This window comes from Bradyrhizobium liaoningense, assembly GCF_018130785.1.
Classification (GTDB): Bacteria; Pseudomonadota; Alphaproteobacteria; order Rhizobiales; family Xanthobacteraceae; genus Bradyrhizobium; species Bradyrhizobium liaoningense_A.
Genome location: NZ_JAFCJT010000001.1, coordinates 114,348 through 171,288 on the forward strand (window position 1 = coordinate 114,348; position 56,941 = coordinate 171,288).

The 56,941-nt window shown below is 64.6% G+C and carries 53 protein-coding genes and 1 tRNA gene (2 of these 54 only partly in view); 14 read left to right on the forward strand and 40 right to left on the reverse strand.

Annotation, left to right across the window (positions count from 1 at the left end; all coding sequences use genetic code 11):
• Together JQ627_RS00500 and JQ627_RS00505 are read left to right on the forward strand one after the other, a co-directional pair.
• Positions 1-449: the final stretch of an efflux RND transporter permease subunit gene (locus JQ627_RS00500; RefSeq protein ID WP_212482217.1), read on the forward strand. It extends 2,698 nt beyond the left edge of the window; only the last 449 of its 3,147 coding nucleotides appear in the window; its start codon lies off the left edge, out of view; its stop codon occupies positions 447-449.
• A 64-nt stretch (positions 450-513) separates the two neighbouring features.
• Positions 514-1,080, forward strand: coding sequence for an invasion associated locus B family protein (locus JQ627_RS00505; protein ID WP_212482218.1), 567 nt, complete (start codon positions 514-516; stop codon positions 1,078-1,080).
• Positions 1,081-1,219: 139 nt separating this feature from the next.
• Here the strand turns inward: JQ627_RS00505 and JQ627_RS00510 are convergent, their stop codons facing one another.
• The gene (locus JQ627_RS00510) at positions 1,220-3,508 is read right to left on the reverse strand and encodes an arylsulfatase (protein ID WP_212482219.1); all 2,289 of its coding nucleotides are present in this window, start codon (positions 3,506-3,508) and stop codon (positions 1,220-1,222) included.
• A gap of 107 nt (positions 3,509-3,615) precedes the next feature.
• Here JQ627_RS00510 and JQ627_RS00515 point away from each other — a divergent pair, with 107 nt between their 5' ends.
• Entirely contained in the window at positions 3,616-4,290 is a 675-nt protein-coding gene (locus JQ627_RS00515) for a TetR/AcrR family transcriptional regulator (RefSeq protein WP_212482220.1), read from the forward strand.
• Here JQ627_RS00515 and JQ627_RS00520 read toward each other — a convergent pair.
• From JQ627_RS00520 to JQ627_RS00545, 6 genes are all read right to left on the reverse strand, one after another.
• Positions 4,272-4,991, reverse strand: coding sequence for an ABC transporter ATP-binding protein (locus tag JQ627_RS00520; protein WP_212482221.1), 720 nt, complete (start codon positions 4,989-4,991; stop codon positions 4,272-4,274). The genes JQ627_RS00515 and JQ627_RS00520 overlap by 19 nt on opposite strands.
• Entirely contained in the window at positions 4,988-5,755 is a 768-nt protein-coding gene (locus tag JQ627_RS00525) for an ABC transporter ATP-binding protein (protein ID WP_212482222.1), read from the reverse strand. Before JQ627_RS00525 ends, JQ627_RS00520 begins: the two co-directional genes overlap by 4 nt.
• On the reverse strand, positions 5,745-6,776 hold the full coding sequence (locus JQ627_RS00530; RefSeq protein WP_249142809.1) for a branched-chain amino acid ABC transporter permease: 1,032 nt from the start codon (positions 6,774-6,776) through the stop codon (positions 5,745-5,747). Before JQ627_RS00530 ends, JQ627_RS00525 begins: the two co-directional genes overlap by 11 nt.
• Positions 6,776-7,639: a branched-chain amino acid ABC transporter permease gene (locus tag JQ627_RS00535; RefSeq protein WP_212482223.1), complete on the reverse strand. Its 864-nt coding sequence runs from the start codon at positions 7,637-7,639 to the stop codon at positions 6,776-6,778. Before JQ627_RS00535 ends, JQ627_RS00530 begins: the two co-directional genes overlap by 1 nt.
• Before the next feature lie 67 nt (positions 7,640-7,706).
• Entirely contained in the window at positions 7,707-8,960 is a 1,254-nt protein-coding gene (locus JQ627_RS00540) for an ABC transporter substrate-binding protein (protein ID WP_212482224.1), read from the reverse strand.
• A 364-nt stretch (positions 8,961-9,324) separates the two neighbouring features.
• Positions 9,325-9,687 carry a DUF1428 domain-containing protein gene (locus JQ627_RS00545; RefSeq protein WP_212482225.1) on the reverse strand — a complete coding sequence of 121 codons (363 nt, stop codon included), beginning with the start codon at positions 9,685-9,687 and terminating at the stop codon, positions 9,325-9,327.
• 206 nt (positions 9,688-9,893) lie between these two features.
• Here JQ627_RS00545 and JQ627_RS00550 point away from each other — a divergent pair, with 206 nt between their 5' ends.
• A complete protein-coding gene (locus JQ627_RS00550) occupies positions 9,894-11,717 on the forward strand; it encodes a caspase family protein (protein WP_212482226.1) in 1,824 nt (607 codons plus the stop codon).
• Positions 11,718-11,883: 166 nt separating this feature from the next.
• On the opposite strand, the gene JQ627_RS00555 is transcribed toward JQ627_RS00550, so the two are convergent.
• The 9 genes from JQ627_RS00555 to JQ627_RS00595 form a co-directional block, all read right to left on the reverse strand.
• A tRNA-Gln gene (locus JQ627_RS00555) sits at positions 11,884-11,957 on the reverse strand.
• Between the two features lie 254 nt (positions 11,958-12,211).
• Positions 12,212-12,532, reverse strand: a complete 321-nt coding sequence (locus JQ627_RS00560; RefSeq protein WP_212482227.1) for a hypothetical protein — start codon at positions 12,530-12,532, stop codon at positions 12,212-12,214.
• A 151-nt stretch (positions 12,533-12,683) separates the two neighbouring features.
• The gene (locus tag JQ627_RS00565; RefSeq protein WP_212482228.1) at positions 12,684-12,896 is read right to left on the reverse strand and encodes a hypothetical protein; all 213 of its coding nucleotides are present in this window, start codon (positions 12,894-12,896) and stop codon (positions 12,684-12,686) included.
• A gap of 65 nt (positions 12,897-12,961) precedes the next feature.
• Positions 12,962-13,933 carry a tripartite tricarboxylate transporter substrate binding protein gene (locus JQ627_RS00570; protein WP_212482229.1) on the reverse strand — a complete coding sequence of 324 codons (972 nt, stop codon included), beginning with the start codon at positions 13,931-13,933 and terminating at the stop codon, positions 12,962-12,964.
• Between the two features lie 61 nt (positions 13,934-13,994).
• Positions 13,995-15,125, reverse strand: a complete 1,131-nt coding sequence (locus JQ627_RS00575) for an iron-containing alcohol dehydrogenase (RefSeq protein ID WP_212483122.1) — start codon at positions 15,123-15,125, stop codon at positions 13,995-13,997.
• Between the two features lie 14 nt (positions 15,126-15,139).
• On the reverse strand, positions 15,140-16,177 hold the full coding sequence (pdxA, locus tag JQ627_RS00580) for a 4-hydroxythreonine-4-phosphate dehydrogenase PdxA (protein WP_212482230.1): 1,038 nt from the start codon (positions 16,175-16,177) through the stop codon (positions 15,140-15,142).
• Positions 16,174-17,280 carry a four-carbon acid sugar kinase family protein gene (locus JQ627_RS00585; protein WP_212483123.1) on the reverse strand — a complete coding sequence of 369 codons (1,107 nt, stop codon included), beginning with the start codon at positions 17,278-17,280 and terminating at the stop codon, positions 16,174-16,176. Before JQ627_RS00585 ends, pdxA begins: the two co-directional genes overlap by 4 nt.
• Before the next feature lie 2 nt (positions 17,281-17,282).
• Positions 17,283-18,722, reverse strand: coding sequence for an FAD-binding oxidoreductase (locus tag JQ627_RS00590; protein ID WP_212482231.1), 1,440 nt, complete (start codon positions 18,720-18,722; stop codon positions 17,283-17,285).
• 27 nt (positions 18,723-18,749) lie between these two features.
• Complete coding sequence (locus JQ627_RS00595) at positions 18,750-19,670, reverse strand: dihydrodipicolinate synthase family protein (protein ID WP_212482232.1); 921 nt, start codon at positions 19,668-19,670, stop codon at positions 18,750-18,752.
• Positions 19,671-19,793: 123 nt separating this feature from the next.
• Here JQ627_RS00595 and JQ627_RS00600 point away from each other — a divergent pair, with 123 nt between their 5' ends.
• Positions 19,794-20,615: an IclR family transcriptional regulator gene (locus JQ627_RS00600; protein ID WP_212482233.1), complete on the forward strand. Its 822-nt coding sequence runs from the start codon at positions 19,794-19,796 to the stop codon at positions 20,613-20,615.
• Positions 20,616-20,630: 15 nt separating this feature from the next.
• On the opposite strand, the gene rnz is transcribed toward JQ627_RS00600, so the two are convergent.
• The 5 genes from rnz to JQ627_RS00625 form a co-directional block, all read right to left on the reverse strand.
• Positions 20,631-21,533, reverse strand: coding sequence for a ribonuclease Z (rnz, locus tag JQ627_RS00605; protein WP_212482234.1), 903 nt, complete (start codon positions 21,531-21,533; stop codon positions 20,631-20,633).
• Between the two features lie 34 nt (positions 21,534-21,567).
• Entirely contained in the window at positions 21,568-22,551 is a 984-nt protein-coding gene (locus tag JQ627_RS00610) for an antibiotic biosynthesis monooxygenase (protein ID WP_212482235.1), read from the reverse strand.
• A 14-nt stretch (positions 22,552-22,565) separates the two neighbouring features.
• Positions 22,566-23,963, reverse strand: coding sequence for a guanine deaminase (gene guaD / locus JQ627_RS00615; RefSeq protein WP_212482236.1), 1,398 nt, complete (start codon positions 23,961-23,963; stop codon positions 22,566-22,568).
• Positions 23,964-23,978: 15 nt separating this feature from the next.
• Positions 23,979-25,196, reverse strand: coding sequence for a multidrug effflux MFS transporter (locus JQ627_RS00620; RefSeq protein WP_212482237.1), 1,218 nt, complete (start codon positions 25,194-25,196; stop codon positions 23,979-23,981).
• A gap of 398 nt (positions 25,197-25,594) precedes the next feature.
• A complete protein-coding gene (locus tag JQ627_RS00625; RefSeq protein WP_212482238.1) occupies positions 25,595-26,368 on the reverse strand; it encodes an alpha/beta fold hydrolase in 774 nt (257 codons plus the stop codon).
• Between the two features lie 154 nt (positions 26,369-26,522).
• Here JQ627_RS00625 and JQ627_RS00630 point away from each other — a divergent pair, with 154 nt between their 5' ends.
• The 4 genes from JQ627_RS00630 (at position 26,523) to JQ627_RS00645 (ending at position 31,956) form a co-directional block, all read left to right on the forward strand.
• On the forward strand, positions 26,523-27,176 hold the full coding sequence (locus tag JQ627_RS00630; RefSeq protein WP_212482239.1) for a GntR family transcriptional regulator: 654 nt from the start codon (positions 26,523-26,525) through the stop codon (positions 27,174-27,176).
• The gene (locus JQ627_RS00635; protein WP_212482240.1) at positions 27,173-28,702 is read left to right on the forward strand and encodes an aldehyde dehydrogenase; all 1,530 of its coding nucleotides are present in this window, start codon (positions 27,173-27,175) and stop codon (positions 28,700-28,702) included. Before JQ627_RS00630 ends, JQ627_RS00635 begins: the two co-directional genes overlap by 4 nt.
• 75 nt (positions 28,703-28,777) lie before the next feature.
• Entirely contained in the window at positions 28,778-30,145 is a 1,368-nt protein-coding gene (locus tag JQ627_RS00640; RefSeq protein ID WP_212482241.1) for an MFS transporter, read from the forward strand.
• A 326-nt stretch (positions 30,146-30,471) separates the two neighbouring features.
• Positions 30,472-31,956: an amidase gene (locus JQ627_RS00645; RefSeq protein WP_212482242.1), complete on the forward strand. Its 1,485-nt coding sequence runs from the start codon at positions 30,472-30,474 to the stop codon at positions 31,954-31,956.
• Between the two features lie 30 nt (positions 31,957-31,986).
• Here JQ627_RS00645 and JQ627_RS00650 read toward each other — a convergent pair whose 3' ends face one another.
• Positions 31,987-32,592: a TetR/AcrR family transcriptional regulator gene (locus JQ627_RS00650; protein WP_212482243.1), complete on the reverse strand. Its 606-nt coding sequence runs from the start codon at positions 32,590-32,592 to the stop codon at positions 31,987-31,989.
• Positions 32,593-32,792: 200 nt separating this feature from the next.
• Here JQ627_RS00650 and JQ627_RS00655 point away from each other — a divergent pair, with 200 nt between their 5' ends.
• Both JQ627_RS00655 and JQ627_RS00660 read left to right on the forward strand, forming a co-directional pair.
• Entirely contained in the window at positions 32,793-34,037 is a 1,245-nt protein-coding gene (locus JQ627_RS00655; protein ID WP_212482244.1) for an efflux RND transporter periplasmic adaptor subunit, read from the forward strand.
• Between the two features lie 134 nt (positions 34,038-34,171).
• Positions 34,172-37,363 (forward strand): efflux RND transporter permease subunit, encoded by a 3,192-nt coding sequence (locus JQ627_RS00660; RefSeq protein ID WP_212482245.1) that lies wholly within the window; start codon positions 34,172-34,174, stop codon positions 37,361-37,363.
• Here JQ627_RS00660 and JQ627_RS00665 read toward each other — a convergent pair.
• From JQ627_RS00665 to JQ627_RS00735, 15 genes are all read right to left on the reverse strand, one after another.
• Positions 37,360-38,088: a sulfite exporter TauE/SafE family protein gene (locus tag JQ627_RS00665; protein ID WP_212482246.1), complete on the reverse strand. Its 729-nt coding sequence runs from the start codon at positions 38,086-38,088 to the stop codon at positions 37,360-37,362. The genes JQ627_RS00660 and JQ627_RS00665 overlap by 4 nt on opposite strands.
• Before the next feature lie 191 nt (positions 38,089-38,279).
• Positions 38,280-38,537, reverse strand: coding sequence for a hypothetical protein (locus tag JQ627_RS00670; RefSeq protein ID WP_212482247.1), 258 nt, complete (start codon positions 38,535-38,537; stop codon positions 38,280-38,282).
• Positions 38,538-38,767: 230 nt separating this feature from the next.
• The gene (locus tag JQ627_RS00675) at positions 38,768-39,886 is read right to left on the reverse strand and encodes a helix-turn-helix transcriptional regulator (RefSeq protein WP_212482248.1); all 1,119 of its coding nucleotides are present in this window, start codon (positions 39,884-39,886) and stop codon (positions 38,768-38,770) included.
• Positions 39,887-39,994: 108 nt separating this feature from the next.
• Positions 39,995-41,107: a helix-turn-helix transcriptional regulator gene (locus JQ627_RS00680; protein WP_212482249.1), complete on the reverse strand. Its 1,113-nt coding sequence runs from the start codon at positions 41,105-41,107 to the stop codon at positions 39,995-39,997.
• A gap of 145 nt (positions 41,108-41,252) precedes the next feature.
• Positions 41,253-41,486, reverse strand: a complete 234-nt coding sequence (locus JQ627_RS00685) for a hypothetical protein (protein WP_212483179.1) — start codon at positions 41,484-41,486, stop codon at positions 41,253-41,255.
• Positions 41,455-41,703, reverse strand: a complete 249-nt coding sequence (locus tag JQ627_RS00690) for a DUF6894 family protein (protein ID WP_212482250.1) — start codon at positions 41,701-41,703, stop codon at positions 41,455-41,457. Before JQ627_RS00690 ends, JQ627_RS00685 begins: the two co-directional genes overlap by 32 nt.
• A 189-nt stretch (positions 41,704-41,892) precedes the next feature.
• Positions 41,893-42,867, reverse strand: coding sequence for an AraC family transcriptional regulator (locus JQ627_RS00695; protein ID WP_212482251.1), 975 nt, complete (start codon positions 42,865-42,867; stop codon positions 41,893-41,895).
• A gap of 234 nt (positions 42,868-43,101) precedes the next feature.
• Positions 43,102-44,259 (reverse strand): LuxR C-terminal-related transcriptional regulator, encoded by a 1,158-nt coding sequence (locus tag JQ627_RS00700; RefSeq protein ID WP_212482252.1) that lies wholly within the window; start codon positions 44,257-44,259, stop codon positions 43,102-43,104.
• A 305-nt stretch (positions 44,260-44,564) separates the two neighbouring features.
• The gene (locus JQ627_RS00705; RefSeq protein ID WP_212482253.1) at positions 44,565-45,077 is read right to left on the reverse strand and encodes a hypothetical protein; all 513 of its coding nucleotides are present in this window, start codon (positions 45,075-45,077) and stop codon (positions 44,565-44,567) included.
• Between the two features lie 98 nt (positions 45,078-45,175).
• Positions 45,176-45,622 (reverse strand): MaoC family dehydratase, encoded by a 447-nt coding sequence (locus tag JQ627_RS00710; RefSeq protein WP_014496047.1) that lies wholly within the window; start codon positions 45,620-45,622, stop codon positions 45,176-45,178.
• 389 nt (positions 45,623-46,011) lie between these two features.
• Entirely contained in the window at positions 46,012-46,434 is a 423-nt protein-coding gene (locus JQ627_RS00715) for a hypothetical protein (protein WP_212482254.1), read from the reverse strand.
• Between the two features lie 12 nt (positions 46,435-46,446).
• The gene (locus tag JQ627_RS00720) at positions 46,447-46,668 is read right to left on the reverse strand and encodes a hypothetical protein (RefSeq protein ID WP_063684528.1); all 222 of its coding nucleotides are present in this window, start codon (positions 46,666-46,668) and stop codon (positions 46,447-46,449) included.
• A 105-nt stretch (positions 46,669-46,773) separates the two neighbouring features.
• Positions 46,774-47,607 carry a lytic transglycosylase domain-containing protein gene (locus tag JQ627_RS00725; RefSeq protein WP_212482255.1) on the reverse strand — a complete coding sequence of 278 codons (834 nt, stop codon included), beginning with the start codon at positions 47,605-47,607 and terminating at the stop codon, positions 46,774-46,776.
• A gap of 119 nt (positions 47,608-47,726) precedes the next feature.
• On the reverse strand, positions 47,727-48,533 hold the full coding sequence (locus JQ627_RS00730; protein ID WP_212483124.1) for a shikimate dehydrogenase: 807 nt from the start codon (positions 48,531-48,533) through the stop codon (positions 47,727-47,729).
• A gap of 5 nt (positions 48,534-48,538) precedes the next feature.
• Positions 48,539-50,371 carry an NAD(P)/FAD-dependent oxidoreductase gene (locus tag JQ627_RS00735; RefSeq protein ID WP_212482256.1) on the reverse strand — a complete coding sequence of 611 codons (1,833 nt, stop codon included), beginning with the start codon at positions 50,369-50,371 and terminating at the stop codon, positions 48,539-48,541.
• 173 nt (positions 50,372-50,544) lie between these two features.
• Between JQ627_RS00735 and JQ627_RS00740 the strand changes: the two genes are divergently transcribed.
• The 3 genes from JQ627_RS00740 to JQ627_RS00750 all read left to right on the forward strand — a co-directional run bounded on the left by JQ627_RS00740 (position 50,545) and on the right by JQ627_RS00750 (position 54,638).
• Positions 50,545-52,170, forward strand: a complete 1,626-nt coding sequence (locus tag JQ627_RS00740) for a long-chain fatty acid--CoA ligase (RefSeq protein ID WP_212482257.1) — start codon at positions 50,545-50,547, stop codon at positions 52,168-52,170.
• A 108-nt stretch (positions 52,171-52,278) separates the two neighbouring features.
• Positions 52,279-53,397, forward strand: a complete 1,119-nt coding sequence (locus tag JQ627_RS00745) for a glycoside hydrolase family 172 protein (RefSeq protein ID WP_212482258.1) — start codon at positions 52,279-52,281, stop codon at positions 53,395-53,397.
• A 29-nt stretch (positions 53,398-53,426) separates the two neighbouring features.
• The gene (locus JQ627_RS00750; RefSeq protein WP_212482259.1) at positions 53,427-54,638 is read left to right on the forward strand and encodes an acyl-CoA dehydrogenase family protein; all 1,212 of its coding nucleotides are present in this window, start codon (positions 53,427-53,429) and stop codon (positions 54,636-54,638) included.
• A 659-nt stretch (positions 54,639-55,297) separates the two neighbouring features.
• Here the strand turns inward: JQ627_RS00750 and JQ627_RS00755 are convergent.
• The 3 genes in view from JQ627_RS00755 to JQ627_RS00765 are tightly spaced (each overlapping or abutting the next) and all read right to left on the reverse strand, a layout consistent with a single transcriptional unit that may run on beyond the window.
• Positions 55,298-56,164: an HlyD family secretion protein gene (locus JQ627_RS00755; protein ID WP_212482260.1), complete on the reverse strand. Its 867-nt coding sequence runs from the start codon at positions 56,162-56,164 to the stop codon at positions 55,298-55,300.
• Entirely contained in the window at positions 56,161-56,367 is a 207-nt protein-coding gene (locus tag JQ627_RS00760; protein WP_014496057.1) for a DUF1656 domain-containing protein, read from the reverse strand. Before JQ627_RS00760 ends, JQ627_RS00755 begins: the two co-directional genes overlap by 4 nt.
• Positions 56,364-56,941, reverse strand: partial view of an FUSC family protein gene (locus tag JQ627_RS00765; RefSeq protein WP_212482261.1) — the 3' portion only. 1,474 nt of this gene lie beyond the right edge of the window; 578 of the gene's 2,052 nt are visible here — the last part of the coding sequence; its start codon lies off the right edge, out of view — the gene reads right to left on this strand; the stop codon is at positions 56,364-56,366. Before JQ627_RS00765 ends, JQ627_RS00760 begins: the two co-directional genes overlap by 4 nt.

Consider the following 56,941-nt stretch of genomic DNA (forward strand, 5'->3'; position numbering starts at 1 on the left):
TCCTGATCCTGATGGCGGCCGGCTTCGACTTCAGCCTCATTGCATTGATCGGAATCATCCTCCTGATCGGCATCGTGAAGAAGAACGGCATCATGATGGTCGACTTCGCCATCGCTGCCGAGCGCGACGAGCACAAGACGCCGGAGGAATCGATCCGTCAGGCCGCGCTGTTGCGCTTCCGGCCGATCATGATGACGACGATGGCCGCCCTGCTCGGCGGCGTGCCGCTGATGCTCGGCCACGGCACCGGCGCCGAGATCCGCCAGCCGCTCGGCTACGCCATGGTCGGCGGCCTGATCGTCAGCCAGGCGCTGACGCTGTTCACCACCCCCGTGGTCTATCTCTATCTCGACGAGCTCAACAACTGGTTCTCGGGCTGGGGCCGTTCGGGTGACGGCGAAGGTCACGAGGCGCCCGAGCACCGCACCGTCAAGCAGGCCGCCGAGTAAGCTTGCGCCGCGGCTCCCGCGACGCTACAGCGAGGCCCTCGGTTCACGCCAACGCGGTTTCGCCATGTCCATGCAATCCAGACTTGTCGCCCTCGCCGCCGCTCTCCTGTTGTCGACAGGCGGTGTGTATGCCCAGCAGAGCGCCAAGAAGAACTCCGCTGCCCCGGCCGCACAACCTGCGCCTGCCCCGACGCAGCCACAGGCTGACGGTGCTCCGGCGCAACAGGCGGGCTGGGTCGTGCGCTGCACCAGCGTCAGTCGCGACGCGCCGCTCGAATGCGCGATGGAGCAGAACGCGGTGCTGACCAAGACCGGCCAGACCATCGTGCTGATCAACATCCGTATCGCGCCCGAGACCCGCACGCCGGTGGCGCTGCTGCAATTGCCGCTCGGTCTCAACCTTCCCATCGGCGCGAAGCTCCAGGTCGACGAGGGCAAGACGGTCGATCTCCAGATCCAGACCTGCGAGAACCGCGGCTGTTACGCCTCAACGCCGATCGCGGCGGACCTGCTGGGCGCCTTGAGGTCCGGCAAGCAGTTGAAGGTCTCCTTCCAGAACATGGCCAAGGAGACGATCGCGATCCCGATGCCGCTGGGCGATTTCGCGGCGGCCTACGACAAGATCAAGTAGGGGCACACTGTCATCGCCCGCCTGTGCGCAATTGCGCACCGGGGCGGGCGATCCAGTATTCCAGGGACGGCGGTGATTGAACCGAGAGGCCGCGGCGTACTGGATGCCCCGCCTTCGCGGGGCATGACACCGGTTTCCCCTATTGCCGCGCCATCTGCGCGTTGCCGACGGCATCGCCGTCGAGCCTCTGGTCGTTGTGCATGGTGACGGTGACGCGCAACAGTTTCCCCTCGAATTCGAACGGCGCCTCGTAATGCGACACGGGGCTGCCGCGGTCGCGGCCAATGTCGAGGCCGGACCACGAGATCAGCGTGTGGAAGCCGAGCTGGGTCTGGAGCGCCCCCGCCGGCTCGCCGTCGATCAGCAGCGTGTATTCGGTGACACCGGTGCGCGAGCCTTTTGCGGGCGGCTCCTTGCGTACAAGACGTTCGACGTGAACGCCGAGCCGCCGCGCGCCTGACGGCACCTTGCGGTCCGAGCGCACAATCTGGTGGCTGCCGCCGATGTTGAGGTCGTGTACAAGTTGGCCGTCCCTGACGTAGAGGCTGTAGCCCGACGTCGCATCGCCATGCGAGATCAGGACGCCATTTGCACCCGCCTCGTCGATCTCGACATGCGCCTCGATCGTGTAGCTGCGGCTGCGCACATCCGGCGCGACGTCGGTCGGCACGTGGCCCATGCCGGCGTGAAAGACGAAATGGTGACGCGCACCGTGGAAGCGCGCGGCGTTCTCCGCAAAGCGCGGCCCGAAGCGATCGTCGAGCGGCAATACCTTGTGCTTCTCGGCCTCTTCCCACCATGTCGCGATCATCCGGCCGAGCCGCTCCGGCTCCTTTGCGGCGAGATCGTCGGTCTCCGAGAAATCCTCGTCGAGATGAAACAGCTCCCATTTGTCGTTCTCGAAGGGAGTGCCCGAGGGATGGAAGGCGACCGCCTTCCATCCGCCCTGCCAGAGGCCGCGATGGCCGAACATCTCGAAATATTGCGGCGAGCTCTTCGAGGGTGCAGAGGCATCAATGATCGAGCGCGCAAAACTCTCGCCCTCCAGCGGCATCTGCGGGCAACCAGCGATGTTATCCGGCGCCTTTATGCCGATCAGTTCGAGCAGCGTCGGCGTGAGGTCGCAGGCATGCACGAACTGATGCCGCAGCTCGCCCTTGGCCGCGATCCGCTTCGGCCAGTTGATGACGAAGGGATCGCGGATGCCGCCGCCATGGGTGTTCTGCTTGTAGCGCCGCAGCGGCGTGTTCGACGCCATCGCCCAGCCGTGCGGGAAATTGCTGTGCGTATCCGGCCCGCCGATATCGTCGATACGGCTGAGCTTCTCGGCGATCGGCTCCAGCCTGAAGTTGAACGGCCCCATCGCGTTGACGAAGCCGAGCGGCCCGCCCTCCTGGCTCGCGCCGTTGTCGGACATCACGATGATCATGGTGTTGTCGCGAATGCCGGCCGTTTCCAGGAACGAGACAAGCCGTGCAAGATGCCGATCGGAATGATCGAGCATGCCGGCGAAGGCTGCCTGCAGGCGGGTGAAGACGCGGCGCTCGTCGGCCGAATGCTCCTCCCAGGCTTTTACGCCATCGTTACGCGCCGGCATCCGCGTTCCCTCAGGCAACAGCCCCATCGCCTTCTGGCGTGCCAGGCGCCGTTCGCGCTCGACGTCCCAGCCGTGCGCGAATTCGGCGTCGTAGCTCCTGATGATGTCGGCCGGGGCCTGATGCGGCGCATGGCAGGCGCCAAGCGCGACCCAGGTGAGCCAGGGGACGTCAGGACGGTCGGCGACATGGTCGCCGATGAAGCGGATCGACTGGTCGATCAGGTCCTCGGTCAAATGATAGCCGCTCGCGTACGTGCCCGGTGGATCGATATGCGCGTTGTCGGAGACGAGCTCCGGCGCGTACTGGTCAGTCTCGGCGTCGAGGAATCCGTAGAAGCGATCGAAGCCACGGCCGAGCGGCCAGCCGTCGAATGGGCCGGTGGCACCGCTCTCGGTCAGCGGCGTGACGTGCCATTTGCCGACCATGTAGTTGCGATAGCCATGTACGCGCAGCATCTCGGCCAGCGTTCCCGCCTCACGTGCGATCTTGCCGCGGTAGCCGGGATAACCGGAATCGAAATTGGCAAGGCACCCGACGCCGACCGAATGATGGTTGCGCCCGGTCAGCAGCGCGGCGCGCGTGGTCGAGCACATCGCCGTGGTGTGAAATCCTGAGTAGCGCAGCCCTTCCGCGGCGAGCCGGTCGATGGTCGGCGTCTTGATTGCCGAGCCATAGCAGCCGAAATCGGAGAAGCCGACGTCGTCGAACAGCACGACCAGGATGTTCGGCGCCCCCTCGGGCGGCCTTGGCGCATCCGGCCACCAGGGTTTTGACTCCGCGACCGTCTTGCCGATGGTGCCGCGGAACGGCGTGCCGTTGCCTGCGCTCATCTGCTTCTCCCTGTTTGCTGCGCGAACTGCACGGTTGACCCGCGACCTATCCACGCTTAAACTATAATCAGAATTATGATTTTTATTTTGGACGGATGCAAGCACGGATGCGGCCATCACCCCGAGAGCCCGAACCGCGCGATTTCGACCTGCCCGGCGTCACCCCGTCGCGGCAGAAGCGCAGCCGGGAGACGACGCTGGCCCTGCTCCGCGCCGGCGCCGACATGCTGCGCAGCCGCAGCCTTGCCGAGCTCTCGATCGAGGCGCTCTGCACCGAGGTCGGCGCCACCGTCGGCGCCTTCTACAGCCGCTTCGAGAGCAAGGAGGCCTATTTCAACGCGTTGATGGCGCTGGCCGCGCGCGACGGCGAGCAACGGCTCGCCGACATGAGGCGACCGTCGCCGGATACGGACCTCGACAAGCTCTGCCATATCATCGTCAGCGGCATCATCGTCTGGATGCGTAACCACGAGGGCGTGCTGCGCGCCGCGCTTCAGCACGACGACACGCGCCCGGACAAATGGACGCCGTTCAAGGCCCTCGCGAAGGCAACGACTGAACGCGCGACCCCTCTCCTGCTCCCGGCCATGGGCAAGGGGCGCAAGGCCGCCAAGACCCGCACCATCGCCTTCGGCTTCCAGGTCGTGCTGGGCACGCTGGTGAACGCGATCCTCAACGATCCCGGGCCGCTGTCGCTTTCGTCGAAAGAGATGGAGACGCGACTGGCCGGCTGCCTGTTGCTGCTGCTTCAGGCAGACATCAATCAGTCGACCCCGAGATAGGCCTTCTGCACCTGCGGATCCTGCGCGAGCGCCGCGGCCGTGCCGGATAGTACGCTCTTGCCCACCTGGAGCACCGTGGCGAAGTCGGAGACCTCCAGCGCCAGCTCGATCGACTGCTCGGCGAGCAGGATGGTCAGACCCTCGCGATGCAGGCGCCCGAAGGTCTCGTACATGGATTCGACCACCGCCGGCGCGAGGCCGAGCGACGGTTCGTCCAGCATCAACAGCTTCGGATCGCTCATCAACGCGCGGCCGACCGCGAGCATCTGCCGCTCGCCGCCGGACATGGTGCCGGCGCGCTGGTTGCGGCGTTCCTTCAGGCGCGGAAAGATCTCGTAGACACGCTCAAGCAAATTGGCCTGGCGCGACTTGTCGTGCAGCGGCGTCGCGCCGAGTACCAAGTTGTTCTCGACACTCTGCTGCACGAACAGACGCCAGCCCTCCGGCGACAGCGCCAGCCCCTTGCGCACGATCGCAAAGGCCCTCTCGCCCGCGATGTCCTCGCCGCGAAAGCTGATCGATCCGGAATGCACGGGGATGAGACCCGCGATTGCGTTCAGCGTCGTGGTCTTGCCGCCGCCATTGGAGCCCAGCAGGGCGACAACGCTTCCTTCCGGCACCTCCAGCGAGACATCGGAGACGCCGATGAGGTCGCCGTAGCGCACCTCCAAGTGCTCGATCCTGAGCAATGGCCCGCTCATAGGTCCGGTCCGCCCATCAGCTCGACCGGCGTGTGGCCCGCGGCCGCCTTGGCGGCGCGGGTGCCGAGATAGGCGGCGATCACGGCCGGATTGGAGGTGACCTCGCGGGGTGACCCTCGGGCGATCTCCTTGCCCTGGTGAAACACCATCACGCGGCTCGCCAGTGACATGATCACTTCCATGATGTGCTCGACGATGACGAGCGTGATGCCCGAACGGTGGATGTCGCGCACGAGGTCGATGGCGAGCTTCACCTCATGCGCGTTGAGGCCGGCCATGGCCTCGTCGAGCAACAGCACCTTCGGTTCGGTCGCCAGTGCGCGGGCGATCTCCAGCCGCTTGCGGCCGGGCGTACCGAGCGAGCGCGCCGGCGCATCCGCCAGCCGGCTCATGCCGACACGCTCCAGCACCGCGCGCGCCTTGGTCTCGGCCTCCTTGCGATGCGAGGTACGCAGGAAGGCGCCGATCATGACGTTCTCGAGCACCGTCATGCCTTCAAAGGTCTGCGGCACCTGGAAGGTGCGGGCAAGCCCGAGCCCGGCGCGCTGCTCCGGCGTGAAGTCGGTGATGTCACTCCCCTCGAACAGCACACGGCCCGAGGTGGTCTTGAGGTCGCCAGTGAGGCAGTTGAAGAAGGTGGATTTGCCGGCGCCGTTCGGCCCGATCAGGCCGAGGATATCGCCTTGCTCCAGCGTGACGGAGGCATCGTCCACCGCCTTGAAGCTGCCGAACGCCTTTGTGATCCCGCGTGCTTCAAGGAGCATGGCCGGCTCCCGTATCAGTCTTGGACGTATCAGTCTTGGACGTATCAGTCTTGGACGTATCAGTCTTGGACGTGTCAATCTTGGACTTGCTGCGCCCCGTGAACAGGCTGAGCAGGCCGCCCGGCTGGAAACGCGCGATCAGTACGATGATCGCGCCGTAGACCACGAAGGTGAGCCCGGCGCCCTTGCCGCCCAGCCAGCTGTTGGAGATCTCCTCCAGCGGCACGAGGATCGCTGCGCCGACCAGCGGACCGAACAAAAGCCCTGCCCCGCCCAGTGCCGCCATGATCAGGATTTTCACCGAGATCAGGATGCCGAGCCCGGACTCGGGATCGACGAAGCCGAACATCATCGCGTAGAGCGCGCCGGCAACGCTCGTCAGCGCCGCGCTCAGCATGTAGGCATAGAGCTTCGTGCGGCTCGCCGGCGCGCCGAGCGAGCGCGCGGCCCGTTCGGAATCCTTGATCGCGCGCAGGTAAAATCCCATCCGGCTGTTGGCCATCCACCAGGTGATCAGGAGCGTGATCACGAGGACGACGAGAAAGAGATAGTAATACGGCAGCGACGACAGGAACGAGAGATCGAAGATGTTTCGCGGCACAGTCGGGCCGGAGAGACCGACGGCAGCGCCAAGCCATTCGGTATTGGTCACGATCAGCCGTACCGTCTCAGCCACCGCGATCGTTGCCATGCTGAAATAATGGCCGGACAAGCGCAGCGTCGGCACACCGATGATCGCAGCGAGTCCCACCGCCAGCACGATGCCGCCGGGGATTCCGAGCAGCGGCGACAGGCCGAATTTTGCGTAGGAGCCCATCGCGGCATAGGCGCCGCAGCCGAAGAACACGACATGGCCGACGGAGACCTGGCCCGCATAGCCGCCGACGATGTTCCAGGCCGACGCGGCGATGGCATAGAGCAGCACCAGCGCGCCAAGGCGCTGCTGAAACGGCGAGGACAGCAGCAACGGATAGGCAATCGCCACCGCTGCGACGACCAAGAGCCAGATCAGACGGCGCATCACATCTTCCCCATCAGGCCCTGCGGCCGGAACCAGAGGAAGAACAGGAACAGCACGTAGACGACGATGTCCTTGTAGACCGCACCAATGAGATAGCCGGACAGAGATTCGATGACGCCGATCAACAAGCCCGCGACGAGCGCGCCGGGCACGCTGCCGAAGCCGCCGAGGGACACCGTGACGAAGGCGACGATGCCGAGCGTCTCGCCGACCGTCGGTACGATGTAGAAGAAGTTCGCGATCAGTGCGCCGGCAAGACCGGTGGCGCCGGCCGCGATGGCCCAGGCGATCGCCTGCATGGTATCGGGCCTGATGCCCATGAGCTGAGCCGCGGTCTGATCCTCCGCCACTGCCAGCATTTTAGAGCCGAGCGAGGTGCGCGTCAGGAGCAGATGCAGGCCGAACGTCACCAGCAGCGCGACGACGCCGGCCAGCAGCCGCGAAGCTTCGATGCGGAGGCCCGCAAACGCATAGGTGCCGCCGACGATGTTCGGCGGCATCGACAGGAAGTTGGCGCCGAACCACCAGAACACGGAATAGCGCAGCAGCAGCGCGAGCCCGAAGGTGCCGAGGATCTGGGCCAGCATCGGCCCCTTCATGATGTCGCGGATCAGGGCGAAATAGACCACGACGCCGACGGTCGCGAGCACCAGTGTCGCGAGCGGCGCACCTAGGATCGGCCCCCCCCCCATCAGGGTGTAGACGACATAGGCGACGTACATGCCGAGCATGACGAAGTCGCCATGCGCGAAATTGACGATGTTCATCATGCCCCACACCAGCGTGAGGCCTGAGGAAAACAGGGCGTAGACGGCGCCAAGCAGAAGCCCGCCGACAATCACCTGCACGAGTACGAAGGACATGAGCTGCGTTGCTCTGATCAAACCGTTTTGGGAATGGCGGGGCGCGCGGCCCCGCCCTCAGGCAATCTCACCAGCCCTTGTAGGGCAGCACCGGCGCCTTCTCGGCATTGGCTTTCGGCCACACCGAGACATAGTTCTCGCCATCCTGAAGCTGGATGATGGCACCGGACGCGAGGACATTCTGGCCCTTGTCGTCGAACTTCACGCCCTTGTACCCGATCATGAGCTGCTCGGGCTTCAGGTCCGTCGCCTTCAGCGCGGCCTGGATCTTTGCCGGGTCGGTCGAGCCGGCGCGGTCGATGGCCTCGGCCAGCACGAAGAAACCCTGCATCTGCCGGGCGACCGTGTCGTCCATCTCCTCGCCGCTCTTCTTCTTGTACATGTCGGCGATGATGGCGGACGCCGAGCCCGGCGGTCCCACGACCCAGGACGAGCGGTTGAAGACGCCTTGCGAGATCTTGCCGACCGCCTTGGTGAAGGACGGATCGGAGTAGCCGGCATCGTCGGCCAGCAGCACGGCCGGCTTGTAGTCGAGCGACTGCATGGTCTTGGCGAACAGGATCGCATCCGACGTGTAGCTGATCATGATGACGACGTCGGGCTTCTTGTCCTTGAGCTGGAGCACCTGGCCCTGCAAGTCGGTCGCATTGACGGGATAGGCGACGTCGAGCGCGATCGGCCGGCCCTTCTCCTTGAATGCGCCGGCGATCGTGTTGGCGACCGATGTGCCGTATTCGGTGTTGTCATGGACCACCGCGACGCTGTCGGTCTTGGCACCCTGCGCCTTGATGTCGGCGAGGAAGTCGACATAGATTTTGGCGAAATCGGTCGCGATCGGCGTGGTGCGGAAGAACCATTTGAAGCCGCGCTCGGTGAGATTGGCGGCGACCGATTCGGAGTTCAGGAAGGGAACGCCGTATTTCTCGGCGATCGCGCTCGAGGTCAGCGTGACGCCGGACTGGTAGGAGCCGAACACGGCGGCCACCTTCTCTTCCGTGATCAGGCGCAGCGCCTGGTTCTGGCCCGTCGCCGGGTTGCCCTGGTTGTCGGCGAACACAGCCTCGATCTTGGCGCCGCCGAGGCCGGCGAGGCCGGCGTTCTTCGCCAGCGGCAGATTGCCAAGCTCCGGATGGGCGTTGTTGATGATGTCCATGGCGACTTCGAGCGCCGCCTTGGCGTGCGCACCGATCGAGGCGGTGCCTCCGGACATCGGCATGATGACGCCGATCTTGACGACCTTGTCCTGGGCCTGAGCGCCGGGGCCGAGCGCAAGGGACATAGCGGCTGCGCAAAACAGCCTGGTGACGTGTTTGAAATTCATCAAATCAGACCTCCCAAAGGGTTTCCCCGCCAAGGTTTTTTGAAAGCCTTGGGCTAAGCGCCCGCTTCCGTTTGTTTATGCCTGGCGGATCTAGGATGGCATGCCAGCCGGATACCGGCAAGGTGAAACGGACTTGCGCAATGTTGCATGGGAGGCGGCGACCGCGCCGGTGGGGCGGCGTTCAATCTGGCGCCGCCCGGCGCGAAAGCGACAACCGGAACGGCGGACGTCCCCGCGATCCGCAGGGTGGGTTAGCACCGCGACAGCGCGAAGCGCGGTCCGTTGGGGTAACCCACCATAGTTTGTTTCCGCGAACGTGGAAGCGGTGGGTTACGCCGTCGCCAACCCACCCTGCGAGACGCCGTCAGCCGACGACGTCGCTTGCCCGCAGCAGCGTCGTGAAGCCGCCATAGATCATGCGCTTGCCGTCGAAGGGCATGTCGGCGCCCTTGAACCGCTCATCGGCCATCACCTTCTTGTTGACAGCGTCGCGGGTCTCCCGGTCACGGTAGACGATCCAGGAGAACACCACGATCTCGTCCTCCTTCGCGATCACCGCGCGCGGAAACGAAGTCAACTCGCCATAGGGCACGTCGTCGCCGATGCACTCGACGTAATCGAGCGCGCCGTGCTCCATCCACACCGCGCAGGCCGTTCGCGCCAGCGCCTTGTAGGCCTCGATCTTGTCCTTCGGCACGGCCAGCACGAAACCATCGACATAGGGCATCACGGATCTCCTTGGGTTGCCTGTCCCAAGGACGGAGCGGCACACGGCGATCCGACGCGTCATGGCACTTGCAAGGTGAGGCAAACTGTCGCGAGGATTTCGTGCGCTGCTTCACATTTGAAGCTCGCGGCGCTGTGACATCATCCTCGACGTTTGCGCTCGCATATCGGCTATTTCAGATTGCATTTGAGCAGAAGGCAGCTGTCATGAGCACCCGCCTGTCATTGCTTTGCGTCCACGGCGTCGGTCACGCGGAGATCGACGCCGAGTTTCGAAAGTCATGGTCCGAGGCCATCATACGCGCAGTTCAGTCCGTCGATCAGAGCCTCAACCCGGCCATCGACTTCCTCTCGTATGACGACCTGTTCGACAAGAGCCCGCCCAACCTCGTCACTTATGGCATCGCGCTGGCGAAACTGCTGGCGAGTGCGACCGTCCATGGAATCGGCGACCTGCTCGCAGGCACACGCGGCCTCGATGATGTACCAACCCTGATCAGATGGACCGCGGGCATGGTCGCCCAGTGGTCGGTGGATGAGCAGCTGCAGGCCGCGCTGCGCAGCGCAGTGCTCGACAAGCTGAAGAGCGGCAACTACGACGTTGTCCTGGCTCACAGCCTCGGCTCGCTGATCTGCTACGACACGTTCGTGCGCAACCCTGCTGCGATCAAGGGCAAAGTCTTCGTCACGTTCGGCTCGCAGATCGGCAATCCCGCGGTGCGCGACGTCTTCGCAGGCCGTATTCAGGCCCTTCCCTGCCGAAAATGGTACCATCTGTTCAACCGGGAAGATCGCGTTCTCACCTATCCGCTCGAGATCGCCGCAGACAATTTCCAGCAGGTGCTGACACCGTTCGATGTCCCCAACGATCTCCTGAATCACAACGCGACCTGGTACCTGTCGCGCCCCGAGACCGTCGCCGCCGTCTGGCACGACGTCGTCCCGGTGCCAGCGTCACGCTCCATCGTCAGCGCCGCGCGGGAGATCGCCCGCATTGACACCCGGCCGACCCGCCGCGCCCTGCTGATCGGCATCAACGACTATCCCAAACCCGCGGACAGGCTCGAAGGATGCGTCAACGACGTATTCCTCATGAGCTCAGTGCTACAGGAAAGCGGCTTCAGGCCGGACGAAATACGCGTCGTCCTCAATGAGCGGGCGACAGCGCAGGGCATCATGGAAAGGCTTCACTGGCTGCTCGAGGGCGTACGCGACGGCGACGAGCGCATGCTGTTCTACTCGGGCCATGGCGCCCAGATTCCCAGGTACAGTCCGAGCGGCGCTCCGGATAGCGTCGACGAGTGCCTGGTCCCCTATGATTTCGACTGGACGCCCGAGCACGCGATTCTCGACCGCCAGTTCTGCCAGCTCTACTCGCAGCTTCCATACGACTGCTATTTCGTCGCCATGCTCGACTGCTGCCATTCCGGCGGCATGACACGTGACGGCGGTCCGCGCATCCGCGGCCTGACGCCGCCCGACGATATCCGCCACCGGGCGCTGCGTTGGGAGGCAAGCGAAGGCATGTGGGTGCCGCGTGAGTTCCCTCCCCTCAACGAGAGCCTGAGCAAGAGCAAGAACGGCGCCGACTATCTCGGCGACAACGGCGCCACGGAGCGGCTCGGGCGCAGCATGGCGCTCCGCACCCAGCCCGACAAGGAATACAACAAGACGCGGGCCGAGCTCGGGCATCACGGACCTTATCTGCCGATTCTCCTCGAGGCCTGCCAGGAGCAGGAGCTATCCTATGAATATCGTGACGGCGTCACGTCGTATGGCGCCTACACGTTCTGCATGGCGAAGGTGCTGCGCGAACAACGAGACCGCGGCGCCAATCCGTCGTTCCAGGAGCTGAGCGAACTCGTCACGGCCAAACTCCGTCGCCTCAAATACAACCAGACGCCCAATCTCGTCGGCGCCAAGAAGCGCGTCAGTGCGAAAATTCCATGGGGCGCGACGGATGCAGGACGCGGCCCGCGACGGGCACCGAAAAAGCGCACCGCCAAGACCGGCCGGAAGAGGCGCCGCTAATCATTTCGCCTTGCATCGCCGGGCGGGCGCATCCCGGGCACGATGAGCCCTGCCAACACGCGCCGGGGCCGTACCGACGAAAGGCACGGACTGCCGATGGCACGTCAGGCGCGCGCCGCGGGGCCTAAGTCAGGACAAGTTACGATCTCGGTGAATCGCCTGGAACTGGCTGGGGAACCTGGATTCGAACCAAGACAAACAGAGTCAGAGTCTGTTGTGCTACCGTTACACCATTCCCCAACGGAATAGCCGAACAAATTCAATAGCTTACTGATTTGCTCGACTGCGGCCGGAAGCGCGTTTGGCGCAAATCACGGCTCAGGCGTGGCAGGGTTCTACCTGCTCGGCCTTGGGCTGGCAAGCGCTGCGGTGCACGGGCCTGTGAACCGGTGGCGGGACTGCGCCGGTGACCAAGGCCCGCCGGCGCCGCCTGATCCAATTCGCTGATGCCTGCGGCCGAAAATCCCCCGTCTGCTGCTTCATCAGCGCCTCAGCTAGTTCGAGCCGCAGACGCGGACCACGATCTCAGCCTTGCCGTCGGCGATCATCACCTGGCCGTATTCATCCTGCGGCGGACTCTCCTCGTAGCGGAGCGGGATCGTGGTGCTCGCTTCCTGCGCCTCGCCACCCGGCTCCTGCGTGTTCACGTCGAGGATCAGGATCTTCGGATTGATACCTTGCGGCGAGCGCTTGGTTAGCCTGGCCTGCCAGCCATCGGTCGGTACCCTCACGTCGCCGATCATGACCAGCTTCGGCGGCGCGCCCGGCGCGCGGTCGATCCAGGCCTTGAAGGTGTTTCTCAGCAGGACAGTCATGACACGTCTCTCCTTTGCCAAGTTGCGAATTGTCCGACCCTCGTCCCGACCTGCGTCGCCGACCTTTCGCCTATCAAATCGGCACAACGTGACGGACAGATATCAGGTCCCGACAAATCACCCGATCACCGCCTCCCCTCAGAGCAGGCTTTCAAGTCCCGGCTGCCACCTTGGCGCGGATCGCGTTAGCGACGGCCGGAGCCTCGTCGCCAAGCGCCTTCACGGCCGGCAGGTTCTCCGGTCCGCCGACGGCCTTGGAGGCTTCCGCAACCTTGTTGATGTCGGGGACGCTCCTCTTCAGGAACGCGTCGATGAAATCGACGCCAGCGTATCCGGCCGCCAGGACGCCGCCGCGCGTTTCCAAGTTCGCAAGAAGAACCGGGCCAGCAGCGACCCGGTCCAGCTTCTCCAGACCAGCGACGCGGCCACCTACTCCAGCTTGATGTTCGCCGCTTCGATCACCTTCTTCCACCGCTCGGTCTCGGAGGCGATGTAGGCCTTGAAAGGCTCGGAATCCACCGCAACCGCGGCCGCGCCGAGCTCGGCCATCTTCTGCACCGTCTCCGGCTGCTGCATGAAGGCGCGGATCTCGGCCGAGAGCTTCTCGACGATCGGTTTCGGCGTGGCGGCAGGAACGAAGAAGCCGTGCCAGGCCACGGCCTCGAAGCCCGGCAGGAACTCGGCGACGGCCGGGACTTCCGGATCGAAGGCCGCGCGCTTCGGCGTTGCAGTGGCGAGCATCGCGAGCTGCCCGGTCTTCACCTGCGGCAGCAGCAGTGGCACGTTGTCGAAGGCAAGATCGATCTGGCCGCTCAACAGATCCGTCAGCATCTGGCTGGAGCCCTTGTAGGGCACATGCACCATCTTGGTGCCGGTCATCTGTTGAAACAGTTCGGCGGCAAGATGCTGCGAGGTGCCGACGCCGGCCGAGCCGAACGAAACCTTGTCCGGGTTCGCCTTCAGATAGGCGATCAGCTCCGGTACGGTGCGCGCCTTGATCTTGTTGGGATTCACCACGAGCACGTTCGGCACGACGCTGATCTGGGCGACCGGCGCCAGGTCTTTGTCCGGCTGGTAGCTGAGCTTCGGCCCGTAGAGCGTGGGGTTGATCGCGAGCGCGGAGGTGCTGGCAAGACCGAGCGTGATACCGTCAGGCGCCGATTTCGCCAGCCGCGTCACGCCGAGGATCGAGCCGGCACCGCCGACATTCTCGACCACGAACGGCTTGCCGAGCTTCACTTGCAGATGGTTCGACACCATGCGCGCGAAGATGTCGGCGGTGCCGCCGGCGGCGAAGGGCACGATCACCGTCACCTGCTTGGACGGATAGCCGTCCTGCGCCTTTGCCGGCGACGCCGCCAGCAGCACGGCTGAGGCAAGAACAAGCCACATCGATCTCATCGAAGTTTCCTCTGTTTTCAGTGTTTGTTGATTGGCTGCCGCGCAGGAGCGGCTGAGATGGCTAGAATGCGACCTCGTACATGTTCAGGATCGCATCCCGGCCCAGGTCGCGCGGATTGTTGTCGAGCAGGCGACGGATGGCGTGGGCCTCATCGGCCATCACGCCGAGATCATCCCGCGGCACGCCGAGCGCGGACAGACGCATCTCGATGCCGAGATTCTTGCAGAACCCATACGTGGCTTCGAATGCGAGCTTCGGATCGCTGTGCTCCGGCAGGCCGAGCGCAGCGAGCACCGCGACCGTCTTCGTCTCCACCGCCGGCATGTTGAACGCCAGCGTATGCGGGAAGATCACGGCGCAGGCGAGCCCATGCGCGACATGATGGCGCGTGCCGAGCGGATAGGCCACGGCATGGCCGGCAGTCGTGTTCACCGGCCCGAGGCAATAGCCGCCGTAGAGAGAGGCCAGCGCAAGCCCGGCGCGCGCCTCGCGGTCGCCGCCGTCGACGACCGCGCGGTTGAGATAGCGCCCGACCAGCCGTGCCCCCTCGATCGCGTAGAGATCGATCATGGGATGCGCCTTGCGACTGGTATAGGCCTCGACGCAATGCGCCAGCGCATCGACGCCGGTCGCCGCGGTGACCTCCTTCGGCACGGTCATCGTGAGATCGGGATCGACGATGGCGATATCGGCGAGCATGAAGCGGCTCTGCACCGCCTGCTTGTTCTGGCTGACGGGATCGGTGACGAGCGCGCGGGTGCCCGCCTCGCTGCCGGTGCCCGATGTGGTCGGGATCTGCATCAGCGCGACGCTGCGGCCGGCGACCTTTTCCGGCCCAACGATGTCAGCAAAGGCCACGTCACTCGTGCAGAGCACCGCAACCAGCTTGGCAAGATCCATCGCGCTGCCGCCGCCGAACCCGACCACGAGATCGGGCTTGGCGTCACGCGCCATAGCGACCGCCTTCTCGAGATTGGGCAGGTCCGGTTCGGGCTTCACGTCGCCGAACACTTTCACGGTGCCCGGCAGCGCCAGCGCGTCGACGCGGCGCGCATTGAACGGGTCGGAGATCACCAGCGGCCGCTTTGCGCCGATCCGCTCGGCGAAGCGCGCCGCAGCCGCAATCGTGCCGCAGCCGAATTCGAGAACGGTAGGACGCTGGATTTCGACGGGCGTGAAGGCGTTGGTCATCGGTGTGGTCGATCTCATGATTTTGAAGCGGAAGCGCCACCGGCCAGCCGCTCGGCGTAGTCGATGGCCTCGATCAGGCTGTGCTCGTTGGCAATGCCCTTGCCGGCGATGTCGAAGGCCGTGCCGTGATCGACGGAGGTGCGGATGATCGGCAGACCCAGCGTGATGTTGACGCCGGACAGCTCCTGCCAGCGGCCGGTCGCGGGATCGACCTGGAAGCCCAGCAGCTTGACGGGGATGTGCCCCTGGTCGTGATACATCGCGACCGCAGCATCGTATTGGCCGGCGCGCAGCTTGACGAAGATGGTGTCGCCGGGCACGGGACCGACGACGTCGAGGCCGTCGGCGACGGCCTTGGCAATCGTCGGTGCCGAAACGTCGATGTCCTGCCGGCCGAACAGACCGCCCTCGCCCCCATGCGGATTGAGCGCGGCGATCGCGATCTTCGGCCTGGCGATACCGAGCCGCAGCAAGGCATCGTTGGTGAGATCAATCACCATGCGCAGCCGCTCCGGCGTCAGACGCTTCGGCACGTCCTCCAGCGCCACATGGGTCGAGACATGGCTCACGCGCATGTTGCCGTGCGCGAGCAGCATCACCGAGCCGCGCACGCCCGTGAGGTGCGCCAGCATCTCGGTGTGGCCGGGAAAGTGGTAGCCGGCCTTGTTGAGTGCTTCCTTGTTGAGTGGCGCTGTGACAATCGCGGAGGTCCGCCCGGCCTGTGTCAGGCGCACGCCCTGCTCGATCGCCTTATAGGCAAAGCGGCCGCCGTCGGCGCTCAAGACGCCGGGCTTGATCGGGGCGCCCTCGGCGTCCGCCTGGAGGAAGCAGAGGTTCGGCCAGTCAGAAGCGTCAGCACTCACCTCCGGAATCGCAACGGCAGCGCCGAGCGCGGCCTTGGCTCCGTCGAGCGCGGCGCCGCTGCCGATGATCAGGATGCGCAGATCGCCTTTCGCGATCCGGTCCTTCAGTCCGACGCAGGCCTTGACGATGATCTCCGGTCCGATCCCGGCCGGATCGCCCATGGTGATGGCAAGATGACGAGAGGTCATGTCGGGCTCCTCAAATTCAGCAAATGATTGTCCCGGAGCAGATCGCGCCACAGCTCGCTGGTGCCGAACGCGCCGGATTTCGAGATGACATCGACGCCGGCCCAGCGGCCGCCTTGCAGAATCGAGCGCGGCAGTCCCGGCACGATACGCCCCGTCACCTGGAGCGCATGCGCGCCGAGCGCAACGCATACGGCCTTCAAGGTCTCGCCGCCAGCGACGATCAAGGTTCCGGGCGGATCGAGCGCCGCAATCAGAGTTGTCAGCTCGCGCGCGATCCGCCGGGCGGCCTCGGCGCGCGAAAGGCCATCCGCGAGCGCGAATTTCACCAACGCCACGCCGTCGCCAGCCAGCTTGCGTTGGACGCCCGCGCCCCCCTCACCTTCCGCCAACACGACGGTAACTTCGCCACATGCTGCGAGCTGGGACGCAGTGGCGGCCTGATCGGAACCGAACAACCCCAGTACCGGCCGCTTCAATCGGCTCGGCGCATCGGCGCGATGGCTGCGGGCGAGCGCGCCGGCGAGCCCGCCGCTTCCGCACCACAGCACCGGCCCCGGCATCCGCAGCGCCATCTCGACGACGCGATCGAGCTCGATGTCGCTCTCGGCATCGAAGACCTGGACACCGCCTTGTGACAGCGTATCGGCCCCGCCCTGCCGTGCATCGATACCCTCGAGCTGCAGTTGAGCCAGGAGATTGTCCCCGACGCGATGCCAGTCGCCTTGCGCCGTACGCGCAAATTGCTGGCCGCCCACGGTGCGGCGTCCCTGATAGTCGAAGGCCGGTGCGACCACGCACGATGCCCAATGGCCGCTGCGCAGGCAGGCGCCGAGTTCAGCCGCCCAGGCACCGCGGAGCAGGCTGTCGACCTTCTTGTAAGCAATCGTCCCGCCCTGAAGTCGCGGCGCCAGCCGACCGACGATCTCGACGCTGTCGGCCTTCGACCGCTCGCGGGTGCCGCTGTCGATCGCGAGGCTTTGCGCGCCTGGACTCGCGGGCGCATCCGCCCAGGAGACGTCGAACGGCCCGCACAGGCCGACGAACTCCGCCGCGGTGTCGAGCGCACCGGTCAGATCGTCGGCAATCAGGCGGACGCTCGTCATCGTCATGCTGCTCCCGCGCCAAAGATCTTGCCGGGATTCATCAGGCCGTTCGGATCGAGCAAGCGCTTGATGCCGCGCATGAGCTCGATATCGAGCGGATCGGCGACGCGGGCAAGCCGGCCGCAGTTGGTGATCCCGATGCCATGCTCGGCACTGATCGCCCCACCCTGCGCCGCGGTTTCATCATCGACGATCTCGTTGATTTGCGCGACCAACGCAGCCGTCGCCGCCGGCTCCCGGCAATGCGCGCGGTCGATCAGGGCGATCACGTGGATGTTGCCGTCGCCGATATGGCCGTGCATCACAACCCGCGCATGCGGAACGGCGGCCATGATCCGCGCTTCAACATTGGTGACGAAGGCGGCCTGGCGCTCCAGCGGCACGACACTGTCATGCGACACAACATAGCCGCTGCGCTTGTTGCCTTCGGACACGCTGTGCCTGACAGCCCAGATCGCTTTCGCCTGCGCGAGGTTGGAGGCCAGGATGACGTCTTCGGCGATGCCGGCCTCCATCGCATCCGCCAGCACCGTGGCGAGCGGCTCGTCGAGATCGACACCCGCGAGCGTGTCGGTCAACTCAACGATCAGATACCACGGCGTCGTCAGCTCGAAAGGGATCGTGACATGCGGCACGGTCTCCGCGATCGCCTCGATCTGCGAGCGGGACATGATTTCAAGGCTGCCCAGCCGGTCGCCGACTACACCGCGCAGGCGCTGCATGATCTCGAGTGCCTGCTCGACACCCCGCAATTTCACCAGCGCCAGCGCCGAGCTGCGCGGCGGCGAGAACAGTTTCAGCACCGCCGCGGTGACGATGCCGAGCGTCCCTTCCGCGCCGATGAAGAGCTGCTTGAACGCGTAACCCGTGTTGTCCTTGCGCAGCGCGCGCAGGCCGTTGAAGATACGCCCGTCGGGCAGCACGACTTCGAGCCCGAGCACGAGATCGCGCGTCGGGCCGTAGCGTAACACGGCCGTCCCGCCCGCATTGGTCGAGATGTTGCCGCCGATCTGGCAGGAACCCTCGGCACCCAGGCTCAAGGGAAAGTAGCGATCGACGCTACGAGCCGCATTCTGGACCTCGGCGAGAATGCAGCCGGCCTCGACCGTGATCGTATTGGCGAGCGGACTGACGTCGCGGACGGCGCGCATGCGGTCGAGCCGAATCACGACATTGCCCGCGTGATCGTCCGGCGTCGCGGCTCCGCACATGCCGGTGTTGCCGCCTTGCGGCACGATCGCAAGGCGCCTGTCGGCGCAGTATTTGACGACGGAGGCGACCTCGGCGGTCGAGCCGGGCTTCACCGCTGCGACCGCGCGGCCGCGATAGCGCCCGCGCCAGTCCACCACATAAGGCTCCTGGTCGGCTCCGGACGCCATGACGTGCTTGTCGCCGACGATCGCGGCGAGCCCGGCGAGCGCATCCTGGAAAGAGTCGGACATCAGATCGCCTCGCTGCCAGCTTCGCAGCTAGACGGCAGCTGCGAATGCAGCAGCGTCGGCAAGCAGTTCTTTCACTTGAGCCGACGGCAAGGATTCGAGCGGCGGCCGCAGGCGCTGCCATCCGGCATGGCGGGTACGCTCGGCAGTTAGCGCCTTCAGGGACGGCATTTGCGGGAAGCGCGACACCAATTCGCGCGCCTTCACGATGCGCGCCTGCGCTGCCTTCAGCGCCGCGTCGTCATCGCTATCGCCAAAGTGCCTGTAGACATAGGCCAGATCGCGCGCAATGAGATTGGAGGTCGCCGTGATGCAACCGGCGCCGCCCTTGCGCAGCAGCGGCAACAGCAGCGGATCAGCTCCAACCAGCACCGAAAAGCCGGGGAAACGCTCGACCATCGCGGTCATATTGGCGAAGTCGCCCGAGGAGTCCTTGATGCCGGTGAAGGTGGCCGGATAAACCGCGCGCAGCCGCTCGATCAGCGCGTGCGAGATCGGTTGCGCCGACATCTGCGGGATGTGATAGAGCACAACCTTGAGCCTGTTGTCGCCGATGCGCTGCACGACTTCGCTGTAGGACGCGTAGACGCCGTCGTCGGTGACGCCCTTGTAGTAGAACGGCGGCAGCATCACGACGGTGTCGACGCCGACGGAGAGCGCGTGGCGCGTGAGCGCGATGGTATCGCTGAGCGCGGCAACGCCGGTGCCGGGCAGAAGCTGGCGCGGCGCAATGCCGGCAGCCACCACCGCCTCCAGCAGCGCGGTACGTTCTGCGACCGAGAAGGAGTTCGCCTCCCCTGTGGTGCCGAGCATCGCGATGCCGTCGCAGCCTTCATCCAGGAGGTAGCGGCAATGCGCGACGAAGCGCGCATGATCGGGCGCAAGCTCGGCATCGAGCGGCGTCAGCGCGGCGGAGAACACGCCATGAGGGTGCAGCGATAATGTCGACAAAACTTCCTCCGATCGCCAAATCGATGTTGTTCGGAATGCGAACATTTGTTATTTGCTGATGCAGTCGTAAAATCAGCTCAGCCTGACGTCAAGGGCACAGCTGTCATGGCGGGACATTGGAGCATGGCCAAGGCTGCAAAGCGCGTATCGGAATCGTCCCGGAAAAACCCTAAGAACTACGTCGCTTCCGTCGGGAAGGCCTTCGCCGTGCTCAAGAGTTTCAGCGGCGAGGCCCTCGAGCTGACCCTGAGTGAGATTGCCGCACGGGCCGATCTCGATCGCGGAACCGCGTTCCGCCTGATTCAAACACTGACCGAGCTCGGCTATCTCCAGACTGTTCCGCAAAGCCGCCGGTTCCGTCTCGGCGTCGCCTGCCTCGACCTTGGCTACGCCGTGCTGTCGCACGGCTCGTTGCGGCCGATCGTCGAGCCGCTGCTGCGCGACCTCGTCCCGGCAGTAGCCGATGCGGCCTCGCTCGGCATTCTCGATGGCGGCGACGTGGTCTATCTCGCACGCGTTGGTGCTGGTCTCGACCGTCACAAGATGGACCGCCGGCCGGGCACGCGCATTCCCGCCTACAGCGCCGCGCTCGGCCATGTCATGCTGGCACATCTGCCACGGGACCAGCAGATCGAGCGGCTCGAGTTGCGTCCTCGCGTAAAACTGTCGGAGCGAACGCTGACCGATCTCGACGCCCTGCTCGCCCGGCTCGATCAGGTGAAGAAGAAGGGCCATGCCGTCTCCGACGGCGAGAATGCCTACGGCCTGCGCACGCTGGCAACGCCGATCTTCGACGCGCAGGGCCTTGTGATCGGGGGATTGAGCGTCACGGTCGATGCGATACGCATGGACATGGCGGCCTTCCGCGACCAGGCGCTGCCACGCCTGATGCAGGTGACGGCCCAAGTGCAGGATATCGCGATCAAGTCGGGATTGACGAGCTGAGTGCGGTCGCGGCGATTAGATCACGATGTGATCGAAATCCGCCGCGATCCGCGTGTTCGGAAAGAGCCTTGTCGCCTCGGCCAGAATCTCGTCGTCCGGATAGCGCCCAGACATATGATTCAGCACGAGTTGGCCGACGTTGTTTGCGGCGGCAAATGCAGCCGCCTCTTCCGCAGTGAGATGGCCGTAATCCCGTGCAGTCGATGCGTCGCGATCGAGGAACGTCGCCTCGATCACCAGCATGTCTGCGTCAGCGACATGTTTGGATAGCCCATCGGTGGTCTCGGTATCGCCGATCACCACGAGCTTCCGGCCGCCGCTCGGCAGCCCCAAAACATCTTCGGGATCGATCGTTCGATCGGCGATCACGACCGGCCGTCCCGCGGCCAGCTCTCCGCGTATCGGTCCGTCCGGGACACCGAGGGACGCGAGGCGCTCGGGCAGGAGATGGCGACGCGCCGGGCTTTGGAAGGAGAAGCCAAAGCTGTCGGTGTCGCGGTGGCGAACCGGAAAGCAGTCGATGGTGAAGTCGCCGGCATCGATGACTTGCCCCTCGGTCAGCGGTGCGAACGCCACAGGGATCGGCGCCCTGCCCGCACCCCACAAGCCGGCGAGCATGCGAACGACGATATCGAGCGTGCCCGGGCCTGCATGAACGGTCATCACGTCGGCGCTCTGCCGCAAGCCGAGTGTCGAGAAGAGACCGGGGATGCCGAGCACGTGATCGAGATGACCGTGCGTCAGCAGGATGCGATCGAGCCGCCGAAAGCCGGCGCCACTGCGCAGCAACTGGCGCTGCGTGCCCTCGCCGCAATCAACCAGGATGCGCTCGCCCGCAGCCTCCACGAGGAGCGCCGGATGATTGCGTTCCGCCGAGGGAACGCTGGCCGAGGTCCCGAGAAACGTCAGAGCGAACATGGTGGTCAGGCATCCAGCGGCGCCCTAGCGGGCCTTACCGCCCCCAATGCCACGCGATCAGCAGCGCGTACAGGCCCATCGAGCCCGCATAGAGCGCGGCAAGCAGCGCGTATCCCGCGATCTGGCGACCGAGCGCCGCCTTCGGCTTGATCCACCAGTCGAGCGCTCTGAAGGCGGCCGGCACCAGCCACCAGCCGAGCAGCTGGGTGCTGACGAGATTACCGACGAACAGCGAGAGCCAGACCGGCACGCCGTGGCTGTCGATCAGCGGCGCGCTGATGAAATAGCCCCAGAGGTAGACCACGGGATACAGCACCAGAAGAACGATCAAGTTGCTCTTCCAGATCAGGCCCGCACTCTGCTCCGGCGCCTGGGCCTTCCCGGTTGGGAACCAGAAATTGAAGCCATAGCTCGCCCGCTTCACGTTCATGCCGGCGTTGAAGCGCTCGCCCTCTTTAAGCAGCGTCTGCCGCAACGGCGAGTCCAGCCACGCATTGAGATTGGCATCGCTGTCGAACGACAGGATGACGATCCATTCGTCGTGCAGGCCCGGGATAGGCCGCTCGATCTTGTGGCGCAGGAACCCCCTAAACTCGGCCTCCGCGGCCTGGATGCGCTGCTGCCATTTGAGGAACGCATCCTCGAGTCCATCCGGCACCTTGAAGGAGATCACGGCAGAAACCGCGTTGTCACGCTGAACGCCGGTGTCGGGAAGGATATGGACGTCCTCCGACCCGACGAAGAAGCGCTGCACGTCCGCGATCAGTCGCGCCCGCACATCGCTCTGAAGCCAGGCGCGGGCAGCGGCCGGGTTCGCGAAACGCAGGATGGTCACCCAGTCCACATGCGCCGGCGGCTGCGGCGGCACGACCTCCTGGCTGAGGAAGCCGGGCCACGCCTTCAGCGCCTCGCCGACCTCGCCGTTCCAGCGCGCGAACGCTGCAAAGCCGTCGTCGGCAATGCGGCGCTGGATGACGAGGGCGACCGCCTGGGCCGCTAGATCCGGAGATGCGCTCATCGCGACCGTCCGCTTCAGCTCTGCTTGTAGAGACGCTTGCCCATCACCCAGGTCTCGTCGACGCAGCGATCGTCGCCGACCATCATGACGGCGAACAGCATGTTCGCGGCGTCGTCGACCGTGCGCGGACCAGCACCGTCGGCGATCAGCGACTGGTGCCAGGGTTGCGCCAGCTGGCCGCCATTCGGATCGAGCGCGACAAAATCGGCTTCCTTGCCGGGCTCGAAATTGCCGAGCTTGTCGTCGATATAGAGGCCCTCGGCTCCACCGAGCGTGACCGACCAGAAGCCGCGATAGGGCGAGAGCTTGTTGCGCTCGGCTTCCGCGAGATCCTTGCGCGCCGGGTCGATGCTGCCGTCGAGCATCGTGTTGTTGCACATGCCGACCTTGTAGGCGTCATCGAGCACGGAGATCATCGAGAAGCGATTGCCGCCGCCGACGTCGGTACCGAACGACATCTTCACGCGATGCTCGGGATCGGTGGCGCGGCCAAGGCGGAACAGGCCGCTGCCGAGGAACAGGTTCGAGCACGGGCAGAACACGACCGCGGCGCCCTTCTTCGACATGCGGCGGAACTCGTTGTTCGAGAGATAGACGCCGTGGCCGCCGGAGAATTTCGGACCGACCAGGTCGAACTTCTCGTAGACGCCGAGATAGTCCTGGCAGTCCGGATGCTCGACCAGCACGCCGCTGCACTCGGCCGGGTTCTCGGAGATGTGGGTGTTGACCCAGCAGTCGGGATGCTCGTGCTTGAGGCGCTGACACGCCTTGAGCAGGTCCGGCGAAGCGCCGAAGGCGAAACGAGGCGTGATGGCGTAGAGGTTGCGGCCCTTGTTGTGGTACTGCGCGATCAGACGCTTGCTGTCGCGATAGAAGTTTTCGGGCGTATCGATGAATTCGGCCGGCGCGTTGCGGTCGATCCCGGTGAGGCCCGCGATCACGCGCATGTTGCGGCGGGCCGCTTCCTCGAACAGCTCTTCGGTCGCGACCGGCGAGGAGCTGGTGAAGGCCTGGCAGGTGGTGGTGCCGGCGGCGAGCAGAGCGTCGAGAAAACGCTTCACGCCCTCGCGCGCGTAGTTGCGATCCTTGTACTTGATCTCCTCGGGGTAGATCGACTTCTGCAGCCACGGCAGCAGTTGCTCGCCATAGGCGCCGAGCACGCGGGTCTGCGGCAGATGGATGTGGCCGTCGATGAAACCCGGGACGATGATGCGGTCCTTGATATGGGTGACCTCGACGCCCGGATGCGCGGCGGCGATCTTGTCATGAGGACCGAACGCCTTGATGACGCCGTCCGTGACGACCATGAGGCCGTCCTGGTGAAAGCGCGCGGCGGCCTGCTCGTTGCCGATGTGCTTCCAGGGATCGTCGACGAAGTCGAAGAACGTGCCGCGAATACCAACGGTGGTCATGAATTGGTTCCTTCCTTAGGTCTGTGTGGCCTGCCGCGCCGACGGCAGCGAGATCGCAAGCAGCACGCCTGCGACGGCGCAGAGGCCGAGATAGAGCCAGCCGATCGGCGCCTGCGTGGCTTCGGGCAGCACTGCCGCGATCGCCATGGCGCCGCTGACCGCGAGATAGCAGAGCGCGCTGATGAGACCGCCGATCAGGCCGTGGTCGCGCTCGAACAGGCCGAGCGCCATGCCGTACATCATCGGGCACAGCACGCCGCAGCCACCGAGCACCAGCGCACCGCCGATCGTGATCGACGCAAAATCGAGACCCACGGTCATGCCGGTCGCGGTCAGGACTACAGCGCCGGCGAGAAACAGTGCGAACGCACCAAAGCCCATCACGCGGGCCGGCATGAAGCGCGCGAAATGCGCGCAGCCGAGCTCACCGGCGAGATTGACGCCGCCAAGGCCGAGCGCGACGAGGCCGTAGATGGCCGCCGAATAACCGAGGCCGGTCTGGTAGAAGAACGGCGCGACGACGCCGAACGCCAGTTGCGCGCTCGCCGCCGCCGCGAAGACCAGCACGAAGGCCAGGAAGCCCGGACGGACAAGTGCCTCGCGCAGAATACCGGCGGTGCGGCGCGGATCGAACGGCGCGCGCCGATCAGCCGGCAACGTCTCGGGCAGAAGAAATACGACGATCGCGGCGACGATGGCCGCGGCGATGGCGATGATGACGAAGACTCCGCGCCAGGACGTCAGCTCGACGATGAAGCCGCCGGCCGCCGGCGCGAGCACGGGTGCAAGCCCCCAGGCAGCACCAAGCAGGCCGGAGATCGCCGTGAGCTCGCGGCCGCGAAAACAGTCAGCCGCAACCGCATAGGCGACGACGAGGCAGGTGCAGCCGCCGATGCCTTGCAGGAAGCGCAGCGCAAGCAGCAGCGATGCGCTGGTGGCGAGCGCGCAGGCGATGCTCATCGCAATCAGGACAGAGAGGCCGGCGAGCAGGACGTTGCGGCGGCCGAGCGTATCGGAGGCGATGCCGACCGGCACCAGCGCCAGGCTCATGCCGAGCATGTAGGCGGTGACGGTGTTCTGCATCGAGGCGGAATCGGTGGCGAGATCGACCACCATCTGCGGCAGGCCCGGCGTATAGGCATCCAGTGGAATCTGGCTGAAGGGCACGACGCACAGCAGGATCGGCACGATTCCACCCCTCGCGCGACCGGCGTCCGAAGCAAGTGCAGTCATGGCTCACGCCCCCTCGATGCCCGCGGGTCCCGTCTTTTCGTGCGCGCAATGAGACGCGACGATGCAAGTTGCGGATATTGGCGCGCGGGAGCGTGCCAGAACTGTGTGTAAAAACTCTTAGGAGGTCCGCTTCAATGCGGACGGCGACTGCACTCGTCCTCGCTACCTGGGGGTGTTCCGATAAAAAATGCGAAAACAACCCCATGCACAGTACAAATCATTGAAGAATTTCGCGCCGCACGGCGCGAGCCTTGCCTACGAGGACGTTTGACGCGTCGGGCAAAACAGGCGCACGATGGCATGATCCCAAATCGTGAATTCGCCGCCGCGCCGGTCGATTAACCGTTCGGAAGGCATCGCCGTTTCGAACGCGGTGCTCGCCCCGGCCCTGGCGCCAATCAGAGCAAGAAACCCTCGAGAGCTTCGAGAAACTGCCACGGCGATTGAAGCTGCGGCACGTGGGCGCAACCCTTGAGGATCTTGAGTTCGGCGCGCGGCAATCCGGCGGCCAGCTCATGCGACATCGGCGGAGGCGTCGCTTCGTCGTGCTCGCCGACCATGACGAGGACCGGAATTTTGACCGCGGCAAGCTCGGCGCGGAGATCGAGGCCAGCCAGCGCATCGCACGCAGCGCGAAACACATCGAGGTCCGTCCGCAGAAACGCCGCGCGACGATCCTGCATCAGCTCAGGATGTTGCGCCTGAAATTCGGGCGCGAACAGGCGCCGCATCGCCACGTCCGTGATGGCCTCCAATCCCTTTTCGCGCGAGACTTTCGCCATGTTGCGAAACGCCTCGCGGCCAGGCTCCGAGAACGCCGCGCCACTGTCGGCGAGAATGAGCCTGCTGGCGATCTCCGGATGCCGGATCGCCATCTGCAAGGCCACGAACCCGCCATAGCCATTGCCGAGCACGATCGCCGGCGCCCCGCCGGCGGCGTCCTTCACAGCCTCGGCCATCCGGTCTGCGACCGCGGCAAGGCCGCCTTCCACCGCGCGCGAGCGGCCGAAGCCCGGCAGCTCCGGCACGATGGTCCGAAACGACGCCTGAAGCTCGGGCACGATCGCATCGAAGCTCGCGCGGTCCGACAACAGCGAGTGGAAGAGAAACAGCGGCGGCCCCTCGCCCGATTGCGCGGCGTTGACGGTCCCGTTGGCAAAGAGCCTGTCCATGTCCGGTCTTTCCTTAACTTCGTCGGCGGGATCACACCCGTTCGCGTGCCTTGAAGGCTCCCGATTGATAAATCAACTGTCAGGGAATTCAAGCATTTGGCACTTGACGTGAAATATCAGACTTGCCAGATTATGGTCAACGAGGTCCCTAATAATGATTCTTTTACGCGAAAACATCTACGATCTCCTCAGATCTGATATTTTAGCTTGTCGCTTCGCTCCGGGCGATGAAATGCGGGAGCAGGATCTGGCCGAACGCTATTCGGTGAGCCGCCAACCGGTCCGGGATGCGCTTCTGAGGCTGCAGCGCGAGCACCTCGTGACGGTGCAGCCGCGCCAGGGCTATCGGGTCACCCCGATCTCGCTGTCGGACGCCCGCGACCTCCTGCGCTTCCGTCTTGCGCTGGAGCCGGCCTGCGTCACCGAGGCAATCGAGAGCGCACCCGACAGCGTCCTGAAGTCGCTCGACGAATTCCGCCGCTTCTCCGGCAACCACGAAGACTTCATCGCCTACAATCGCGGCTTCCACACCGCGCTGGCGCATGCCTCCGGCAATCGCCGCATGGCCACGGCGCTGTGCGACCTGATCGGCCAGGCCGATCGCCTCGTCCGCGTCAGCATCTCCAATCTGAAGGGCCACGATCCGGCGAAGCTCGTTGCCGAGCACGTCGCCCTGATCGACGCCATGCAGAGCCGCGAGACGCGAACCGCCGCGCGCATCATCAAGGCTCATATCGGGGCCACCGAAAAACGCGTTCTGCCGGCGCTCAAGCGTAACGCCGTCATCGTCGAAGAGAGGTCATCATGAACATTCCGTCAAAAGCCGCGTCGATCGACGTCGAAATCCACGGCAATTTCATCGATGGGCGTGAAGTCGAAGCCGGCGCCGGCGCAATGCTTGACGTCCGCAATCCCGCGACCGGCGACGTGATCGCCCGCATCCCCAATTCGACCGCCGAGGACATCGACCGCGCCATGAAAAGTGCGCGCGCCGCATTCGAAGGCAAGGCCTGGGGCGGCATGGACACGCGCGCGCGTGCTCGGCTGGTGAATAAGCTCGCCGATGCGTTCGAGGCCAATCTCGACAGCCTGTACCGGCTGGAGACCCTCAACAACGGCCGCCCGGTCAACGAGACCCGCGCCCAGCTCTCCCGCCTGCCCGATTTCTTCCGCTACTTCGCCGGCGTCGCGCTGTCGCGCCGCGACTCCGTGATCCCCGTCGAAGGCGCGTACCTGAACTACACGCTCCGCACCCCGATCGGCATCGTCGCCAATTGCACGCCGTTCAACCATCCGCTGATGATCCTGTGCAAGTCGCTCGCCGTGGTGCTGGCGACCGGCTGCGTCACCGTGGTCAAGCCGTCGGAATACACGCCGCTGACCACATTGAAGCTCGCGCAGATCTTCACCGAAGCGGGCCTTCCGCCCGGCGTCTTCAACATTGTGCTCGGCCTCGGCCAGAGCGCCGGCAAGATGCTCGCCGAGCATGGCGACATCAACAAGCTGGTCCTGACCGGCGGTACCGAGGCCGGCCGCATCGCCGGCAGCGCAGCCGCAAAGGTGTTTGCGCATCAGACCATGGAGCTCGGCGGCAAGACGCCGGTGATGGTGTTCGACGATTTCGACGTCGACCGTGCAGTGAACTACGCCGCGTTCGGCGCCTTCATCGGCGCTGGCCAGACCTGCGTCTGCGCCTCGCGCCACATCGTCCAGGCCTCGATCTACGACGAATTCGTCGAGAAGCTGCAGGCCAAGACCCGCACGATCCGCGTCGGCGATCCCTTCGATCCTGGCACCCAGATGGGTCCCGTGATCTCAGCCAAGCAGCGCGACCGCGTTCTCACCTATGCGGGCTATGGTCACGCAGACGGTGCGCGTCTCGTCACCGGCGGTGTTGCCGCGAAGGTGCCGGGCCACGAGAACGGCTATTTCGTCGAGCCGACCGTTTTCGCCGACGTCAAATCCGACATGCGTATCTTCCAGGAGGAGGTGTTTGGTCCCTTCACCTCGGTGACGCCGTTCAAGGACGAGGCGGATGCGCTCCGGCTCGCCAACGACTCGCCGTTCGGCCTCGCCGCAGCCATCCGTACCCGCGACGTCGCCCGCGCGCACCGTGTTGCCGCCTCGGTCAAGGCCGGCATCGTCTGGATCAACGATCACCACCGGCTTGATCCGGCATCGCCCTGGGGCGGCGTCGACGACTCCGGCATCGGCCGCGAATGCGGCACCGAAAGCTTCAACGACCACTTCAACACCAAGAGCGTGATGGTCGCGACCCACGAGCAGCCGTTCGACTGGTATCGCGACACGGCCAACCAAAAGCGACTGAACTAACAAAAGCGACAAGCGGCCGACCGCCCGGAGAAGGCGGGCCGCATCAACCAGAATAACAGTCAAGGGAGAGCGTATATGTCGTCATCGGTGAACGCGGGCAGCCGTCTGGATCGGCTGCCGATCGGGCCATTCCACCGCCGCATCATGCTGCTGATCGGCATCGGAATGTTTTTCGACGGTTTCGACATCTATATCGCCGGGACCGTGCTCAGCGTGACGCTGAAGACCGGCTTTTCAACCCTCGCCCAGAACGCGGTTTTCATCTCCGCGACCTTCGTCGGCATGATGCTGGGATCGTTCGGTACCGGCTTTCTCGGTGACCGCTACGGACGCCGCTTCACCTATCAATTCAATTTGCTGCTTTTCGGCGTTGCGTCCCTTGCGGCAGCATTCTCGCCGAACATGGCCTTCCTGATCGCCTGCCGCTTCGTCATGGGTGTCGGGCTCGGGGCGGAGAACGTCGTCGGCTATTCGACGATGACGGAATTCGTGCCCGCGCGCACCCGCGGCAAATGGCTCGGCTTCACCACGGTGTGCGTCGTGACGGGTTTGCCCGTGGCGCTATTGGTCGCCTCCGTGCTGGTACCGCAATTCGGCTGGCGCTCCATGTTCGTGCTCGGCGGCGTCGGCGCGCTCGTGGTGTGGTACATGCGCAAGTCGCTGCCGGAATCCCCGCGCTGGCTGGAAGCGGTGGGGCGCACCGCGGAAGCGGAAGCACTGATGCAGGCGATCGAGAAGGAGGCGGCGCAAGGTCAGCCCCTGCCTGCCCCCGCGCCCGTCACGTCAGCCCCGGTCGCTGCCGATCTCGGCACGCTGTTCACCGCGCCTTTGCTGTCGCGGATGATCGTGGGCGCCGTCTGCCTCATCACGATCAACACCCTGCTCTACGGCTTCGTGACCTGGCTGCCCGTGTTCTTCGTCAAGCAGGGCCTCTCGATCGCGACCTCGTTCGGCTATTCGCTGCTGATGGCGCTCGGCGCTCCGATCGGCTCGGCCATCGGTGCGTTGACCGCCGACCGCTGGGGCCGGAAGCCGACCATCATCGGCGCGTCCCTGATCACGGTGGCGCTGGGAATCCTCTACCCCATGATCTCCGACCCGATCCTGCTGCCAGCGGTGGGCTTCGCGCTGACGGTGCCGATCTACGTGCTGGTCGCCTTGCTGTTCGGCATCTACATCCCCGAGCTGTTTCCGACCGAGGTACGCCTGCGTGCGTCCGGCATCGTCAACACGCTGGGACGCGGCGCCACGATCGTCACACCGTTCCTCGTCGTCTCGCTGTTCGAGTCGCGCGGCGTGGCGGGCGTCATGGCGCTGATGATTGGCTTGCTCGTAGTGCAGATCATCACGGTCTGGGCGCTGGGCATCGAGCCGCGACATCGCAGCCTCGAGGAGCTCAAGGCGGAGGAATCTGCTTCGCCGGTGCTGAAAGAAGCTTCCTGAGTTTTCCTCCTGGTTGAACTACAGACGCTCTGACACCGATGTCAGAGCCACGAGGGTCGTCATGCCCGGGCTTGTCCCGCCTGCGCGGCCGAAGCCGCTTCGGCGAGGCGAAGGCCCGGGCATCCACGGTCTCCGTGCTGCGTGGCAAGGCGTGGATGGCCGGGACGAGCCCGGCCATGACGCTATGGAGGCGTCGGCATCCCCAGAGCCGCCCCGACCGGCGGGCAGATCTGGTTCCCGTTGCGCCGCCTCCTCATCCCGCTTCCAAAATTGCATGTTCGGCGCCCGGATCGGTTTGCCGGGAGGGTGATACAACGGAGCTCGTGATGACCGCAGACGCCGCTGACCTGGACTACGGCTCGATCAGCGCACTGCTGAGCGCCCTCCACGCGCGCAAGCTTTCTGCGTCGGAATTGCTCGCGCATACGATCGCGCGCATCGAGGCCCTGGACGGGCCGATCAACGCAATCATCGTTCCCGATTTCGATCGTGCGAGAGAGGCTGCACGCGCCGCCGATGCCGCGCTTGGCCGCGGCGAGCGGCTGCCGTTGCTCGGCATTCCCGTGACCTTGAAAGAACCGTTCAACGTCGCCGGCCTCCCGACGACATGGGGCTTTCCGCACTTCAAAGACTTCCAGCCCGCGGAAGATGCCCTTGTCGTCTCGCGGTTGAAGGCGGCCGGCGCCGTCATCATCGGCAAGACCAATATCCCGATCGGTCTCAGGGATTTCCAGAGCTACAACGATATCCACGGGACGACGAACAACCCGTGGGACCTCGGCCGTTCCCCCGGCGGCTCCTCGGGCGGATCGGGCGCGGCGCTGGCGGCGGGTTTCGGTCCGCTCTCGATCGGCTCGGACATCGGCGGCTCGATCCGGGTGCCCGCGCATTTCTGCGGTGTGTTCGGACACAAGCCGAGCCTCGGCCTGGTCCCGCTGCGCGGCTACAGCCTGCCGCCGGCTCCGCCTGTCCCGGGCCAGGGTGATCTGGCTGTCATTGGCCCGATGACGCGCTACGCCTCGGACCTGGCATTGTCGCTCGACGTAATTGCCGGCCCGGACGAGACGCGCGATGGAATCGGCTATCGCCTTGCGCTGCCTGCCCCGCGCCATGACCAGCTCGGGGACTTCAGGATCCTCGTGATCGATACCCATCCGCTGATGCCGACGGGAGACGCGGTGCGTTCGGCCATTGGACGATTGGCGGAACGGCTCGAACGATCCGGCGCAAAAGTTGCGCGCGCGAGCGCATCGCTGCCCGATCTCGCCGACTCCGCGCGGCTCTACATGAAGTTGTTGAACGCCGCGAGGAGTCCGCGCCTGACACCGGCCGCACTCGCGGAAGCGCAAGGACTTGCCGCCGCACTCGCCCACGACGACCGCAGCCTGCAGGCCGAGCGTGCCCGCGGCTGGGGCATGATCCATCGCGAGTGGCTCGCGATGGACGCGGCCCGCCTGCAGTTGCAACAGAAGTGGCACCAGTTCTTCCGCGACTTCGACGCGGTGATCTATCCGGCCGCTGCCGTGCCGGCGTTTTCACAGGACCAGTCCGAGCCGTTCGACGCGCGGCAATTGGACATCGACGGAAAGCTCTACAACTACTCCGACGCGTGCTTCATCTGGGCCGACCCCGCTTCGACCTGCGGACTCCCTGCGACCGCCGTTCCGATCGAGCGCACGCCGTCGGGCCTGCCGGTCGGCGTCCAGATCATCGGGCCTTATCTCGAGGATCGGACGACGATTGCGCTGGCGGGGTTGATCGAACGCGAGTATGGCGGCTTCGTCCCGCCGCCGGGGCTGCCTGCAATGTAATCGGTGAGATATCGGAGACCGACAACACTATTACGTTCTGTCGGCTGACTGCGCTTCCACCGCCTGCACGGCCACGATCGCCACCTGCCGCAACGCCTCGCGATCCGAGCCTGAGGACGCCATCACGCCCATACCGACGGATACCGCCGAGACATAGCGCGCGAGCGCGGCGGGATCGGAGCTCGGCTTGAGGTCGCCTTCGGCCTTGGCGCGAACAAAACGCTCGCGGAGCTGTTCTTCGTTCTCGGCGCGGCGGGCGGCGAGCTCGAAGGGGACGTTCTCGGAGCCGGTGCCGCAGGCGATGCCGCCCTGCACGAGCAGGCATCCGGGCGGATTGGCGGGATCGGTCTGCTTGTCGGCGATGCCCATCAGCATCCGCTCGGCAACGTCGCGGGCGGTGGGTGCGGCGACCACCTCATCCATCCAGACGCCGCGGAGTTTGGTGTAGCGGTCGAGCGCGGCCTTCAGCAGGCCTTCCTTGTTGCCGAAGCAGGCGTAGAGGCTCGGGGGATTGATGCCCATGGCCTCGGTGAGCTGGGCGATGGTGGCGCCCTCATATCCATGGCGCCAAAACACTTCCATCGCCTGGTCCAACGCCGTTTCGGCGTCGAATTCGCGGGGGCGTCCCATGCCCATGTGCCTGTCTCCTCGGAATTCACGTTCTGCCTGAGGCTTAACGTCAAATCCTATCTATTTGTTCTACCTTTATATTTCTGCGCTCTTCCAATTCTTGCGGTATGCCGCTACAATTTTCTTAGTGAATGGTACATAAGTATCTTGCACTGCGACATCCAGCTCCACATCTGTAGTGAACACTACATATCTGGAGCGCGCAAATGCATCCCTCGCAAAACTCCCCCCGCACCGGCCGTTTCCGCCGCCTTCTCGGCGGCGTCGCCATCGTGGGCGCCCTCGCCGTGGCCGGCTCGATCGCGACCGGCCACTACTTCCATGCAGCCCAGGCCACGGCAACGACCGCCGCTGCCGAGCAGGCCGTCTCCGTCACCGTCGCGATGATCGAGCCGAAGCAGACCGTGTTGTGGGACGATTTCTCCGGCCGGCTCGAGGCCATCAACCGCGTCGAGCTTCGCCCGCGCGTGGCCGGTGCAATCCTTGCGACCAACTTCACCGAAGGCGCGCTGGTGAAAGCCGGCGACGTGCTATTCAAGATCGATCCGGCGCCTTACGCAGCCGAGGTCGACAAGGCCAACGCCCAGCTCGAGGCGGCCAAGGCGCGCGTCGTGTTCACCCAAAGCGAGCTTGAGCGCGGCGCGCAGCTGGTTGGCAATGCCGTCGTCACGCGGCGCGATTACGACCAGCGCGATAACGCCAATCGTGAAGCGATCGCCAATGTAAAGGCGGCCGAAGCGACGCTCCAGACAGCAAAGCTCAATCTCGACTACACCGAAGTGCGCGCGCCGGTGGATGGCCGCGTCGGCAAGTTCGAGATCACCGTCGGCAACCTCGTCGCCGCCGGCACCGCCTCCCCGGTCCTGACTTCGCTGGTCTCGGTCAACCCGATCTACGCCTCGTTCGATGCGGATGAAGAGGTCGTGCTGCGCGCGCTGAACTCGATCGCCGATGCCTCCGGCAAGCGCGGCAAGCTCGACCAGATCCCGGTGGAAATGACGACATCCGGTGGTCTCTCGGCGAAGGGCCACATCCAGCTCATCGACAACCAGGTCAACGGCCAGAGCGGCACCATCCGCGTCCGCGCGGTGTTCCAGAACGAGGATGGGCGTCTCATCCCCGGCCAGTTCGCCCGCGTCCGCATGGGCCAGCCGAAGCAGCAGACGCTGGTGATGATCGACGAGCGCGCGATCGGCACCGACCAGGACAAGAAGTTCGTGATGGCGGTCGGCGACGACAGCCGCGCGGTCTACCGGCCGATCACGCTGGGCGGCGCCGTCGACGGCCTGCGTATCGTTACCGCGGGGCTGAAGCCCGGTGACCGCATCATCGTCAACGGTCTCCAGCGCGTGCGTCCCGGCGCCCTCCTCAAGACGGAGGTCGCCGCGATGGGCGCGCGCGGGCCGCAGCAAGCTTCCAACCACAGCAACCAGGACGTGGTGCAACGCTAATTACCTCGTTCCGGGCCGCGCGCCCGGAATGACGAAATCATAACGATCAAGACATCGCATCCCGATTCCGGGCTCGCGGGCGCTGCCCGCGTCCCGGCTAACGGGAGAGCTGTCTCTCTTGCAGGGGCAAAGCCATGAATCTCTCAAAGTTCTTCATCGACCGTCCGATCTTCGCCGGCGTGCTGTCCGTCCTGATCTTCCTCGCGGGCCTCATCTCGCTGTTCGCAATGCCGATCTCGGAATATCCCGACGTGGTGCCGCCCTCCGTCGTGGTGCGCGCGACCTATCCCGGCGCCAATCCCAAGGTGATCGCCGAGACGGTGGCGACCCCGATCGAGGAACAGATCAACGGCGTCGAGAACATGCTGTACATGTCGAGCCAGGCGACCACCGACGGCGCGATGACGCTGACGGTGACGTTCCGGCTCGGCACCGACCCCGACAAGGCGACGCAGCTCGTGCAGAACCGCGTGCAGCAGGCCGAGCCGCGCTTGCCCGCCGTGGTGCGCCAGCTCGGCATCATCACCAAGAAATCGTCCCCCGACCTCACCATGGTCGTGCATCTGCTGTCGCCGAATAACCGCTACGACATGACGTATCTGCGCAACTATGCCGTGCTCAACGTCAAGGACCGGCTGGCGCGCATTGACGGCGTCGGCGATGTCCAGCTCTACGGCGCCGGCGATTATTCGATGCGCGTCTGGGTCGATCCGCAAAAGGCCGCCGAGCACGGCCTGACCGCCAGCGACATCGTCAAGTCGATCCAGGCGCAGAACGTCGAAGCCGCCGCCGGCGTCGTCGGCTCCTCGCCGAACGTCAAGGGCATCGACCTGCAACTCTCCGTCAATGCGGAAGGCCGGCTCGCGAACGAAGAACAATTCGGCGACATCGTGGTCAAGACCGGCACGCGCGGCGAAGTCGTTCGCCTGCGCGACGTCGCGCGGATCGAGCTGGGCGCGTCCGAATACGGCCTGCGCTCGCTGCTCGACAACAAGCAGGCGGTGGCGATCCCGATCTTCCAGGCGCCGGGCTCCAACGCGCTGGAGATCTCCGACCACGTCCGCGCCACCATGGCCGAGATCAAGAAGAACATGCCGGAGGGCGTGTCCTACCAGATCGTGTACGACCCCACCCAGTTCGTGCGCTCCTCGATCGAGGCTGTCATCCATACGCTGCTGGAGGCGATCGCGCTGGTGGTGCTGGTCGTGATCCTGTTCCTCCAGACCTGGCGCGCCTCGATCATTCCGCTGCTGGCGGTCCCGGTGTCGATCGTCGGCACCTTCGCGGTGATGCACGTGTTCGGCTTCTCCATCAACGCGCTCAGCCTGTTCGGCCTCGTGCTTGCGATCGGCATCGTCGTCGACGACGCCATCGTCGTGGTCGAGAACGTCGAACGCAACATCGAGGGCGGGCTGTCGCCGCGCGACGCCACCTATCAGGCGATGCGCGAAGTCTCCGGCCCGATCATCGCGATCGCGATGGTGCTGATCGCGGTGTTCGTGCCGCTGGCCTTCATCTCCGGCCTCACCGGGCAGTTCTACAAGCAGTTCGCGCTGACGATCGCGATCTCGACGGTGATCTCCGCCGTCAACTCGCTGACGCTATCGCCGGCGCTGTCGGCACTGCTGCTCAAGGGCCATAACGAGCCGAAGGACCGGCTGACGATCATCATGGAAAAGAGCCTTGGCTGGTTCTTCCGGGGCTTCAACAAGGCGTTCACGCGCTCGTCGGAGAACTACAGCGGCGCCGTCACCAAGGTGATATCAGGCAAGGCCGCCGTGATGGGTCTCTATGTGGTCCTGGTCGGCCTCACCGCCTTCCTGTTCCAGCAGGTGCCGAGCGGCTTCGTGCCGGGCCAGGACAAGCAATATCTGGTCGGCTTCTCCCGCCTGCCGGACGGCGCCACGCTCGACCGCACCGAAGAGGTGATCCGCAAGATGAGCGACGTCGCGCTGACCCAGCCCGGCGTCGAAAGCTCCGTGGCGTTCCCGGGCCTGTCGATCTCCGGCTTCACCAACTCGTCCAACGCCGGCATCGTGTTCTCGACGCTGAAACCGTTTGACGAGCGCAAGGGGCCGGCGCTGAGCGGAAACGCCATCGCGGCCGATCTCAACAAGAAATACTCCGGGATCCAGGAAGCCTTCATCGCCATGTTCCCCCCGCCGCCGGTCAACGGCCTCGGCACCATCGGCGGCTTCAAGCTGCAGATCGAGGACCGCGCCGGTCTCGGCTATGAGGCGCTGAACGAGGCGACCAAAGCGTTCATGGCGGCGATGCAGAAGGCGCCGGAGATCGCCGGCGTGTTCTCGAGCTTCCAGGTCAACGTGCCCCAGCTGTTCGCCGACATCGACCGCACCAAGGCGCTCCAGCTAGGGGTGCCCGTGACGGAGGTGTTCAACACGCTCCAGATCTACCTCGGCTCCTACTACGTCAACGACTTCAACAAGTTTGGTCGCACCTATTCCGTCTATGTCCAGGCCGACGCGCCGTTCCGCGCACGCGCCGACGACATCAGGCAGCTGAAGGTGCGCTCGTCGTCCGGCGACATGGTGCCGCTGTCGGCGCTGCTCACGATCCGCCAGAGCGCAGGTCCCGAGCGTGCGATCCGCTACAACGGCTTTTTGTCGTCCGACATCAACGCGGCCGCAGCGCCAGGTTTCTCTTCCGGCCAGGCGCAGGAGGCCGCGACGCGGATCGCGGCGGAGACATTGCCGCCCGGCTTTGCCTTCGAATGGACCGACCTGACCTATCAGGAGTTCATCGCCGGCAATTCCGGCCTCTGGGTGTTCCCGCTGGCAATCCTGCTGGTGTTCCTGGTGCTGGCTGCGCTCTATGAGAGCCTGACCCTGCCGCTCTCGATCATCATGATCGTGCCGATGGGACTGCTCGCGGCGATGTTCGGCGTCTGGATCTCGAAGGGCGACAACAACGTCTTCACCCAGATCGGACTTATCGTTCTCGTCGGCCTCTCGGCCAAGAACGCGATCCTGATCGTCGAATTCGCGCGCGAGCTCGAATTCGCAGGCCGCACGCCGATCCGGGCCGCGATCGAGGCGAGCCGCTTGCGGCTGCGCCCGATCCTGATGACGTCGATGGCCTTCATCATGGGGGTGCTGCCGCTGGTGCTCTCGACCGGCGCGGGCTCGGAGATGCGGCGTGCGATGGGCGTCGCGGTGTTCTCCGGCATGATCGGCGTCACCGTGTTCGGCCTGTTCCTGACGCCGGTGTTCTACGTGCTGCTGCGAACCATCACCGGCAACAAGCCGCTGGTGCATCACGGCAGCGACATCAGCGCGGCGCCGGTCGTCCACACCACTGGGCACTAGATCAGGGAGATCCCCGAGATCAGCAAGAGAACGAGCACGGTCTGGCGAAAGACCGTCTCGTTGACCCGGTGAAAGGCGATCACGCCGAGCGCCGATCCCGAGAACAAAGCCGGCAGGCTGATCGCGAGGTCGACGAAGACCTTCGACGACAGGTCCTGGTGCCCGACCAGCAGCGCGATCGCGAACAGCTGCATCGCCGCGATGAAGGGCTGCACCAGGCCGCGCTGCTCGCTCTTCGGCATGCCCCGCATGTCGCACCAGATCGTCGGGATCGCGCCGGGCATTGCGGTCAACCCGCCGACCAGCCCTCCGCCGAACCCGATCAGTGCGACCCAGTGCCGGCCGACGGCCTCGCCGGCCGTTACCAGCGTCGGCCGCAGCAGCATGTAGGCCGCATAGAGCGCGACGACGATGCCGAAGCCGCGCCGGAGCAGATGCGTGTCCGTGGATTGCAGCAGCGACACCGCGATGGGTACGCCGATCAATCCGCCGACGATCAGCAGCAGGCTGCCCTCCCAGCGAATGCTGCGCCGGAGCGCCCACAGATTTGTGGCCTGCACGCCGATGCTGCACGCCATCATCAGCGGCACGGCCTCCAGCGGCTGAAACACGCGGAGCAGGATCGCGCCCGCCACGGCCGAGAATGCGAAGCCCGAGAGCCCGGAGACAAAGGCGCCGGCAAACACGGCGACGCTCACCAGAAGGCTGGTCGTGATATCAGGCACGATGCGTCCTCCGTCAGTCGTAGGGCGTCTGCGTCGGCGGGGCACCGGCACTCCCGGTACAGAGTTCCGCATCGTGCGCATTCAGGAGAGGCCGAGAGACCGGCTGCGCATGCGAACGCTGCAGCATGGCCAGCCCCACCAGTTGAAGCGTGACGAGCGCCGCGGTCAGGGCGACGGCGACGATATTGACGTTACGCGCGTTCGAACGTGGTGTGGCCGGTCGCGCGCTCGCGCGGATCAACTCCGTGGGCATTTACAAAAGTATCCTCTTCACTGCAGACAGAAATGATTCCATTCAAACGCGGCGCTTCATGCGGCCGCTCCAGCAAGTGGCGGTAGCGCTGCAACGCGCGTTTCGCGTCGATCTCGCGCTGCTCGCGGAATGCCGCGCCGATGCGGGCAACGATGTCGCGGAACTTGCCGGCCAGGACCGGTGACGCCGTTCGCATGACAACCTCCTCTCAATTTGCGCGAGAGATTGATGGGATTCACTTCCGCTTGTCGTGAGCTGCTTCACACCAGGATCGAACGTGTCGAACAGGAAAACGTGTGATTTCTCGTAGAAGAGAACGCGGAGAATCGCGTCATTCGATCGAACGACCCGCGATAAATTTCTAATGATGCTGCTGTTTGAACCAATTGCGAGCCGAAGCGACTCGCCTGCGCCATCGAAAGCGCGTCAGTGCACCAGCGGATTGGAGAATCCCGCCGCAAGCTTGACGAGGTCGGCCTGACGGCTGACGCCGGTCTTGGCGAAGACGCGATGCAGATGCGTCTTCACCGTCGTCTCCGCGATGCCGAGTGCGACCGCCGTCTCCGGCACGCCGCCGACATCGACGATCGACTGCAACACCCTCAGCTCCGCAGGGGTCAGATCGAACGTGCGGTCAATCACTCCGGCAGATGAGCGGCCGTCGAGTTCCGCCTTCCAGACGAACAAGGCACCGACGGCCGAGGTGCGCTCGGCCGCGCCTTCGCGGAGCAGCGACGGCAACGCGATGACATGCGCGACGTAATAGGATCCGTCCTGTGACATCAGCGGAATTTTCCGCCCTGAAGCCGCCGCCAGGGCGACCTCCCCTGCGTCACGGAAAATATCGCGCAAGGCCGCACCTGCCGCAGATGACCTTGCGACGAGACGGCCCGCGACCGACCGCAAAAAATCGTCGGCCGCAAGCAACGTATCCGCAGCCGGATTGCTGTGGACGATGTTGCAGGCCGTATCGAGCAGGATCACGCCGGCATTCAGCCGATCGACGACGTCGGCGAGCGCGGTCGCACGCTGCTGCTTCCGCTCGATCGTTTTATTGATCAGCAGCGCCCGGCTCACATGCGGGACGAGGAACTGCATCCGCGCCCGCTTCTCCGCATCGAGCATGTCCCTGCCGGGAATCACGGTCATCAGCATCGGACACGGCGACTTCGACCGTTCCAGAACCACGTTGGCGACATCGACGCAACCCTGCGGTCGCAGCCATTCCTGATAGAACCGCCCGCGGCGATATTCGTCGAAATTCACGAGATCGGGGATGTTGCGTACTTCGCCATATCTCGGAAGCCGCGCGAGTGGGTCGTAGCGAGAGTAGGTTTCGGCGTAGAGCTGGATGTAGTGCGGATCGACCCCGCAATAATAATGCGTCGCACCGGACTTGCTGACCGGATCCTTCGAAATCAGCCCGCAGGCCCGGCTGCCGATAAACGCATTGAGCATGACGACGACATCGCTCCACAACTCAGGATGGAGACCGGCGTCATATATATTCTCGATCAAATCGGACTGTTTGGGAGGTCGGGGCATCAGAACAGCCAATGGTGACCTGGAGATATCGAAATCTTCGTCGTGCCCGGCGGCATTCTTGAGTCTCTCGCGGGAGCAAAAGGTTCAACGCCGACAGCGATTGACCGATCAGTTGACGAGCGGATTGGAGAATCCGGCGGCCAGCTTGACGAGATCGGCCTGCCGAGAAACGCCGGTCTTGGCGAACACCCGATGCAGATGCGTCTTCGCCGTCGTCTCCGCGATGCCGAGCGCCGCCGCCGTTTCCGGCACGCCGCCGACCTCGACGATCGACAGGAACACACGCAGCTCCGCGGGTGTGAGATCAAAAGTCCGCGCGATCAACTCGCCATAGGATGGCCCGCCGAGCGCGACTTTGCGCAGCAGCAGCGCACCGGCGGCATCGGCCACCCGCTCGTTGCCGTTCCGCAGCACGGACGACAGCGGCAGGACATGTGCGACGTAACGTTCGCCGCTAGGTGACAGCAACGGAATCGCGCGGTCCCGCGCCGCAAGCAGGGCAACATCAGTGCGCGTCCCGAACGCTTCGCGCAGGGTCTGGTTGGCTTCCGCGCTGGAGGTCACGAGCTGGCCGGCGACGGACCTCACGACGTCATCGGCAGCAAGCAAGGCGTGACCGGCGGAGTTCGCGTGCACCACGCGGCAGAAGGCATCGAGCAGGAAGATGCCGCAGGCCAGATTGTCCAGCACGTCCGCCAAGGCCGTCGCCAGGGTCAATTGCGAGGTGATGGCGCGGTTGATCAGCAGCGCGCGGCTGGCATGCGGCACGATCAGCGAGAGCCGATGCTTCATCGCCGGGTCCACCATGCGCCGGCCCGACAGCACCGTCATCATCACGGGGCAGCTCGATTTCTCGAGCACGACATTGGCCGCATCGCTGCAACCCTGCGGTTGCATCCATTCCTGGTAAAAGCGCCCTCGCCGGTATTCGTCGAAATTGACGAGATCGGGGATGCTGACGATCTCGCCATGCGGCGGCAGCACCGTCAGAGGATCGAATTTCGAATGGGTTTCGGAGTAGAGCTGAATGTAATGCGGGTCGGCGCCGCAGTAATAATGGGTGACGCTGAATTTGCTGATCGAATCCTTGGAAAACAGCCCGCAGGCCTGCCCGCCGACGAAATCGCGAATGCCGGCGACGACGCCATTCCACATCGCGGGGTCGAGCCCGGCGTCATAGATGGACTCGACCAGTTCGGGCAGCTTCCGTGGTCCGTGCATGTGCTCGAAATAGCCTGAGTGATCAATATCACCAAGCCTACCACAACCACGGCATGCGGCGTCCTCCGATCGGAGGAGGCGCCGGCCGCGCGGATGAAGCCCGGCCGGCGGGCGTCGCGTTCAAGCCGCCAGGGCTGATGCCGACTCAGAACACGACGCGAAGGCCGCCCTTCGCTGTTCCGGTCCGACTCTGGTCGGACATCATCATGCCCTCGACCGCGCCGAACACTGACACGTTCTGGCTCGTGCGGTAGTCGAAGCCAAAGCCTGCGACCGCAGCATCGTTGAGCACTTGGCGCCGCGACCGGTTGTCGGCGTTGTCGCCATGGAAGGTGAAGCCGGAACGGTCATGCCTGGTCCCAGCCGAGCCTCTCGGCACTCTCCGACCAGACCACAGCGCGATAGACCTCGCGTCCGCCGGCATCCCTGACGCGGATCCAGGCATCGCGATCCCGCAAATCGTCACGCCAGACGAACAGATGTCGCGCCATCTCGTCGGCCACGACGAACGTGGCCTTGGCTTGCTCGAAGACCATGCCGCCCGGATCGATCTTCACGACATTGTCGACCAGGAGATCAAAGAAGAAACGGCGCATTTAACACTCCAACTGCCGGCGCCGTTCGAAACACAGCATCATTGATCTACTCCGCGCGCCAGAAGACGTAGTCGGCCGAATGAGACTACGGAAAGGCCACCGCGGCGCGGCCATGAATCTGCGATCGAGGATCATGTCAAATCCCTCCTGGTTGAAATCGGCGGTTCGCCGAAATTCAGTCGCGCGCGGTCACAGCGCCTCGCCGCTCCTGACGCCGCTCGGCGTCGCGCCATAGGCCCGTCGGAAACAACGGTTGAAATAAGAGAGATCGCCGAAGCCCACGTCGTAGGCAATCGAGCTCACCGGCCGCCCGGCGAAGTCAGGCTCGCGCAGCATGCGATGAGCGCGTTTGAGACGCTGCTCGGTCAGGAAGGAAGAGAACGTCTTGCCGTCGGCTTCGAACAGCCGCTGGAGATAGCGCGTGGTCACGCTGAACTCCTGCGCCACAGTCGCGACCGACAGGTCCTGCTGCCAGCAATTATTGGCGATGAATGACTTCATCTTCCGCAGCCGCGCGGCCCTGACGCCGCGGCGCCCGGCCAGCTCGTGAACCTCATCCGTCGCGCCGAGAACGCGCGACATCAGATCGTGGAGATGCGCAACAGCAAGCTGGCGCAATGCCGGCACCGCGAACGCACGCTCGCGCACCAGCGCCGTCGCGTAATCGACGAGCAGGCGAAGTCCGGCGGCGTGCTCCGGAATGATGCGCATCACCGCATCGTCGATGTCCACGATCATCGGTGCCAGCACCCGTCGCGGCACGCGGATCGACAGACAATTGCCGAGCGTGAGGCGTTCGTAGATCGTCGCGTCTTCCGCGCTCGTCAGAACCGCGTCACCGGGACGAAGCCGCAGGTCTCGTCCGCGCGCAGACACTTCGACGATGCCTGAGCGATTGACCATCAAGCCAAGGCTGTCGTCGCCGTCGATGACCAGCTGCTTGGTCCGGATGACCCGCGCGCCGATCAGCCCGCCGATCACCAGTTGAGCATCCGGCGAACTGTGGGACGTGAGATTCGCTGCGAACGGCTTTTCGTCCGTGGCCTCGACCTCCGACTTCAGCACGCCGCGGCAGTAGAATTCGCGCAGCAGCGGCACGCGTTCGTCTTCGGGAATATCGTCCGTCGAAACATTGAGAATGGAAAATTCGTCCTTGCGGCTCACTGCAATTTCTCCAACCGACGAGCAGACCCGGCCACGAGCTGTCGTCTCCCCGCACCCGCGTCCGGTGCCGGCGCGCATTGTTCCGTGGCGCACGCTGCCCTTCTCATTCAAGTGGCGCCATATACGAAAGTATCAAATGACGCGCGTCATGCGTTCGGAGGACCTGACGATCCCGCTCATCACAATGGATTGAGATTGCATCGCGTGCCGCCGCGGCTCGCGCCGTGAAATGAATCACACGGCGTCGTCGTCGCGGCTCGCTCGTTGTGCAAACGGCGCGGTGAAGCCGGCCGCGATCTTCACGAGATCCGCCTGCCTGCCGGCACCTGTCTTCTCGAACACGCGGCCGAGATGCGTCTTCACCGTCGTCTCGGCAATGCCAAGCTTTACCGCGATATCGGGAACGCCGCCGACCTCGACGATGGCCATCAGCACGCGCAATTCGGACGGCGTCAGCCTGAAGGCCGCAGCAATGGCGTCGGGCACGAGCGATGGCACCATCGCCGCCTTCTGAACGAGGAGCACCGTAGCCGCGACGTCTCGCGGCAGGCTGCGATCCCGTTTCAATGGAAGGGCATGGACGAGATAGTGCTGACCGTCCGCCGACGTCGCGAGCTCGATGCCGCGCCGACCGGTCGGATGAGCTTCACCATCCGCGGCGATTTCGAGCAGGCCGCGGAATAATCTGTCGGCCTGCGTGTTTCGGGCCACGATCCGGTCGCCGACCATCGCCAGCAGGTTTGCATCGACGAACAGCTGCCGGCACGCCGCGTTGGCGTGGACGACGCGGCCATCCGCGTCGAGCAGGCAGATCGCCGTGCTGAGGCTGTCGAGGACGTCGGCAAGGTCGTCCACGGCATGCGAGCGCGCCCTGATCTGCCGGCCCATGATCCTGGAACGCTGGATGTGGGGTGCGAGCAGCCGCATGCGTTCGCGCATCGCCTCGTCGACGGTTCCGCGGGATCGGTGGCGTAACACCTGCAAGACCGTGGTGCGCGCGTCCGACCTTTCGAGCGAAACGGTCGCGAGGTCGATCGCGCCCTGCGGTTCGACCCACTCGCGATAGAAGCTCGTCGCCACGAAGTCCGCATGAGGCATAACATCGGTCACGCCGATGGTCTGCTCTGCCGCGAGAGCGAGATGGCGATCGAGCAGAGGGTCCTGCTCGACATATCTGTCGCGATAGAGCTGGCGAAAGCGGGATTCGGTTCCAAAATGCTGGTGAATCTCGATCGAGAGCCTTGCCGCATCGCGGGACAGGATGGTCGCGGCACAGCCGCCGACGAAATGTGAAACCTGTTCCAGCGCGCCGCTGCGCAGCGCGGGATCGACCGCCGCATCGTAGATCTCACCGACGAGAGACGAGAACCGGTTTGCCTGGAGGATCGTCATCGGAGCGACGATGCGATCCGCGTACTGCCCGGGTGACAAAGGGGGCTTGCGCATTGGAAATTGGCAGAGGCGACAGAGCGGTCAATCGCCTTCGACGAGGAAAATGCGGTGCAGCGAGATGCCAAAATATCGAACATCGTCCTTGCGTAACGTCAACCGCAGGGTGCGGCTTGGACGTTTGCGCCAAAGACTAGGATAAATACGAACAGCGCGCGGACTGTGTGCGTTGTGTCACGCGCTCGCGCGCTGCTGCCGGGCTCTGTTGCCACCAATTCCCGCCGGCATCGCCGGCGGTCGCCGGCAATTTACTTCCGGTTCTCCTCGCAGAACTTCAGCGCGGCGAGCGCCTCGCCGGCGCGCGGGATCTGCATCTCGATGCTGTCCTCGTCATCGTCCTCGAAATCGAGCGACAGACGCCTGGCCTTCGACAGCCGGTCCATGATCGACTGATCGTATTCGAAGATGCCGCGCACGGTGGTCTTGTCCATGACCTCCCACTTCGCCTTCTTCATGATGTCAGCGTCATCGGTGCTGACATCGGCCCGGAGGATCTCGCCAACCTTGTCCCACTCCCAACCGTCATAGATCATCACGATCACGATGGCCTTCTCGGAATAGGTGATCACGATGACGTAGTCGCGGTTCTCGTCCTCCTTGTCCTTGTAGCCGCGGCTCGCATTGCAATGCGTATCCTGCGTGCGCTTCTCGATGGTCCAGTCGCCGACCTTGGATTGTTGCGCGAGCGCCGGCCTTGCGCTCAAGACGGCCGCGCCCAAGGCGCCTGCGGTCAGCAAAGCCGCAAGAAGGAATCGTTTCATGTCAGCCTCCAGCGTGTTCCCCGCGCGGAGATGACCACCTCAGCCGGCGGCCCGCAAGGGCTTGAGGAAGCTGACCAGGGCCAATGGCGGCGGCGCCCTTACACCCGCCTGGGGATGATCGCGATCGGGGTGAAGGTGTAAACCTCCTCACCGTTCTGGTTGAACATCGTCCATTTCACCAGCGCGATACCCTGCGGCTTCGACTTCGACGGCGTCAGGCTCATGACCTCGCCGACCAGATGCAGGCGGTCGTTGGGCCGCACCGGGATGGTCCAGCGCAGGCCGTCGACGCCCGCGCCGATCAGCGGATGCGGGCCGAACGGGCGGGCCTGGATCGCAAGGTTCATGGCGATCGCGGCGGTGTGCCATCCTGATGCAGCCAGGCCATTGAAGAGGGTCTGCTTGGCGGCCTCGTGGTCGAGATGCATCGGCTGCGGATCGAACTCGGCGGCAAAACGCTTGATGTCGGCTTCGGTGACTTGCACCTCGGGCGATTTGAACCGCATTCCGATGGTGAGATCGTCGAACCATTCGACCTGCGCCATGATTTCGCCTCGCAACATGATTTGCCGCCCGCCCGGAAAGGCGCGGCAGAATGGACTGAGCAGGACCGGGATGTAACGGGTCCGCGGCGCCCAAACCAGCCCCGGGTTCCCCGCGAAACCCGTTTCCCAAAACGACGAAACACGCCTGAAACAGATGGCCGGTTATCTAGTTGTCAAAATCATACAGGGATGGCCACCATGCAATTCTTCCTCGACCTGATCCTGGATTATGCCTGCTGCCAAAATCTCGTCTCCCAGCCGCGGCGGGAGGATGAGCTATGATCGAGCTGATCTCAGCCGTCCTCGCGCTTTGCAGCATCGGCGTCTTTGCGGCGCATGCGCTGGATGCCTATCGCACCACGCACCACTGACCTGCAGGCCCTCCGGCGCTAGAACGGGCGCCGGTAGAAGTGTTCCGAATGCGTTGCCGGCGGAAACCGATTGGCGAGCGCGATCGCTGCGTTCTCGTCGGTCTCGAGCGCGATCTTCTGCGCCAGCATGACGTCGCCGGGCACGAGAAAGCCGGACGGGACGAAGCACCATCCCATCGTCGCGCGCCCTTCATCGTCGATTTCATGGACATTGGCGGCCGTGCCGTAGTGGACGCGATAGGTCTTGCCGGTATCACAGCCGACGACATCGAAATACCGATGCTGCTCGAATTGCGCGCGCTGCGCCGGCGACAGCCATTCGGCCAAAAGCCGGCGGCCGCGGGCATCCGGCGTATTCTCGCCGAAGAAGCGCCGATAAAGTTCGCGCAGCGCATGCAGACGCGCACGCGCTGGCGCGCGGAGCCAAACTGCCGCGATCATGAGCAGCTCAGATCAACCGCCGACCAGGCGGGGATAGAACAGCGTTTCGTGCGCGGTCGGATCGAATGACTTGATACGGGTGACTTCACCTGGTCCGGTTCGATAGGCGGCGGTGAAGCCCGCTCCGGTCAGCTCACGAAAGCGCTGTTCGGCTCGCGCCAGCGCTTCGGCATTGCCAGGATCAAACTCGTGGCGCGTGTCGCCCGTCTGGTCCATCACAATCTGGGTAGCCATGTTGAGTCTCCTCATGCCAGCCCTGCCCCCGATCAAAGCAAACCTCGTGCCGTCAGTTCCTCAACGCAAGAACTTTCTCCTGCGCGGCCGAGCCTTCATGCGGCCTCAACGCGACGCGGCCGCCCCTCCTCCCTCGTCGATCTGCCGTCCCATCAGGGCGATTGCCTTCTGATAGACGCCGGCAGCATTCCAGGCCTCGATAGCGGCAAAATTCGGTTCGCCCGGCTGGTAACCGGCTCCTGCGCGCCAGCCGTGAGCTTTCAGGAAATTCGCCGTCGAGTTCAGCGCATTGGCGGCAACCTCGAGATTGCCGGTGCCATAGGCCAGGATGTTCTTGGGCATGAACTGGGTCTGGCCGACCTCGCCGTGCATTGAGCCGCGGGTTGATCCCGACAGCGTGCCGCGGTCGATCAGCTTCAGGGCGGCATAGAGCTGGTCGGTGAAGAATTCGGGACGGCGGCAGTCATAGGCAAGGGTCGCGATCGACGACAGCATGTTCTGGTTGCCGCGCTGGCTGCCGAAACCGGTCTCCATGCCCCAGATCGCGATCAGCGGCCCGGGCGGGACGCCGTAGCGCTGCTGGATCGAGGCGAACAAGGCGGCCTGCGACTGCTTGAGCTGCCGTCCCTTGGCGACGATGGTGGTGGCGCCGCGCTTGGCGAGGAACTGATCGAGCGACAGCGAAAAACTGCGCTGCCCGCGGTCAGCTGCGATCGTGGCACTGGCGTAATTGGTCTGCATCAGCGCCGACACCGCGGTCTGGCCGATGCCCTTGCCCTGCGCCTCCGCGCCGAACTCGCGCTTCCAGGCCTCAAAACCCGCCGGCGAGCTGCCGCATTGCGCGGCTTCGGCCATGGATATCAGGGACATGGGCGCCAGAGAGAGAAGCAGCGCGGCAGCGCCGATCGTGGCCGTCGCAACGGTCCTGGCCTTGGTCATTCCCTGGTCCTCTCACATAAAAGTGCGCGACCGGCTCGCGCGGGCCCATGATCCTACGTCGGCCCTGATCGCTCAAGCCCCATCCGGCGCGACCTGTGCCTTGACACCGGGGCGACCGCCTAGCCTTCCCCGTCGCGGCCGAGCAGGAAATCCACCATGATGCCCTGGTGCTGCTCGTACATGTCCGTGCCGGTCCCGGTCACGCAGCCGATTTTGCGGGCGGCTGCGATGAAGGGCGAGACTTCGGGCTTTGTGATGACGCAGCCGCAATAGGCCGACGGCGCAAGCCGCGCGACATCGACCGGCAGCGGGTCGCCCTCCTTCATCCCGGCAGGTGTCGCATTGGCGACGAAATCGAAGTCCGCGGGATCCCCGGTGCCGACCCGCACGGGCGCCTTGCCGAGCTCGTTGAGCCGGCCGATCAGGGCGTCGCGGCGCTCGGTCGCGCTGTCGTGAATCGCGAGATCGCCCACGTCGGCCTCGACCAGCGCAAGGGCGATCGCCGATCCTGCGCCGCCGGCTCCGACGAGCAGTGCCCGCATACCCCGCGGATCGATCCCCTTCGCCCGCGCCGCACCAACGAAGCCGAGGCCGTCCACCATGTCGCCATGCCACAGGCCGTCAGCACGCCGGCGCATCAGATTCACGGTGCGCAAAAAATGTGCGCGCTCCGTCGCACTTGTGCAGGCCTGGTAGCACGCGAATTTGTGCGGGATGGTCACGACGATGCCGTCGAGGTTCTTCAGCCGCGTCGCCACCGAGAGGAAATCGGGCAGATCCGCTGGCGCGACCTGAACGGGCATCAGAATGCCATCGTGCTCCCGCGCGGCGAAGGCGGCGCTGACGCCTGACGGCGAGCGTACCTGCGCGATGGGATCGCCGACGATGACGTAGAGCCGCGTAGCGCCAGATGGAGCTGGGATCACGCCGCTCAAGCCGGAACCTCGGAGGTCAATTCCAACCCATCCAGACTGCCTTCCTTGCGCCATTTGGCGAGCAGCCGCAGGAACGCCACCGGCCCGCGCCAGTACTGGCTGTTTCTCGCCGCGATCGGATCGAACACGCCCTCGTTGTTGTAGTAGCCCGGCGTGCATTCGGCGAGATAGGACTGGCGGCCGAGCGCGGCCTTGACGACTTCGTCGACCCAGGCGTTCTCGGCGGCGAGCGTCGGCTCCAGGGTTCGCGCCTTGCGCTTGCGCGCCTCGGCGATGACGTAGGCGATATGTTGCGACTGCTCGTCGATGATGTGCGGGAAGTTCGCGCTCTGGCCGGCCTGCACCGTGACGATCAGGAAACAATTCGGGAAGCCGCGGCTGTAGAAGCCGTGCATCGTCTTGACGCCGTCACGCCATCGTTCGGACAGGCTCATGCCGTCGCGACCGTAAACCTCGAAGCCCATGCGGCGGGCGTAATCGGTGCCGACCTCGAAGCCGCTGGCATAGATCAGGCAGTCGAGCTCGTAGGCCTTGCCATCAACCACGACGGCGTTCTCGGTGATGCGCTCGACGCCCTGCCCCCTGGTGTCGACGAGATGCACATTGGGACGATTAAAGGTGTCGAGATATTCGTCGTGGAAGCATGGCCGCTTGCAGAACGCCTTGTACCAGGGTTTGAGCGCCGCCGCGGCGGCTTCGTCCCTCACAACCGTATCGACGCGCGCGCGGATCTCTTCCATCTTGCGGTAGTCGGCCTGCTCGATGACCTTCAGCGCCTCCTCGATCGAGGTCACCGGCTGCGGCTGGCGGCGCGGCGCGAGCAGGATCTCGCCAAGCAGGCCGGTCCAGCCGTCCTGCACCAGGTCCCGTTCGAACGGTTCGCCCGAGATCACCGCGGTGAAATTGTCCATGCGCTCGCGCTGCCAGCCGGGCTTGAGGCTCTGCGCCCAGTCTGCGTCCGTCGGACGGTCGTCGCGCACGCCGATCGCCGATGGCGTGCGCTGGAAGACGTAGAGCTCTTTCGCCGAGCGGCCGAGATGCGGCACGCATTGCACGGCGGTCGCGCCGGTCCCGATGATGCCGACGCGCTTGTCGGCGAGGCCGGTGAGCCCGCCCTCGGCGGTGCCGCCGGTGTAGCCGTAATCCCAGCGGCTGGTGTGGAAGCTGTGGCCCTTGAAACTCTCAATGCCGGGAATGCCCGGCAGCTTCGGGCGGCTCAGCGGGCCACCGGCCAGGATGACGAAACGCGCGCCGATGCGATCGCCGCGATCGGTCTCGACCAGCCAGCGCGCCGCGCCTTCCTGCCATTCCATCCGCACGATCACGGTCTGAAAGAGCGCGCGCTCGTAGAGATCGAAGTGACGGCCGATGCGGCGCGAGTGCTCGTAGATCTCGGGCGCGCGCGCATATTTGCGCACCGGCATGTAGCCGGTCTCTTCCAGCAGCGGCAGATAGATGTAGCTCTCGGTGTCGCAGGCGGCACCGGGGTAACGATTCCAGTACCAGGTGCCGCCGAAATCGGCGGCCTTTTCCACGATCCGGAAATCACCGATGCCGGCTTCGCGCAGGCGAGCGCCACAGAGCAGGCCGCCGAAGCCGCCGCCGACAATGAGCACTTCGGTCTCTTCGCTGACCGCTTCGCGCGCGAATCCGGGATCGGCCCAGGGATCGTCGAGGTAGCGGCCGAAATCGCCGGTGACCTCGACATATTGCGCCTTGCCCTCGGTGCGCAGACGGCGGTCGCGCTCGTCGCGATAGCGCATGCGGAGGGCGTCAATGTCGACCTTAGATTCGCCGGCTGCACCGGTCTTGTGTCTTTCCGCTGACATCCATGTCCTCCACGGCGAACGCTGCTTCGCCGGCAGCTCGCATCAGTTAGCCCTGAAAAAGTGACGCATGCAATCACGTCCGTTCTTTTTTGCGTGAACGCCGCATGACGTTCCGCTAACCTCGCGCGCAAATCACAAGTACGCCGCGCAACGACGTGGCTGCGGAGGAGACCATGCTGGGATTGATGATGGACATGCCGCTCCTGATCAGCGGCCTGATCCAGTATGCCGCGGACTATCACGGCGAAGCCGAGATCGTCGCGCGCGAGATCGAGGGCGACATCCATCGCTACACCTATGCTGACGTCCATCCGCGCATCAAGCGCATGGCGCTGGCCTTGAAGCGGCTCGGCATGAAGCGTGGGGACCGTGTCGGCACGCTGGCCTGGAATACGCACCGCCATTTCGAGATGTTCTATGCCGCGCCGGGCATGGGCTACGTGCTGCATACCATCAACCCGCGGCTGTTTCCCGAGCAGCTCGTCTACATCATCAACCACGCCGAAGACCGGCTGCTGTTCATCGACCGCGCCACGCTGCCGCTCGTCGAGGCGATCGCGCCGCAGCTGACGACGATCGAGGCCTACGTCGTGATGTCCTCGCGCGAGCGGATGCCGGAGACGAAGCTTGCGAACGTCCATTGCTACGAGGAGCTTCTGGAAAAGGAGAACGACGCCGGCTTCGCCTGGCCGGAGTTCGACGAAAAGTCCGCCTCCACCATCTGCTATACGTCAGGCACGACGGGCAATCCCAAGGGCGTGATCTATTCGCACCGCGCCGCGATCCTGCAGACCATGACCTGCTGCAATTTCGACTTCCTGCCGGGCCATCGCGAAGGCGTACGCGAGGTGATGATGCCGATGGCGCCGCTCTTCCATGGCAATGGTTGGAACATGCCGTTCACCGCGCCTTACACAGGATCCAAGCTGGTGCTGCCCGGCCGCAACTATGAGCCGGACAAGCTTTATGAGCTGCTCGAAGGCGAGAAGGTGACGCTGTCGGCGGGCGTGCCGAGTTTCTGGCTGATCCTGCTCGACTGGCTCGGACGCACCGGCAACAAATTCTCCACCTTGCGCGCGACGCTGTCGTCAGGCTCGGCGCCGCCTCGCGCGATGGTCGAGAAGCTCAGGCGCGACTACGACATCGACTACATCCAGGCCTGGGGCATGACCGAGGCCTTGGGCTGCTCGATGCCGAGCCTGCGTCCGGGCTCGGAACATCTCGGCGACAAGGAGAAGTTCGACCGGCGCCAGGTGTCGGGCCGCGCCTGCTTCGGTACCGCCTTGCGCATCGTCGACGACGGTGGCACCGAGCTGCCGCGCGACGGCAAGACCGTCGGACATCTGCGCGCCCGTGGTCCCTGGGTCGCCTCCGGCTACATGAAGCTCGACGAGGGCCTCGACCGCGACGGCTGGCTGATCACCGGCGACATGGCGGTCATCGATCCGCAGGGCCATGTCACGCTGACGGACCGCTCCAAGGATGTGATCAAGTCGGGCGGCGAATGGATCTCCTCGATCCAGCTCGAGGACGTCGCCTTGTCCCATCCCGATGTGCTTCAGGCCGCGGTGGTCGCGATCAACCATGAAAAATGGCAGGAGCGTCCCCTGCTCCTCGTGGTCCGCAAGAAAGGCGCGACCGTCGACGGCAAGACGCTGCTCGACCATATGCGCCCGAGGATCGCGAGCTGGTGGATGCCGGATGCGGTCGAATTCCTGGACGAATTCCCCATGACCGGCACCGGCAAGGTGCTGAAGTCCGCGCTGCGCGAGAAGTTCAGGGAGTACCGCGTCGCTTGAAGCGACGCGCGGCCGCGCAACGCCCCTCTCTGTGCGCGATCGCCTTCATCTTTTGGTAGATTTGGCGGCGATATACCGGGACGTCGCTAACCCCTTATCGAGGACACCATGGCGTTTTCCGGATTGGGCCTGCATCTCGGCAATCTGTCGCGCCTGTCGAATGCGCAGACGCGCTCGATCAGCCCCGAGAATTTCACCGGCGAGAAGGGCAAGGGCGGCATGTCTGTCGACGGCCCCGCTGCGCGTCAGGCCCGCGACCTCGGCCAGGGCTGGAAGGTCTCCCCCTATGTCGTGATCGAACCGGGCACGACTTTCACGCTCGCCGACGTCGAGGGGCAAGGTGCGATCCAGCAGATCTGGATGACGCTGGCGCGCGGACGGCTTCGTCACTCGATCCTGCGCATCTACTGGGACGACCAGGAGCAGCCAAGCGTGGAATGCCCGGCAGGCGATTTCTTCGCCTGCGGATGGGAGGAATTCGCACAGGTGTCGTCGCTCGCGGTCTGCGTCAATCCCGGCCGCGCCTTCAACTGCTATTGGGAGATGCCGTTCCGCAAGCGCGCACGCTTCACGCTGGAGAACCGCAGCGAGGAGCAGCTCACCGTCTACTACCAGATCAATTACACGCTCACTGAGGTGCCCGAGGACTGCGCCTATTTCCATGCCCAGTTCCGGCGCACAAATCCGCTCCCTTACAAGGACGTCTACACCATCCTCGATGGCATCAGCGGCAGCGGTCATTATGTCGGCACCTACGTGGCATGGGGCGTCAACAACAACGGCTGGTGGGGCGAAGGCGAGATCAAGTTCTTCATCGACGGCGACGGCACATTCCCGACCATCTGCGGCACCGGCACCGAGGACTATTTTTGCGGCGCCTACAATTTCGATCCCTATGTCGCGCATTCCGGCCAGGGGCCGGCGCAACAGTCGCGCTATCAGGAATTCACCACGCCCTATGCCGGCCTGCCGCAAGTGATCCGCCCTGACGGCGTCTACAAATCGCAACAGCGCTTCGGCCTATACCGCTGGCACATCCCCGATCCCGTGCGCTTCCGCACCGATCTGCGCGTGACGATCCAGGCCCTGGGCTGGCTGCCGGGCGTCAAGGAAGCAAAGTACCTTCCGTTGCAGGACGACATCGCCTCGGTCGCGTTCTGGTACCAGACGCTGCCGACCGCACCGTTCCCCAAGCTGCCCGGCCCGGACTATCTAGAGGTCGGCTAGCCGCTGCTGACCGATCAAGGAGACCAGAGATGCTCTACCCAATGTCGCCCAAAGTCGTCGAGCTCAAGCGCAAGCTCGAAAGTTTCATGGACCGGCACATCTATCCGAACGAGGAGCGCTTCTATCGCGAGGCCGAAGAGCTTGGGCCGTGGAAGGTCTATCCCGTCGTGGAGGAGCTGAAGCCGCTGGCGCGCGCCGAAGGTCTCTGGAACCTGTTCCTGCCGGAGTCCGGCCACGGCGCGGGTCTCACCAATCTCGAATATGCTCCGCTCTGCGAAGTCATGGGCCGCTCGCATCTGGCGCCTGAAGTGTTCAACTGCTCGGCGCCCGACACCGGCAATATGGAGGTGCTGGAGCGCTATGGCACGGACAAGGACAAGGAGCGCTGGCTGAAGCCGCTGCTCGCAGGCGAAATCCGCTCCTGCTTCGCCATGACCGAGCCGGCGGTGGCCTCGTCGGACGCCACCAACATCGAAAGCTCGATCGTGCGCGACGGCGACCATTACGTCATCAACGGGCGCAAATGGTACACCACCAACGCGACCGACCCGCGCTGCAAGATCTGCATCTTCATGGGCAAGACCGACCCTGACAATGCCGACCGCCACAAGCAGCAATCCATGATCCTGGTGCCGATGGACACGCCGGGCATCGAGGTGAAACGTCCCCTCCCCGTGTTCGGCTTCTACGGCGTGCCCGACCGCGCGTCCGAAGTCGTCTTCACCAATGTGCGTGTGCCCAGGGAGAACATGCTGCTGGGCGAAGGCCGCGGCTTCGAGATCGCACAGGGCCGCCTCGGTCCCGGCCGTATCCATCACTGCATGCGGCTGATTGGATTAGCCGAACGCACGCTGGAAAAGATGTGCCGCCGCGTGCGCAGCCGCGTGGCCTTCGGCAAGCCGGTTTCGGAGCAGACCGTGACGCAGGAGCGCATTGCGGAATCCCGCATCATGATCGAGCAGGCCCGGCTGCTGACGCTCAACGCCGCCTACGCGATGGACACGGTCGGCAACAAGGTCGCGAAGGCCGAGATCGCGATGATCAAGGTCGCCGTGCCCAACATGGCCTGCCAGATCATCGACTGGGCCATCCAGGCCCATGGCGGCGGCGGCACGTCGAATGATTTCGGTCTGACGCAAGCCTACGCGACCGCCCGCCTGCTGCGTCTCGCCGACGGTCCGGACGAGGTCCACCGGAATCAGATCGCGCGGTTCGAGCTGAAGAAATATTCGAATGCCTAGGGAGCGTTGGCTCGTCGGTACCGGAGCCAACGCATTGGGATCGGCGTCTAATCGACGTTTGGCGGCTCCTGGATGGATGCCGACACGTTCTGATTCGAAATCGCTTCGAGCATGGCTCCGAAAATGATGATCGGCAGATAGAATGCAAGCATGATCGTATTCCTCCTGCTGTGACAACCTTGGCCTGCAGGGCCAGGTTCCTCAAATTGACGCGCGCCCGCCTCGGAACATTTTCGCCGCTTATCTAGCTACCGACGAAAACAAGTCGCAGCGAGTATCAGGAACGCATCGCGTCAATCGCATGGGCGATCAGAACGACTGCGCTCGCGGCAATGAGAAACACAAAGAACCAGCTCATGTCCGCCTCCGATCCCGGAAGTGAACGCGCTGATCCGTGCACAGTCAAAAACCATCGGTCCGGAACCGCTATTCAACGGCTGGCTGATGCTTCGTTGCAACATGTACATCCGCTGTCGGCTCTATCGGCAGAATGCCAAAAGGAGCAACGCGCCAACAACGCAGGCTGCTAGGACTAAAAACCAAACGCCCATCCAGTCCCCCGACTCACACACGCGAGTCAGGATTAGCCCTGCGATTTGGCATTGAAACGCCTACTGCCGGTTTTCCCCAGGCCAAGCGTGATCCATGCGCTCGCTGCGTTAGTCCAATACCTCTACCGTCGCAGAGCGGCCGGCGACGAGCGACATGGTGTCGGGGACATTGTCCAGCGCGATGCGCACGGGGACACGCTGGGCGAGCCGCACCCAGCTGAAGGTCGGGTTGACATTGGCAAGCAGGTTCGCACCCTCGGCGCGGTCGCGGTCCTCGATGCCGGCGGCGATGCTCTCGACATGGCCCGACAGCGTGACCGTCTCGCCCATCAGGCGGACCCGCACCTTGTCGCCGGTGCGGATGCGCGCGAGCTTTGTCTCTTCGAAATAGCCCTCCACATGCAACGTGTCGGTGTCGACCAGCGCCATCACGCCCTTGCCGGCCGTGACGTAGGCGCCAGGACGCAGATCCATGTTGGTGATGACACCGTTCACGGAGGCGTGGACCTCGCTGCGATCGAGGTTGAGCTGGGCGACCGCGCGGTCGGCGACGGCCTGATCGAACGCCGCCTTGGCCTGGAGCTGGGTGGCCAACACCTGCTCCTGCTTCTGCTGCGACACCGCGTCGGTCGTCAGCGTGCTGTAGCGCTTCAAATCGGAATTGGCCTGGTCGAGCGTGGCCTGATGACCCGCCACCGATGCATCGGCTTGCCGCAAGGCCAGCGCGAAACGTTCGCGATCAATCCGGAACAGCACATCGCCGCGATGGACTTTCTGGTTGTCCTTGACCAGCACCTCCGTGACGAATCCGGAGACGTCAGGCGCGACCTGCACCACGTCGGCGCGGACGCGGCCGTCGCGGGTCCAGGGCTGCTCCATGTAGTAGACCCAAAGCTCGCGGCCGACCGCGAGCGCCGCGACGACGGCGAGAACGGTCAGCGCAAGGCGGCCCAACCAGGCGAAATTCCCCTTCATGGCAAAAACTCCGAGAGATAGACGACGCCGCCGAGAAGACAGACGAAAATCGCGAAATCGAACAGCGCGCGGTGCCAGACCAGCCGGTAGAGATCGAAGCGTTGCATGAGGCGCCGCAGCACCGCACTCAGCGCATAGGCGACGATGATCCACAGCAGCAACGCCGGCACCAGCACGCCATAGATGTCGATTACGTATCTCATGCGGCAACACTCTCGCCTGTACGCGGCCGGTAGGCCGGTGCGTCCGGGAACAGGCCGCGGCGTATGCCGACGAGGCCGATCAGGGCGTCCTCGCGCGCCTTTTCGTTGGGATCCCTTACCGCCCGGCCCAGCGCCCGATCGACGCTGGTCAACAGCTCGGTCGGCATTCCTCCACCGGCGTAGCCGCGGCAAGCGATGGCGAGCTGATCAAGCATGTCGTCGATGACGGCAATGGTGGTTGCCGCAAGCCCATAGCGCGCGCGGCGCAGGTCGATGATATTGATCCCGATTCGAAGCTGGGCGAGGCTGTCGGTATCGCGGCGATCGCTCTCGGAGAGGAAGGCGATGCGCTGCACCAGCAGCCCGAGCCGATGCAGCATGAGGCCGGCAAACTCCGCCCGATCGCCCTTGCCGCGGCGCTCGGCAGCGACCGCGAGCGTCTTCCAGCTCGACAGCACCAGGCGATTGGCGATCCACTCCGCGCCCACGCCGCGCGCGATCCGCGTTACGAGCTCGGCGATGACGACGCCGACGAAGAAGGCGACCGCGGAATTGGCGTAGGATGCGAAATCCG

Excerpts from the sequence above, each read along its gene's own strand:
- JQ627_RS00670 (WP_212482247.1), bottom strand. The coding sequence starts at position 38,537 with ATGCGAACGGCGTCACCGGTCCTGGCCGGCAAGTTCCGCGACATCGTT.
- JQ627_RS00545 (WP_212482225.1), bottom strand. The coding sequence starts at position 9,687 with ATGCCCTATGTCGATGGTTTCGTGCTGGCCGTGCCGAAGGACAAGATC.
- JQ627_RS00755 (WP_212482260.1), bottom strand. The coding sequence starts at position 56,164 with ATGAAGGGGAATTTCGCCTGGTTGGGCCGCCTTGCGCTGACCGTTCTC.
- JQ627_RS00525 (WP_212482222.1), bottom strand. The coding sequence starts at position 5,755 with ATGCTCCTTGAAGCACGCGGGATCACAAAGGCGTTCGGCAGCTTCAAG.
- JQ627_RS00735 (WP_212482256.1), bottom strand. The coding sequence starts at position 50,371 with ATGTCAGCGGAAAGACACAAGACCGGTGCAGCCGGCGAATCTAAGGTC.
- JQ627_RS00570 (WP_212482229.1), bottom strand. The coding sequence starts at position 13,933 with ATGAGATCGATGTGGCTTGTTCTTGCCTCAGCCGTGCTGCTGGCGGCG.
- JQ627_RS00510 (WP_212482219.1), bottom strand. The coding sequence starts at position 3,508 with ATGAGCGCAGGCAACGGCACGCCGTTCCGCGGCACCATCGGCAAGACG.
- JQ627_RS00530 (WP_249142809.1), bottom strand. The coding sequence starts at position 6,776 with ATGCGCCGTCTGATCTGGCTCTTGGTCGTCGCAGCGGTGGCGATTGCC.
- JQ627_RS00645 (WP_212482242.1), top strand. The coding sequence starts at position 30,472 with ATGACCGCAGACGCCGCTGACCTGGACTACGGCTCGATCAGCGCACTG.
- JQ627_RS00600 (WP_212482233.1), top strand. The coding sequence starts at position 19,794 with ATGGCCAAGGCTGCAAAGCGCGTATCGGAATCGTCCCGGAAAAACCCT.
- JQ627_RS00590 (WP_212482231.1), bottom strand. The coding sequence starts at position 18,722 with ATGTCCGACTCTTTCCAGGATGCGCTCGCCGGGCTCGCCGCGATCGTC.
- JQ627_RS00625 (WP_212482238.1), bottom strand. The coding sequence starts at position 26,368 with ATGGACAGGCTCTTTGCCAACGGGACCGTCAACGCCGCGCAATCGGGC.
- JQ627_RS00710 (WP_014496047.1), bottom strand. The coding sequence starts at position 45,622 with ATGGCGCAGGTCGAATGGTTCGACGATCTCACCATCGGAATGCGGTTC.
- JQ627_RS00635 (WP_212482240.1), top strand. The coding sequence starts at position 27,173 with ATGAACATTCCGTCAAAAGCCGCGTCGATCGACGTCGAAATCCACGGC.
- JQ627_RS00515 (WP_212482220.1), top strand. The coding sequence starts at position 3,616 with ATGCGGCCATCACCCCGAGAGCCCGAACCGCGCGATTTCGACCTGCCC.
- JQ627_RS00650 (WP_212482243.1), bottom strand. The coding sequence starts at position 32,592 with ATGGGCATGGGACGCCCCCGCGAATTCGACGCCGAAACGGCGTTGGAC.
- guaD (WP_212482236.1), bottom strand. The coding sequence starts at position 23,963 with ATGACCACCGTTGGTATTCGCGGCACGTTCTTCGACTTCGTCGACGAT.
- JQ627_RS00675 (WP_212482248.1), bottom strand. The coding sequence starts at position 39,886 with ATGCCCCGACCTCCCAAACAGTCCGATTTGATCGAGAATATATATGAC.
- pdxA (WP_212482230.1), bottom strand. The coding sequence starts at position 16,177 with ATGACCTCTCGTCATCTTGCCATCACCATGGGCGATCCGGCCGGGATC.
- JQ627_RS00505 (WP_212482218.1), top strand. The coding sequence starts at position 514 with ATGTCCATGCAATCCAGACTTGTCGCCCTCGCCGCCGCTCTCCTGTTG.
- JQ627_RS00690 (WP_212482250.1), bottom strand. The coding sequence starts at position 41,703 with ATGCGCCGTTTCTTCTTTGATCTCCTGGTCGACAATGTCGTGAAGATC.
- JQ627_RS00720 (WP_063684528.1), bottom strand. The coding sequence starts at position 46,668 with ATGGCTACCCAGATTGTGATGGACCAGACGGGCGACACGCGCCACGAG.
- JQ627_RS00610 (WP_212482235.1), bottom strand. The coding sequence starts at position 22,551 with ATGAGCGCATCTCCGGATCTAGCGGCCCAGGCGGTCGCCCTCGTCATC.
- JQ627_RS00630 (WP_212482239.1), top strand. The coding sequence starts at position 26,523 with ATGATTCTTTTACGCGAAAACATCTACGATCTCCTCAGATCTGATATT.
- JQ627_RS00750 (WP_212482259.1), top strand. The coding sequence starts at position 53,427 with ATGCTCTACCCAATGTCGCCCAAAGTCGTCGAGCTCAAGCGCAAGCTC.
- JQ627_RS00680 (WP_212482249.1), bottom strand. The coding sequence starts at position 41,107 with ATGCACGGACCACGGAAGCTGCCCGAACTGGTCGAGTCCATCTATGAC.
- JQ627_RS00655 (WP_212482244.1), top strand. The coding sequence starts at position 32,793 with ATGCATCCCTCGCAAAACTCCCCCCGCACCGGCCGTTTCCGCCGCCTT.
- JQ627_RS00715 (WP_212482254.1), bottom strand. The coding sequence starts at position 46,434 with ATGATCGCGGCAGTTTGGCTCCGCGCGCCAGCGCGTGCGCGTCTGCAT.
- JQ627_RS00540 (WP_212482224.1), bottom strand. The coding sequence starts at position 8,960 with ATGAATTTCAAACACGTCACCAGGCTGTTTTGCGCAGCCGCTATGTCC.
- JQ627_RS00575 (WP_212483122.1), bottom strand. The coding sequence starts at position 15,125 with ATGACCAACGCCTTCACGCCCGTCGAAATCCAGCGTCCTACCGTTCTC.
- JQ627_RS00620 (WP_212482237.1), bottom strand. The coding sequence starts at position 25,196 with ATGACTGCACTTGCTTCGGACGCCGGTCGCGCGAGGGGTGGAATCGTG.
- JQ627_RS00520 (WP_212482221.1), bottom strand. The coding sequence starts at position 4,991 with ATGAGCGGGCCATTGCTCAGGATCGAGCACTTGGAGGTGCGCTACGGC.
- JQ627_RS00560 (WP_212482227.1), bottom strand. The coding sequence starts at position 12,532 with ATGACTGTCCTGCTGAGAAACACCTTCAAGGCCTGGATCGACCGCGCG.
- JQ627_RS00550 (WP_212482226.1), top strand. The coding sequence starts at position 9,894 with ATGAGCACCCGCCTGTCATTGCTTTGCGTCCACGGCGTCGGTCACGCG.
- JQ627_RS00660 (WP_212482245.1), top strand. The coding sequence starts at position 34,172 with ATGAATCTCTCAAAGTTCTTCATCGACCGTCCGATCTTCGCCGGCGTG.
- JQ627_RS00585 (WP_212483123.1), bottom strand. The coding sequence starts at position 17,280 with ATGACGAGCGTCCGCCTGATTGCCGACGATCTGACCGGTGCGCTCGAC.
- JQ627_RS00760 (WP_014496057.1), bottom strand. The coding sequence starts at position 56,367 with ATGAGATACGTAATCGACATCTATGGCGTGCTGGTGCCGGCGTTGCTG.
- JQ627_RS00740 (WP_212482257.1), top strand. The coding sequence starts at position 50,545 with ATGCTGGGATTGATGATGGACATGCCGCTCCTGATCAGCGGCCTGATC.
- JQ627_RS00725 (WP_212482255.1), bottom strand. The coding sequence starts at position 47,607 with ATGACCAAGGCCAGGACCGTTGCGACGGCCACGATCGGCGCTGCCGCG.
- JQ627_RS00705 (WP_212482253.1), bottom strand. The coding sequence starts at position 45,077 with ATGAAACGATTCCTTCTTGCGGCTTTGCTGACCGCAGGCGCCTTGGGC.
- JQ627_RS00640 (WP_212482241.1), top strand. The coding sequence starts at position 28,778 with ATGTCGTCATCGGTGAACGCGGGCAGCCGTCTGGATCGGCTGCCGATC.
- JQ627_RS00745 (WP_212482258.1), top strand. The coding sequence starts at position 52,279 with ATGGCGTTTTCCGGATTGGGCCTGCATCTCGGCAATCTGTCGCGCCTG.
- JQ627_RS00700 (WP_212482252.1), bottom strand. The coding sequence starts at position 44,259 with ATGACGATCCTCCAGGCAAACCGGTTCTCGTCTCTCGTCGGTGAGATC.
- JQ627_RS00535 (WP_212482223.1), bottom strand. The coding sequence starts at position 7,639 with ATGTCCTTCGTACTCGTGCAGGTGATTGTCGGCGGGCTTCTGCTTGGC.
- rnz (WP_212482234.1), bottom strand. The coding sequence starts at position 21,533 with ATGTTCGCTCTGACGTTTCTCGGGACCTCGGCCAGCGTTCCCTCGGCG.